A 57,671-nucleotide genomic window follows, 5' to 3' on the forward strand; every position below is an offset into this window, starting at 1 on the left:
GCAACTATTGTTTCTGAATGTACATCCAACCCAGCACATCGTTTGTGCAAAGTTTCCATTTCACTCCACCTTTTAGAATGTATTCCACAAACAATGGAATGAATTTGAAATTAGACATTTTTCTGTTCGTAGTCATCTCTCGATAGAGAGAGCTAACAATGGGTTGTACACCAAATTCATTCCAACAGTTTTTTATACGGGGTAAAACCACCATTAAAGACCACGTAATATACTCATTGTTTGCGGTATCTACATTATGGGGAAAAGAATCTATTTTCATGCCTGGGTTGAGAGCGAAAGATCATGATAGTTTTTTATGCAAAAAAATATTTTTGATAAAAACTGTAGGGTATAGTAGGTGTTAGTTCGTCTATATGGGTAGACAGAGTGAAAGGGGGAGAGTGCAATTCAAGATGAGGTTCTGATTGAGAAAGCAAAAGCAGGCGATGAGCATGCCTTTCGCTTACTCATTGAAAAATATAAGAATCTAGTATTCAAGGCTATTTATCCAGTTCTTCGTCATGAAAAGGATGCGGAAGATGCGGAACAGGAAGTATTTCTCAAAATCTATTATGCACTCCCCCAATACAGTGCACAGGGCTTTAAAGCATGGATTACCCGTATTGCAATAAACCATGCCATTGATGTGAAACGGAAGAAGCAGAGGCAACATGAACTGATTATAGAGCCAGATGAGCTTCCTGCACTCTCTTCGTCAGAGGAAAACGTCGTTATCCCACTTTTACGAAAAGAACAACGCGAATTGGTCAAAAACCGGTTACACGATATGCCTGCGAATTATCGCGAGGTGATCGAAGCCTATTACATAGCGGAAAAAAGCTATAAACAAATCGCTACTGAACAGCAAATCGAGGTAAAAACCGTTGAAATAAAGCTATACAGAGCCCGAAATTGGATGAAGAAACATTGGAAGGAGGATGATTTTTAAATGAGGCATTTCAGCAATGAAGAGTGGTTGTTGTATATAAAGGATCAGTTAGAAGAACCGAAGCGGGAAGAACTCGAAAATCACTTATTCTCTTGCGACCAATGTGTAGAAGTCTATACGGAGTTAGTGGAATCCCATGCTGAGGAGATTCCTTACCTAGACAATGACAGCTTTACAGATGGAGTTATCCAAAAGCTTCCGCTAACAAAAGAAAGGCTTGGGAAGTCGTTTTTACAAAGTCCAATTTTTCACTATGGGATTGCTGCAGTTGTGACATTGACTTTGATGTCGACCGGGGTATTCCAGAGTATGACAGGAATTATCGGTACAGTTGAAGCATCTAGTTTTTCAGAGCAAAAACAATCTGTTTCAAATCAGTTAATGGAAAAAACATTATCGCTATTTGACATAATTGAAACAAATCATGAGGAGGGAGAAAAATGAGTTATAATCCAGTGCTAGCCTTTTTTCTATCATTTATTCCAGGTGTTGGCCATTTTTATGTAAATCGAAAAGTAAGAGGGTTTCTTTATGGAGCAGGAACGGTTGGCTCCATTTTAATAGGAATCTTTGGCACATTTATGGTAGGGTATCAGGACCCATTTTTTGTTGGGCTGATATTTGCATTTTTCGTTGGAGTCATTAATGTGCTTGATATGATTATCTTTCTGTTGCGAAATAACAAGCAAAATCAACATCAACAAGTGATTCAATCAGAAGAAGGGCAATCCGTTTCCGTTCGAACTGATGATTCAGATCGTTTCTACACAATTATTCTTTCATTTATCCCAGGATTGGGCCATTTTCAACTTGGCTTGATTAACCGAGGTTTAACTTTTCTAATTGGTTTTTTTGGATTAGGAACGATGATTGTATTTATTTCAGTGTTTACAGATCAAGGAGCATTCTTGGTGTTTCTTGGTATTCTTCCAGTTATTTGGGTATATAACATGTTTGATGCCGTTCAGCTTGAAAGTAAAAAACAGCGTGGAGAAGAATTGGTCGATAGGACAATTTTAGAAGATTTTGAGGAAACAAGACGGGAGCAAGGGCGTAAAAGCAAAACGCTCGCAACAGTTCTTGCGATATTCCCAGGGGCTGGGCACTTGTATCTTGGCTTACAAAAACGGGGGATACAGCTGATGGCGGCCTTTTTATTCGCTATATACATTTTAGATGTGCTTCGCCTATCCTTATTCTTATTTTTAATCCCAATCATTTGGTTTTATAGCTTCTTCGATGCCCTTCAGAAGGTGTCAAAGCATGGCGAAGAGGAGCTTGAGGATGTTCCCGTGGTCTCCTACATTGTCAACCACCAAAAATGGGTTGGATTCGGTTTGATTGCACTAGGACTATATTATTTACTAGTAAATGTTGTCCTACCTACTGTTGGTCCAATGGTTGCGAGAATGTTTCATTTTGATATTCAACACTTCTACTACTCCTATTTTCAGGGCACGATCATCTGCATCCTCTTAATCGGTGGTGGTTTGAAGCTTATGGTAGGCAGTAAAAAACGGAAGGAGAATGCGTAATGAGAAAATGGCGTGTTGGTTCTGTGTCAATGGGATTGTCTTTGATTTTACTTGGTGTTCTCCTTTTTGTATCACAAATAAAGGGAATGCCAATGATGGAGCCACTGCTTGTCTGGTGGCCAATCATACTAATTGTCTTAGGAATTGAGATTGTCGTATATCTCTTCTTATCAAAACAGGAAAATCCAATCTTAAAATATGACTTTTTAAGTATTATATTCGTAGGGATTATTGGAACGATTGGGATCGGCTTTACTCTGTTGTCATCGATAGGAGTGGTTGATAAGGTTGAAGGTGCGATAGGAGCAGAGCATCGTTCAATGGATTTGCCAGTTTTGGATGAAAAGTTATCAACTGATATTAAACGGGTGGTCCTTGAAACGAATGGGGTAACAAGTAAAATTGAAGGCTCCATTAAAAATGAATTACATGTGTTTGGAGTTTACCAGGCAACGGTTCACCCGAAAGCTGATCCAATCATATCGGAATCAAGTGATTATGTATTTACGAAGGCTGTTGGTGACACAATGTACGTGACATTGAAAGAACCGGCTGAACAAGCGGGCCCTTTTTCTACGTATACAACAGTGGAGCCAACGATTATTGTGCCAAGTTCAATTCATTTAGAGGTTCGTGGTCAACAAAATCATGTTTCGCTTTATCCTGGTTCCCTTGAAAATAACTGGGTGGTTGACGGAGCATCAAATGTATCAGTTCATGTAGCGGAAGAGAGTAATATTCTGCTGTCTGCTATTTCAAATAATGAACTAGAAAATGGGAATATGAAATGGGATAAGATTGACACAACTGAACGAGGTGGTATTGATGAGGTTTACGAGGACAGTACACGAGAAAAATTGTACAAGGGCACAAAAAAGCTAGGGGAAGGAACCTATAAGCTATCCATTTTTAATAGCGATTTGGTGACTGTGAATCTTGTTGAAAAAATGTAGGAACGATGAAAATTGCGTTTGGTTTTGACTAAGCGCATTTTTTAATAAAAGAATTTGGGCAAGCTGGGTAACCTATTGATGAATATAAATAAAATAAGAGATAACTGTGAAAAAATGGATTTTTTTGCTAGTGTCAAAATTGATTAAATCGATTGGATAGGCTATGATGTAACATAGATGATCGACTATCTTATTTAGGATGATGAAAATGAAGAGGGCTCGAATAATATATAACCCAACCTCTGGAAGAGAGTTGTTTAAACGACATTTGCCTGAGGTTTTAGAGAAATTAGAAAGAGCAGGATATGAGACTTCATGCCATGCCACGACTGGAGCAGGGGATGCAACCAATGCGGCACGAATTGCAGTTGAAAGAAAGTATGACCTTGTGATTGCTGCCGGAGGCGATGGAACAATCAATGAGGTCGTAAATGGTCTAGCTGAACAGGAATACCGCCCAACTTTAGGGATTATTCCAGTTGGTACAACAAATGACTTTGCCCGTGCAATCGGGGTACCGCGTAATATCGATGGTGCTTGTGACGTAATTATAGAAGGAAATTCTGTTCCGATTGATATAGGTCGGATAAATGATAAATATTTTATTAATATTGCTGGCGGAGGAAGGTTAACTGAGCTAACCTATGAGGTGCCAAGCAAACTTAAAACGATGCTAGGGCAACTTGCGTATTATTTGAAAGGGATGGAGATGCTTCCGTCCATTCGTCCAACCGAGGTTAGTATTGAGTATGATGGTAAGTTGTTTGAGGGCGAAATTATGTTATTCCTCGTTTCCTTAACCAATTCTGTCGGAGGCTTTGAAAAGCTTGCCCCAGATTCATCACTCAATGATGGACTGTTTGATTTGTTAATTTTAAAAAAGGCAAACTTAGCCGATTTCATCAAGGTAGCAACTCTTGCCATTCGTGGAGAGCATATCAATGACCCGCATGTGATATACACAAAGGCAAATCGCGTTAAGGTAAATCCAACTGAAAAGATGCAAATTAATCTTGATGGAGAATACGGTGGCTTGTTACCTGGCGAATTTGTGAATTTGTATCAGCATATTAATGTATTGGTTTCAAAGGAAAAGGCAGAGAAAATGGAAAAAGAATAAGTAGAGAAAAGTCTGGCCTTGGGTCAGATTTTTTTGCTTTTACCAAGCAATGTTGGTTTAAAAACTGTGATAAAACACGAAATATTAGGATCCTTCATTTATCAATTATGAATGCAATCCTTCATGTGCATTGGCACAACTCCCTCCTGGTATGTTACAATCAGTTCAGCATTTTGAACGTAAAGGAAGAAAACATAATGACAAAACTGAAACCACCAGTTGAAAAAAATACATATTATGATGTTACATTTGAGGATCTCACTCATGATGGAGCAGGAGTCGCGAAAATCGAGGGCTTTCCGATTTTTGTTCCGAATGGCCTACCTGACGAGAAAGCGAAAATCAAAGTCATCAAGGTTCAGAAAAACTATGGCTTTGGTCGGCTAATTGAGCTCTATGAAAAAAGCAAATTTCGAATCGACGCCCCTTGTCCGATATATAAAGAATGCGGAGGCTGTCAGCTTCAGCATTTAAGCTATGAGGGTCAGTTGGTAGCAAAACACAACCAGGTCCAGCAAGTGTTATCACGAATTGGAAAGCTCCAAAATATCAAAGTTCATCCAGTTCTTGGAATGGAAAATCCTTGGCGTTATCGGAATAAGGCACAGGTTCCTGTAGCAGACAGGGAAGGTGGACTTGTAGCAGGATTTTACCAGCAGCGAAGCCATGAAATTATTGATATGGAAGCATGCCTCATCCAACAAGAAAAGAATGATCAGGTCGTGCAAACAGTAAAAACAATCTGTGAGAAGTATGGGATTCAAGCCTATGATGAAAAAAACAACAAGGGTACACTTCGCCATATCATGGCACGCTATGGTCTTGTCTCGGGTGAAATAATGGTCGTTCTGATCACGAGAACGAAGGATCTCCCACATAAAAGTAACATCATCTCAGATATAACAGCCGAGTTACCTGGTGTGAAATCGATCGTGCAAAATATAAACCCCAAACAGACCAATGTGATATTTGGAAATGAAACAAATGTCCTTTGGGGCGAAGAATATATTTACGATACTATTGGTGATATTAAATTTGCTATTTCGGCTCGGTCTTTTTATCAGGTTAATCCTGAGCAAACAAAGGTGCTTTATGATAAAGCATTGGAATATGCGGAGTTAACGGGTAAAGAAACGGTTATTGATGCCTATTGTGGGATAGGGACAATCTCGCTGTTTCTAGCTCAAAAAGCTAAAAAGGTGTACGGTGTCGAAATTGTTCCTGAAGCGATTGAGGATGCGAAGCGAAACGCAGCACTAAATTATATTCATAATGCAGAGTTTGCAGTAGGAGAAGCTGAGGTTGTCATCCCGAAATGGTATAAGGATGGGGTTAAAGCGGATGTGATCGTCGTTGATCCTCCGCGTAAGGGATGTGATGATGCACTCTTACAAACCATTTTAACAATGAAACCAGGGAAAGTTGTGTATGTTTCCTGCAACCCAGCAACACTTGCAAGGGATCTACGGATACTAGAAGACGGTGGATATGAAACGACCGAAGTACAACCAGTCGATATGTTCCCACACACTGTCCACTGCGAAGCAGTCGCAAAGTTGGTATTAAAACCTAATTAGATAAAGAAGTCCTGTTAAATACTGGAGGTGTAACAACAAAAGTGGCGAACTTAAAATTAAAGTCTAAAATTCTTGAAATTGTAGATAATCAAATCAATATAAACGATCCGAAAATTACAAAAGAAACAATGGAACGGTTAATGGGGTTGGGTTACTCTGAAACAGAGTCCAAAGAAATGATAGGCAGAGTGCTTGTCGAGGAAATGTACGATATCCTAAAAAATCAAGTTCCGTTTAATGAAAAACGATATTCCGATAAATTAAATATGCTTCCGTAGTCCCTTGGATACAATTGCAAAAAACAATCTGTACTAATCGGCTATTTTTGCGAAAACCCATTTTCAATCAATCGTTTGTTTAATGGGTTTTTTCTGTTGTATCAAGGATCCCCAAATTCAATCAATCGGTTGTTTGAATTAAAATGGTCGTGACAAGCAGTTCAAATGGCTTGCTGTACTAGTCTGCTTTATAAGTTGGAAGTAAAGAAAATATGAAGAGAAAAGGCCTGTGTCATAGGTGATGTTGCCCTTCTCTCTGTGTATGGGACAAATAAAAATAAAGTCATTTAATAGAACTCTGGATGCCGCATAATTTTCACATTTTACATAGCATTAAGCGCCTGTGTACGGGGATTATAGTAGCAGAAGGAGGTTACATAACATGGATACAGCTTATAAAGGCACAAATAAAATGATTATCGGAATTGTGTTCGGGGTTATTACTTTCTGGTTATTTGCCCAAGCAATGGTGAATGTAGTCCCTGCTGTACAAAAGGACTTAGGGATTTCACTAGGAACACTGAACATTGCCATCAGTTTGTCGGCTTTATTCTCAGGAATGTTTATCGTTGCTGCAGGTGGACTTGCTGACAAAATAGGGCGTAAGAAGATTGCCAATATTGGGTTTGTTTTAAGTATCATTGGTTCACTTTGTCTAGTCATTACTCAAGGATCTGCGTTGCTCATTATTGGACGTGTGATTATAGGTCTATCAGCTGCATGTATTATGCCATCCACTATCGCATTAATGAAGGCTTACTTCGAGGGGGCAGAGCGTCAGCGTGCATTAAGTTATTGGTCAATCGGCTCGTGGGGAGGTTCGGGAGTTGCTTCTTTTGCGGGCGGTGCAATTGCCACATCATTAGGTTGGAGATGGATATTCGTTTTTTCCATTATCTTTGCCGTTGCGGGTATGTTTTTACTAAAGGATACACCAGAAAGCAAACAGCCTTCCACAGGTAAGTTTAAATTTGATTACACGGGCTTAGCTATTTTTATCGTGACCATGATTGCCTTAAATGTTTTTATAACGTATGGATCAGATCTGGGATGGACAAGCCCAATTTCACTAGGTCTTATAGCAGTAACAATTGTAGGTCTACTGGTATTCATTAAAGTAGAAAAGAGCAAAGAAATTGTCCTTATTGACTTTGCTGTGTTTAAAAACGCGCCGTATACAGGTGCTACAGTCTCGAATTTTTTACTGAATGCCATTGCGGGTACCTTAGTCGTCGCGAACACATATGTACAAGTAGGGCGAGGATTCAGTTCATTTCAATCAGGAATGCTGTCATTAGGCTATTTAGTTACTGTGCTCGCCATGATTCGTGTCGGTGAGAAAATTTTACAAAAAGTTGGCGCGAAAAAGCCGATGATTTGGGGTGCGCTCATTACCACGGTTGGTGTAGGGTTAATGGGCTTAACATTTTTACCAGGCTTTTCTTATACAATTGCTGTTTTTATTGGCTTTGCTTTATTTGGACTCGGACTTGGTATTTATGCGACCCCATCAACAGATACATCTGTATCAAATGCCCCGGCTGATAAAGTTGGCGAAGCAGCTGGTGTTTATAAAATGGCAAGTTCACTAGGTAGTGCATTTGGTGTGGCGATTTCCACAGCAGCTTACGCGGCAATTGCAGCAACTGGCAACCTTGAATGGGCAGCAACAGTAGGTATCATTGTTAATGTGATTTTTGGAGTCTTATCCATTATCTCGATAATGGTCATGGTTCCAAAAGATGCAGGTAAAACAGCAAAAGATGTAAAACCAAATCTTACTTCTAAAAAGTCAACAAACCGAGAGCCTGTTCCAGAATAACTGAGTAAAAGGAGTATAGATCAATGAAAGAAAAATTAATGGAAATGTTAGAATCTCGCAAGGATGAAATGATTGAAATTCGTAGACACCTACATGAAAATCCAGAATTATCCTTTAAAGAGGTAAAAACCGCTCAATATATTCTTGACTTTTATAAGGGGAAGGACGTAGAAATTCAATCCAATGTTGGAAACGGCTATGGAATTGTTGTAACAATCAAGGGGAGAAAGTCAGGGAAAAACATAGGTTTGCGTGCAGACTTTGATGCCCTTCCAATTGTTGAGGAAGCCAACGTTCCTTTTAAATCAAAAAATGAAGGCGTCATGCATGCATGTGGTCATGATGGTCATACAGCCTACTTACTAGTGTTAGCAGATTGTTTAATTCAATTAAAGGAAGAAATACCAGGGACCATCAAAATTATTCACCAACACGCAGAAGAGGTTCCGCCAGGTGGGGCGAAAAGTATTGTAGAATCAGGTGTTCTTGATGATTTAGACAATGTATTTGGGATTCATTTGCTTCCCTTAGGTCCTGCAGGGTTGGTTGGGTATCATGCAGGATTTTCCTTCAATGGTAGAGCATATATGAAATTGAAAGTTCAAGGTAGAGGTGGACATGGCTCATCACCACATCTAGCGAATGATGCGATTGTGGCAGGTGCTCATTTTGTAACAGCGGCTCAAACAATTATTAGTCGTCGTCTAAGTCCATTTGAAAATGGTGTCATTACGATTGGATCATTTGATGGGAAAGGAACCTTTAATGTCATTAAGGACAGTGTGGAGCTTGAAGGTGACATTCGTTATATGACAGATGAAACAAAGGAAAAAATTGAACATGAAATTAAACGTATCGCAAAAGGTCTTGAAGAAGAATTTGGGGTAACATGTGAGCTTACTTATGAAAATGATTACCCGCCTCTATACAATGATCCTGAAATAACTGAAAAAGTTGCGGAATATCTAAAAAATGCAAATGACAAAGATATTAAAGAAGTGAAAGAATTTCCTCCGATGGCACCATCTGAAGATTTTGCTTATTATGCAAAAAAATTTCCTTCTTGTTTCTTTTACATTGCATGTACACCAAAGGGTGAAAAGGATCCGTATTTCAATCATCATCCTAAGTTTGATATTGATGAAGATGCCCTCCTTGTTGCAGCAAAAGCAGTGGGGCATGTTGTTTGTGGATATTACGAGCTAGGCTAAAAAACAATCTGTACTAATCCGCCATTTTCGTGAAAACCCATTTTCAAACAAACGTTTGTTTAATGGTTTTTCTTAAGGTTTTCAAGGGTTTGCAAATTCAAACAAACGTTTGTTTAAATAAAATGACTAGGATGAAGCAGGGAGAAATCCGCGCTGTACTAGTCATAAATTGACGATAAATTGTCAATTTCAAGCCAACTCATTCTCTTTTTGAAAAACTTGTTCTATAATGAGGTGGGGTGAAAGGCATGGCTCGTGAGCGAAAATTTACAACTGAGGAATTATTTCAGATAACAGAGGAATTGCTTCTGACACATCATTATGAAGGGTTCCAGTTTAGTTTGGTGGCGGAACATTTACAGGTTTCTCGTGGTGCCATCTATAAGTATTTTGAAAACAAGGAAGAATTGATTACCGAATATATGCTTTATAAAATGGAGCAATTTCTTCATGAGTTAAAAGAAATCAACACAATCGAAGGCTTCCGTGCTCAGTTTGATTTTCTGCTGAATCTCATGTTTAAGAATCCGGAGCTTCATCAAATAATCGAAATTGGTAAACGTGTTCCGGTCGAAACAAACGCAAAAGTGAAAGAAAATATAGTGAGACTCGAAGGATACCATCTTCAGATGTACCAATATGTACAGGGCTTTATTGAGGCGGGAAAGAAGGAAAACTTACTCAACACAAACATACCGGAACCTTTGATATTAGGCTATATTTTTCAATCAATCGCCATACCGAATCATTTTGGCATACCACACGAGGTGTGGGTTGAGTCGATTAAGCAAATAATTTGTCATGGAATCTATAAAGATTTTTAATTGACACAGATGTCACTTATAAAAGATAATTAACGTGGCAACAGTGTCAATTTTTTTGCTATAAAGTGACGTTGGTGTCACCTTTCTAAATAAAAAATAAGGAGTTGAGTTGTTCTGAAACAGATGTTACAAGCCATTACAGATAAAGTCACCACAAAAAAGGGAATGTGGATTACATTAGCTACCTGGTTAATCGTAACGATGGCATTGGCAGTTTTTGCACCGAATGCAAAGGATTATGAGGTTACAAGGATTGATTCTTTGCCTGAAGATGCAAAATCCGTAGTTGCCAAAAATAAGGTGGATGAGTATTTCAAGGATAGTGAAGGAACGCCAGGAATATTAGTGTTTCAAACGAAGGAAGGTCAACTGGAATTTGCAGACCTTGTTACTGTATTCAATCATATCGAGGAAGCGAATATTCCAGGAGTTGAGCAGGTAGTTCCGTTGGCTTCTTTACCACCACAGGCTGCTGCAGGGTTTTTCTCGGAAGATCAAACAACTGCCCTACTTCCAATCATTTTTGATTCTTCGCTCGAAACAAAGGAAGTGCGGGATTCAAAGGATCAAATGATTAAAGTTGTTGATGAAAATACCGATTTAACGTTGTATGTGACAGGTCCTGCTGGGATTGCAACTGACTCACTCGATTTGTTTTCAAGGGCAGACCTTGTGTTAATTCTATCAACAGTTGGCTTAATTTTGATTTTATTAATTGTGATTTATCGTTCACCACTTCTCGCGTTAATACCGTTGTTAGCAGCAGTTTTTGTCTATGAAGTTGTGATGCAAACGCTCGGTATATTAGGGAAGGCTGGTCTACTATTAAGTAATCAAACGATTTCAATCATGTCCATTTTATTATTTGCAGCGGTGATTGATTATTCGCTCTTTATCTTTTCTCGATTCCGTGAAGAATTGAAGGGTCATGAAAATAAATATGATGCAATGCGTGCCGCAATGAAAGAAACAGGGATGCCGGTCTTTTTCTCTGGAGGAACGGTTTTAGCAGCGATGCTTGTTTTATTCTTCGCTGAATTCGGAGATTATCGCAATTTCGCGCCGACCTTTGCAACAACGATGGTTGTCATTATGCTTGCTTCGATCACATTGGTGCCAGCTCTATTTACACTTTTCGGTCGTAAGTCTTTCTGGCCAAAGGTTCCGAAGGTTGGAGATGAAAAAGTTAAAGATAATTCTATCTGGAGTAAAACTGGTCGGATGGTGGTCAAAAAGCCAGGGCTATCAGTTGCAATTATTGGCATTTTCCTATTAATCTCTGCAGCCAACATGTTCAACCTCACTTATGAGTTTGATACGATGAAGTCCTTTCCAGAAGATATGCCATCTCGACAAGGGTATGAATTGATTGAGGAGAAGTTCGCAAAGGGTGATCTTGCACCATCAACAATCTTGTATGAAGGAAAAGAAGCTTTAACGAAGGAAGAACAGGATGCATTACGAGTTGAGTTGCTAGAACAAGAACTTGTAAGTGATGTAAGGATCAATGGAATTGCTGATGATAATAAAGTAGTAAACTTCAGCTTAACATTTGAAGAAGGACCATATGATGTCAAAACAATTGATGCGATGGAACAGATGATCAATAACTCTGGCACAATCCTAGCTAATGCAAATGTAGACGGAGAACTTTATTTTGCAGGTGAAACGGCGACAAAAGTAGACGACCGAAATGTGAACAACAGAGATGTCATTTTAATTGTGGTGCTAGAGACAATCTTGATCTTTGGAATGTTAATTGTATTAACGAAATCGTTTAAAATGCCTATCTATATGATGGGAACAATCTTAGTGTCATTTTTAGCTGCGTTAGGTCTAGGGATGTTCCTAACAAACCTATTCTTTGATATTGATACGATTAGTAACAGGGTACCATTATATTCGTTTGTATTTCTTGTTGCACTTGGTATTGACTATAATATCATGCTTATTTCAAGATTCCAGGAGGAGCGGAGAACCCATTCTGTTAAAGAAGCTGTACAAATCGCCGTATCCAAAACGGGCGGAGTGATCTCGTCAGCTGGTATCATATTAGCGGCAACATTTGCTGTTCTGATGACACAGCCTGTTCAATTGCTATTTGTATTCGGTTTTATTGTTGCAGTGGGAATTCTATTAGACACCTTCTTAATTCGCGGAGTGCTATTACCAGGATTAATCATTTTATTGGAAAAGGACAAAGCGGTAAGTAAAGAGAATAATTGATATATAAAAAGAAGGCCATTATTGAACGTGATAATGGTCTTCTTTTTCTACTCCGTTGCAATACATGCTTTACTAATATAATTCATTGACATATATAAATTAATAGTCTAATATAATCTCAGAAAAACCTAGGTGTTTACTCGGTATTTCTCTATTTACTATAAAAAACAACTGTATGGGGGGGACAACAAATGATAAATAAAAAAGTTGGAATCATATTTCTGCTTTTTGTATTAGCTTTTGCATTGATAGGATGCAGCAATGGAGGGTCCAAAGATACAGAAGGGGCTTCTGGAGACAAGAAAACCTATAAAGATGAGATTAATATTGCAGTAACGGCACAGCCTCCAACATTAGACTCTGCCATGACAGTATCACAAGTTGCTTTAGATATAGCTGGCAATGTATTTGAAACACTTTATACATTAAATAAAGATTATGAGCCAACACCCATGTTAGCAAAATCTGTTGATGTAAGTGAAGATGGTAAAACGTATACTTTTACATTAAGAGAAGGAATTAAATTTCATAACGGTAAAGAAATGACTTCAGAAGATGTGGTCGCTTCAATGAATCGATGGTTGGAAAAATCATCTCGTGCGAAATCTCTTTTGACTAACGCAAAATTTGAAGCTGAAGGACCATACACAGTTAAATTAAGTTTGGAAAATGCGACATCTGACGTGTTAATTGTGATGTCATCACAATCCAATTTCCCTGCAATTATGCCAAAAGAAATAATTGAGTCAGCTCCTGCTGAAGGGATAACTGAATATATCGGAACAGGTCCGTTCAAATTTGAGGAGTGGAAGCAAGACCAGTTCATCCATTTGGTTAAATATGAAGATTACCAGCCTGTAGATGAAGAGCCAAGCGGCTTTGCTGGTAAAAAAGAAGCATTTGTAAATGATGTGTTTTATCACTTTGTAACAGATCATTCAACACGTATTGCTGGTATCCAAACAGGTGAGTACGATATCGCTGACAGCATACCAACAGAAAGCTATGAGCAGCTTAACGGCTTAGATAACGTGGAAGTTCACACTTTTGTTGGTGGGACACTAACACTATTTTTTAATACGAATAATGGCGCTCTAGCTGACGTTAAAATGAGACAAGCAGTAAATACCGCATTAAATATGGATGAAATTATGATGGCAAGCTTCGTAAATGAAGATCTGTACACATTAGAACCAGGTTATATGAATCCTAATGCAGTTCAATGGAATACAGACGCTGGTAAGGATGTATATAACCAAGCAGACCTTGAGAAAGCAAAAACCTTATTAAAAGAAGCTGGTTACAAAGGCGAGGAAATTACGCTATTAACAACTGGTGACTATGCTGAAATGAGTACTGCAACAACTGTTGTGCAAGAACAGTTAAGACAATTAGGTATGAATGTTAAAATCGATAGCTTCGATTTTCCAACTTTCTTAGAAACTAAAAATGATTTCACCAAGTGGGATATCTTTATTACAAGTAATGGTTATCAGTTAACTCCTCCACAGTTGTTAGCTGTTAATCCTGAGTGGGCAGGGCTAAACGATCCGAAGGTTACCGAATTAATTAAAGCTATTAGACAAGCCCCATCAGAAGAAGAATCATCAGCTAAATGGGATGAATTACAAGGATATCTATACGAAACCCTATCTTCAACCGCTATCGGACAGTATAAGAGTATTCTTGCTACAACGGATAAACTTGAAGGATTTGAAGTGTTCGAAGCTCCGATCATCTGGAATACAAAAGTAATTGAATAGAACATTGATTTTAAAAGAGTACAAGGTCCTCCAATGCCTCATCGCATTGGAGGACTATGTATTCTATTATATTTTTTCATACTCTAAAAGGGGGAATCTCCTTTGATTAGTTATATTATCAAAAGAATAGTATCACTTATACCAGTGTTGTTTGTTGTGTCAGTGGCCATTTTCCTCATTGTCCATCTCACTCCTGGTGATCCGGCTGCCGCCATCCTAGGAATCGAAGCATCAGAAGAACAAATACAAAAATTGAATGAGGAAATGGGACTAGACCTACCAATCTATCAACAGTATGTGAACTGGGTTACTGGAGTTCTTCAGGGAGATTTTGGTGATTCTTATTTTATGAATGAGCCAGTGACAGAATCGATTCTCAATCATCTAGGTCCCACCGTATCACTAGCGATTTTAGCTGAAATTGTTTCCTTATTTCTTGCCATTCCCATTGGGATTATTGCAGCCTATCGTAGGGGCTCTATTACCGATCAATCGCTAATGATTATTTCTTTATTAGGGATGGCTGTTCCAAGCTTTTTACTTGGATTATTACTCATGTTAACGTTCGGTGTATATTTACAATGGCTTCCAGTAGCTGGTTATGACCCCTTAAGTGAAGGTTTGTGGAATCATATTAAATATTTGATTCTTCCTGCAATTGCTTTAGGAACGATACAAGCGGCACTTGTTGCTCGCATGACCCGTTCATCGATGCTCGAGGTATTAAATAAGAACTTTATAAAAACTGCTCGTGCTAAAGGTGTGAAAGAAAGGAAAGTCATATTCAAACATGCCCTACGAAATGCATTTTTGCCTATTCTTACGGTAATTGGTCAATCCTTTGGTACATTAGTGACAGGTGCAGTAGTAGTAGAAACGATTTTTAACTTACCAGGTTTAGGTCAGCTTATTATTAACTCAATTGAAAGAAGAGATTTTGCTGTTATTCAAGGTGTCGTATTATTCGTTACGTTAATCTATGTGTTTATTAATCTTATCGTTGATTTACTATATGGTGTCATAGATCCAAGAGTTAGGCTCGATAAAAAATAGAGGGGAGGTTTGACCAGGTGGTAATAGATAGAGAAAACAAATTCCATGAGATGAAAGTAAACTTAAAAAAGCAACAGCGCCAATTAATGGTAAGAAGGTTTTTCTCGAATAAATTAATGGTCATTGGAAGTGCCATATTTGTTGTCTTAATTCTGGTTTCGCTAATAGGTCCTTCCCTTATGTCTTTTGATCCTTATGAGATGAAAGTATCACAAAGGCTACAAGCACCTGGTGCGGAGCATCTACTAGGTACGGATGAGTATGGCCGTGACCTTCTAACCAGGATTGTCTATGGTGCTAGAGTGTCAATTGGAGTAGGTTTGGCAGTAACGGTTATTTCATCAATTTTAGGTATGATTATTGGCCTATATGCAAGTTATTATCGAGCGTTAGATCATATTTTAATGCGCATTTGTGATGGGTTAATGGCTATTCCGGGGATTCTTTTGGCGATTGCTTTAATGGCAGCATTAGGGCCATCAGCGATGAATGTCATCATTGCTTTAAGTATCGTATTTACTCCAAACATTGCTCGGATTGTTCGTTCCTCTGCTTTAGTTGTGCGCGAACAAACATATATCGAAGCGATGAACGCGCAGGGGGCAAGTACATTCCGTATTATTTGGAGACATATTGCTCCAAACACCATCTCACCGCTTGTTGTACAAGCGACATTTGTTTTTGCCGAAACCATTATCTCCGAAGCCGCACTTAGTTTTCTAGGAGCGGGGGTTCCAGTACCAGATCCAAGTTGGGGAAACATCTTACAGGCTGGTAAACTAGTCATTTTTAAGGCTTGGTGGATGGTTGTGTTCCCAGGTATTGCGATTATTGTATCTGTATTAGGGTTAAATCTTCTTGGCGATGGGTTACGAGATTTAATAGACCCACATTCATCAAAGAAAAAATAGGAACCTATTTGAATTAATCATAGATTATAAAAAGGAAGGTATATTCATGGAGAAGCAGCCTTTATTAAACGTGAAAAACCTAAGAACTCATTTTCATACAGAGCGGGGGCGTGTAACTGCTGTAGATGGAATCAGTTTTCAAGTAGATAAAGGTGAGATTCTTGGTGTCGTTGGGGAATCTGGATGCGGTAAAAGTGTCATGTCTCAGTCAATCATGAGATTATTTGATGAAAAGTATACTGCAGAATATGAAGGTGAAATCGAACTTAGTGGGCAGAATATGCTAGATCTGCCAATTTCACAGATGCAAAAAATTCGCGGAAACGATATCTCCATGATTTTTCAAGATCCACTTAGTTCATTAAACCCCGTATATACAATTGGTGATCAAATCTCAGAATCAATTATGTTGCACCAGAACGTGACGAAAAAAGAGGCGAAAGAAAAGGCAATTGACATGTTAAGGCTCACAGGGATACCAGCACCAGAAAAGCGGGTGAATGAATATCCACATCAGCTATCAGGTGGTATGCAGCAACGAGTAATGATTGCTATGGCCCTTTCTTGTCAGCCCAAATTATTAATTGCAGATGAACCGACGACTGCCTTAGATGTTACCATCCAATCTCAAATTTTAGATTTAATCTTGGAGTTAAATGAGAAGCTTGGAATGGCTGTCATTTTTATTACGCATGATTTAGGGGTTGTCTCTGAAATATGTTCCCGTGTAATGGTCATGTATCTCGGTCAGGTTGTAGAGGAAACGGATGTAGATAGCCTTTTCTCCAAACCGCTTCATCCATATACAAAAGGGTTAATGAAATCTATTCCTCAATTAGAAGGGGATCGGTCGCAAAAACTGCATGTCATTGAGGGGACTGTACCCTCATTAGATAATATTCCAAAAGGGTGTCGTTATGCTGATCGTTGTCCATTCGCAGATGAACTTTGTAAAGAAAGTGCTCCAGAATTAAGAACATATGATGGAGACAAAAAAGTAAGATGCTGGCATTTTGAGAAAATTGCCCAACATGAGGAGGGATAATATGACTCTTCAATCTACTAGTGGAAATGAGCCAATTTTAGATGTTCAAGGTATTAAAAAGTACTTCCCTGTAACCGGACCACTTGGACGTTTGGGTGGAATTAAAGGTCAGGTTAAAGCAGTAAACGATGTCTCGTTTAAAGTTTTTAAAGGAGAGACATATGGGTTAGTTGGAGAATCAGGAAGTGGAAAGAGCACAACAGGCAGAACGGCAATGAATTTAATAAAGCCAACTGCGGGAAAGGTCTTCTACAAAAATAAAAATATATTTGATTTATCTAAGAAAGAACTTCGCCCCGTGCGTAAAGAGCTTCAAATGGTTTTTCAGGATCCGTTTTCTTCACTGAATCCGCGAATACGCGTTGGTGATACATTGGAGGAACCTTTGGTGATCCATTCATTATTGGCAAATAAAAATGAACGTCGCGAACGGGTATTTGAAATTTTAGACAAAGTAGGGATGCAGGCTGAACACTATTACCGCTTTCCACACGAGTTCTCAGGTGGGCAACGTCAGCGACTTGGATTAGCTCGGGCCTTAATATCAAATCCAGAAATTATCATTTGTGATGAGCCTGTATCAGCATTAGATGTTTCCATACAATCACAGGTGATTAATCTTTTACAACAACTACAGGATGAATTTCAACTATCATACCTTTTCATTACCCATGATATTAGTGTAGTTCGCCATATTTCTGATCGAATCGGTGTTATGTATTTAGGTAAAATTGTGGAGGAAGCGCCGACTGAAAGTTTATTTGAAACTCCCCTTCATCCATATACACAGGCATTATTTTCTGCAGTACCCGGTAAGCATCGAGCACAAAAAAGGGAAAGAATTGTATTGAAGGGGGAAATCCCTTCGCCATTAAACCCTCCAACCGGTTGTATGTTCCATACTCGGTGTCCGTTTGCGAAAGATATTTGTAGAACAGAAATCCCTCAAAAAAGAGAGATGGCTCCAAATCATTATGTTGCTTGTCATTTGTATGAGTAGCTAACATAAATGGACTAGTAGCGTTAAAATTTTATGATAGGAGGAAAATGAGATGGCTTTTATTAAAAAAGAAAATGACAGTTTTGGGATCTACAATGAGGAAGGACTTCAGGTTGAAGGTAGCTTTACTCCAAATTCGACTGGATTAAACCCAAAGGAGTTGCTAGAAGCATCGATAGGAATGTGTTTGACAATTGTGATTCAAAGAATGTTTGAGAGGGACGGTGTTGAGGTTAACGAGGGTGAATTCTCCGTAGAAGTAACAGGTATTAAAGCAGCAGACAGTCCTTCGCGCTTTGAAAAGTTTAATGTGTCGATTACACTTCCTGACCGGTTATCAGATGAATATAAACGTAAAATTATCGTTTCCGCAGAAAGAGCATGTACAATCAGTAACACTGTTACAAGAGGTGCTCAGGTTACAATTCATTAACAATTCATTAATCCTTAGGAATGCACTGATAAAAAAATGGCCTGCACCGCAGATGGTGCAGGCTTTCTGTTTTTTCTAACTCTTCATTTTTGGGTCTAGTGCGTCACGAAGACCATCACCCATAAGGTTAAAGCCTAATACGGTCAACATAATAGCAAGACCTGGAAAAATAAGTGTCCAAGGTGCTTGTTGAATATAGCTTCTTGCATCACTAAGCATTCTTCCCCATTCAGGCTCTGGAGCTTGTGCACCTAAACCTAGAAATCCTAAAGCAGCTGCTTCAAGTATGGCTGTTGCAATGCCGAGCGAGCCTTGAACGATAATAGGGGTTATGCTATTTGGAAGGATATGTTTTAAAAGAATGCGAGAATCTTTCATCCCAATCGCTTTTGCCGACATGATAAATTCTTCTTCTTTGATACTAATAACCTTTGAACGGACAAGACGTCCAAAGTTAGGGACATTTATAATGGCAATTGCAATTAATGCGTTTTGAAGGGATGGTCCTAAAATTGCAACAATTGCAATGGCTAGTAGGATGCTTGGGAATGCTAGCAAAATATCAAATGTTCTAGAGATCAGCATATCAACCCATTTTCCATAGTAGCCAGCAAGAATACCAAGTAAAGAACCGATAATCGCAGAGGCTAATACTGCAAAGAATCCAACCCATAACGAGATTCTTGCACCAAAAATAATTCTTGAAAAAATATCTCTTCCTAGGTCATCCGTCCCAAACCAATGATCTGCGGATGGGGGTTGTAGACTATCTGCTAGGATTGATTCTTTATAGCTTTGTGGAGCAATAACATCTGCGAAAATTGCTACTAAAATAAAGAAAGCAACAATCCCTGTACCAACAAGTGCTAGGCGATTCTTTTTAAATCCCTTCCAAGCATCTTTCCAAGGAGAGACGACTGCATCGTCATTCCGTTGGACGGATACATTTGATTCTTGTTGAGGAACCATTTCAGCCATGTGCAATTCCACCTCTTTTCCATTATTGATATTTAATGCGTGGATCAAATACAGCGTAAAGTAAGTCAACGATTAAGTTAATAAATACGAAAATAGCTGCAATGAGTAATACGCCTGATTGAACAACAGGGTAATCTCTAAAAGAAATGGCTTCATAAATATATCTTCCGATACCAGGCCAACTGAAAATAGTTTCAGTTAGGATAGCTCCACCTAGAAGAAGCCCCATTTGGAGTCCAATTGTAGTTAAAACCGGAATAAATGCATTTTTTAAGGAGTGTTTATAAACAACCCAAAACATTCTTTGGCCTTTTGCTCTTGCTGTTCGAATATAGTCTGAGCGCATCACTTCTAACATGCTCGATCTTGTCATTCTTGCAATAATCGCCATAGGGATTGTTGCTAATGCTATGCTTGGTAAGATTAAGTGTTTCAATGCAACAACAAATTGATTAACATTCCCTTGGATTAACGTGTCTAGTAAAAATAAGTGCGTGATTGGTTCAATTGGGTCCCGAATATTCTCTCTTCCTAGTGAAGGTAACCAATTCAGCTCAAGGGCGAAAATCCATTGTTCCATTAACCCGAGCCAAAAGATAGGAATGGAGACACCGATAAGAGCAAGGACCATCGCTGTATAATCAAACCATGAGTTTTGAAACCAGGCGCTTATGATACCAGCGTTAACACCAATTACAACGGCAATAATCATGGCAACGAGTGCAAGCTCAAAGGTCGCAGCTAAAAATGGCCAAATTTCTTCAGAAATAGGTGAGCGGGTGCGAAGGGATTCTCCTAAATCACCATGGAGTAAATCACCGATGTATGAAAAATATTGTGTATACCATGGCTCGTCCAGCCCGAGCTGCTGTGTTAATGCTTCTTTGGCAGCGGGTGATGCTTTTTCGCCCAATATAGCATCTGCTGGGTCACCAGGGATAAGCCGTAGCATAAAGAACACGATAAGAGACATTCCGATTAAAACTGGAATTAACATGAGTAAACGGCGAACCGTATATGAAAGCATTTTGTTCACCCCTTTTGATGGATAAGTTTGTGTTCAAAAAGGAGGATGAAAAGGAGCTGTATTCATTAAACGAAGTTACTCCATTCGATGTGTCATTTTCACCATACCTTTGAACAACATCTATAAAGGGGAGTAACAAGACTCCCCTTCTTAACTATTATTCAAAATATACGTTTGTAAATTTGTCTACACCTGTAGGATGTGGAATAAATCCTTTTAGATTGCTGCTAGCAGCTAAAGCTGCACGTGCGTGTGCAATTGGAATCCAAGGAGCATCTGTATGAACGATTTCCTGGGCTTGTTTGTACATGCCATTTCTTTTTGCTTCATCTGTTTCAGTTTGTGCTGCAATAAGAAGGTCATGTAGCTCTTGATTTGCATAACGTGAATAGTTATTTCCATCAATGCTATCTTGATCTAGTAATACATATAAGAAGTTATCTGGGTCACCATTGTCACCAATCCAACCTGCAAGGTAAGATTGTGCCTCACCATTTTGGACTTTTTCAAGGAAGGTTGTCCAATCGTATGTGACGATTTCAACTTCTACCCCAATTTTTGCAAAGTCAGCTTGAATGGCTTCAGCAATCTTTTGTGGCTCAGGCATATAATCTCTTGGGTTTGTGAATGTCCAAAGCTCCATTTTGAAGCCATCTGGATATCCAGCTTCAGCAAGAAGATCTTTTGCTTTGTCCAAATCATATGCATAGCCTTCGATTTCGTCATTGTATCCTGGCATAAATGAAGGATAAGGGTTAACTGCTGGATCTGCGTTACCCGCATAGAATGTATCAATGATTGATTGTTTATCAACAGCATAGTTAAGGGCTTGACGAACTGTTGGGTTATTAAATGGTTCCATTTCAGTGTTAAAACCAAAGTATCCAATGTTCATACCTGGACGTAATAATACTTGTAATGCAGAATCGCTTTCGATTTGTGAAACGTCACTTGGATTTACTCCATCCATTAAATCAATTTCACCTGTTTTTAAAGCAGTTAGACGAGCTGAGTTATCTGGAATGACTCTGAAAATAACTTTTTCAAGTTTTGGAGCTCCTGCCCAATACTCTTCATTTCTTTCAAGAGTTATAGTGTCATTACGTTTCCATTCCTTGAATACGAATGGTCCAGTACCAACTGGATTTTCACCAAATGTATCGCCTTGTTCTTCAATAGCTGTTGGACTGGCAATTCCGAATGGACCCATTGCTAGGTTGTTTAAAAATGGTGCTTGTGGGCGTTTAAGAGTGAATTTTACAGTATAGTCATCCACTGCTTCAACAGATTTAATGACATGTCCTTCGTCATCTTTAAAGCCGCCAAACATAGCGGCGTAGTATACGAATGCGCCATCTGTGCCACCGCTCATCCAACGTTCAAAGTTGTAAACAACAGCATCTGCGTTGAAATCTGTACCATCATGGAATTTTACCCCTTCTTTTAATGTGAAGGTATACTCCAAAGAATCATCAGAGATTGTCCATTCAGTTGCTAAAGCAGGCTTAACCTCTGTAGTTTCCTCTTCATAATCTAAAAGAGTATCAAAAATGTTTTCAGTAACTTTAAGTGATTCACCATCAGTTACAACACCTGGGTCAAGTGAAGTAGTATCAGCTCCACGACCGTAAATTAATGTAGTTTGCGCTTCATCTTTAGCAGATGATGAAGAATCGCCACTATCTGAGTCTTTGTTGCCACAAGCCATTAAAATAGCTGAAAGAGCAACAAAAAGTACTAACGTTTGTAAGAAACGTTTTTTCATAATTTTCCCCTCCAAAATTGTTTATCTTGGACAGCGATTTATGCTGCCTATTTATATTTGCTCTTCTCCATGAAGGTGGCAAGCGGTAAAGTGACCTTGCTCTACTTCTTGGAGTGTAGGAACAACCTGTTTACAAATATCCATTGCCTTTGGGCATCGCGTATGGAACGGACATCCTGTAGGTGGGTTTGATGGGCTAGGTACATCACCACTAAGAATGATTCGTTCTTGCTTGTGATCTGGATCCGGAATTGGGACAGATGAGAGCAATGCTTCTGTATAAGGATGCTTAGGAGATTCATATAAGCGATCGCTATCAGTTAACTCTACGATTCTTCCTAAATACATCACTCCAACTCGATCACTGATGTGACGGACAACACCTAAGTCATGGGCAATAAATAAATAAGTTAAATCAAAGTCTTTCTGTAAATCTTCAAGGAGATTAAGAACCTGTGATTGGATTGAAACATCAAGAGCTGATACAGGTTCATCCGCAATAATAAGTTTTGGTTTAACGGCTAAAGCACGGGCAATACCAATTCGTTGTCTTTGACCTCCACTAAATTGATGCGGATATCGTTTAGCGTGAAAGGAGTTTAATCCAACAATTTCGAGTAGTTCCCGTACTCTTTTTTTTCGTTCTTGCCTATTTCCAAGTCCATGAACGATTAAAGGCTCTTCAATTATTTTTTCAACAGTATGCCTTGGGTTTAAGGATGCAAAAGGATCTTGGAATACCATTTGGATATCCTTTCGCATCTTTCTCATTTCTGAATTAGATAGAGTCATTAAATCTTTATCCTCAAAGATAATTTCTCCTCCTGTAGGTTCCAGTAATCGCATAAGCATACGGCCTGTTGTCGATTTTCCACAACCACTTTCACCTACTAAACCAAGTGTTTCTCCTTTATGTAGTTTGAAGGAAACGCCATCAACGGCTTTTACTGCACCTGTTTGCTTTTGAAGGACTCCACTTTTAATTGGAAAATATTTTTGCAGGTTATTAACTTCCAATAATGTTTCAGGCATTTTTTTCTCCCTCCTTTACCAATTAATGTGATGCACCTTGTAGGAGTGTAGCTTTTGCTTCGGTTTCATGTAGATGACATCTTGCGCGTTGGCCATTTCCGACATCTAGTAAACTAGGAGCAACTTCTCTACATGTATCAAATGCATATGGGCATCTTTCTGCAAAATGGCAGCCCTTTTTAATAGAACCCGGGATAGGCACACTGCCAGGGATAGAGAATAGACGGTCTTTTTTAGTTCGAACGTCTGGAACAGACTCGATAAGCCCTTTTGTATAAGGATGCTGTGGGTTTTTAAAAAGGGACTTCGTATCGCCTTCTTCAACAACCTTACCTGAATACATAACGGCTATCCGGTCACACATTTCCGCAACGACTCCAAGGTCATGTGTAATCATAATGATAGAAGTATTCGTTTCTTTATTCAGCTTTTTCATCAGCTCTAGGATTTGAGCTTGGATGGTCACGTCAAGGGCAGTTGTTGGCTCATCCGCAATCAAAATTTCAGGTTCACAAACCATTGCCATCGCAATCATGACTCTTTGACGCATACCCCCGGATAATTGGTGAGGATATTCATCTACTAATTCGTTTGCCCTTGGAAGTCCAACAAGGTTTAACATCTCAATTGCTCTCATTCGGGCTTCTCTTTTCGAAATCTTATTGTGTATTAAAATGGCTTCAATTAATTGATTCCCGATTGTGAATACAGGGTTTAATGATGTCATTGGCTCTTGGAATATCATTCCGATTTTATTTCCGCGAATTTGTCTCATTCGCTTTTCCTTTGCGTGAACAAGATCTTCGCCATTAAATAAAATTTCACCGCCAACTATTTTTCCTGGATGCTGTACGAGTTGCATGATAGAAAGAGAAGTTACACTTTTACCGCAACCAGACTCACCGACGATTCCGAGGATTTCACCTTTTTTTAGGTGAAGATCAACCCCGTTTACAGCAGGAATTTGTCCACTATCAGTAAGAAAGTGGGTTTTTAACCCTTTTATTTCTAGAATAGTATCTTCCATAATATCCACCCCTTTCTATATTGGGATACTAATTAAAATTTTTATAATATATTAATAACAAAGTATAATTATACACTTCGCAATCAGAATTTCAAGAAAAATAAAGCGATTGAAAATGATATAAATCTTTTAATAGAGAGAAAAGTCGCTTTATTATCATTTTGTAATCGCTTTATTGGTTAGTGTTGTTTTTATAATAAAGTATTATACTAATATTTAGTTTTATCAGAAAAAATAGTGAAATGAAAAAAGTCTGAAGTGGAGGGGACAAAAAATCCCCCTATGTTTCAGATACATAAGGGGTTGATGTATTTATTTAGTTCTGCGCCATTTTGAATTCTAAGAAAAGCTGATTGTAGATGGCCAGATTCTTTTTGCCTAGGTTTTCATAAACCTCGAGCCTCTCTGTAAGTTCAGGGGATGGATAGAATCGCTCATCGGTCACCATATCTTCAGGCATATACTGAAGCGCCTCTTTGTTTGGAGTGGAGTAGCTCACATATTCTGTGTTTTGCGCTGCGACTTCCGCATCCAACATAAAGTTAATAAATTGGTGAGCACCTTCAATATTTTTCGCGGTTTTCGGAATCACCATATTATCAAACCATAGGTTCGAGCCTTCGCTTGGCACGACATAGTCGATATCTTCATTTTCCCACATAATATCAGCAGCATCACCAGACCATACAATCCCAATAGCCGCTTCTTCATTTTGGATGAGGACTTTTCCTTCATCACCAACAATGGCTTTGACATTTGGTGTAAGTTTGACGAGTTTTTCTTTCGCTTCTATCAAGTGGTCACGATTTGTATCATTGAGTGAATAACCAAGGGAATTAAGCCCCATTCCCATGATTTCTCTGGCACCGTCCACCAAGATAATTTCGTTCTTTAAGGAAGGGTCCCAAAGGTCATTCCAGCTTGTAAACTCTTTTCCGTCAAGCATTGTTGGATTAAACACGATACCAACGGTTCCCCAAAAGTAGGGAACAGAGTATTTATTGCCTGGATCAAAAGGAAGATCCATGAAACGCTCATCAATGTTTTTTAAATTTGGAAGCTTCGAATGATCAAGAGGGATAAGCAGGTCCTCTTGGCGCATTTTATCAATCATATATTCAGATGGAACGGCAATATCATACGTCGTCCCACCTTGTTCAATTTTTGTCATCATCGCTTCATTGGAGTCAAAGGTTTCGTAAATGACCTTGATTCCAGTCTCCTCTTCAAAGCGGTCAATTAATTCTTCGTCAATATAATCTCCCCAGTTATAAATCGTCAAGGTATTCCCACTTGCCAGGCCTTGTGACGAATTTAAATAATGGATCAGATAAAGAAGACCTGCTGAGACAAGCACGATTGCTAAGAAAGCACGGATGAGTTTGGTCATTTTCGAACCCCCAATCCACGTGTATTACCACGTTGTGCGATAAAGTAATAGCCGACAACAAGCAGCATTGTAAAGATAAATAATAGAGTTGACAATGCATTAATATTCAATGAGATTCCGCGGCGTGCGAGGGAGTAGATTTCAACGGAAAGCGTTGAGAAACCATTGCCTGTCACGAAAAAGGTAACTGCGAAATCATCAAACGAGTAGGTTAGTGCCATGAAAAATCCAGCGAAAATCCCCGGTGTGATATAAGGGATAATGACCTTTGTGAGGACCTGCCACTGGCTCGCCCCAAGGTCCTTTGCTGCGTCAATTAAACTTGGGCTCATTTCCTTTAATTTAGGTAATACCATGAGAACGACAATTGGAATACAGAAGGCGATGTGTGAAAGCAGTACAGAATAAAAGCCTAATTTAATCCCAGCCATCGTTAATAAAATCAGAAAAGACGCACCAATGATAACATCTGGACTTACAATTAAAACGTTATTGAAGGACAATAACGTATTCTGAGTTTGTCTTTTTCTCACAGAGTGAATCCCAATTGCCCCGAGCACCCCGATAATCGTTGAAAAGAGGGCTGACAACAAGGCGATCACAAATGTGTTTAACACAATGATGAGTAATCGCGTATCTCCAAATAGCTCCTTATACCAATCCAAGGTAAAACTATCAAAATTGTTCATCGTACCGCCGCTATTGAAGGAGTAATAGATCAAATAAAAAATCGGTGCGTATAAAATGAAGAAGATAATAAATAAATATACTTTTGAAGAGATGGTAAGTTTATCTCTCATTTTTAGCACCTCGTTTCTTGCGGTTTCCAGTCGCCACCATAATTAATACCATGAAAATAATAAGGAAGACAGCAATGGTTGAACCCATACCCCAATCCTGTGTGACGAGAAACTGTTGTTCAATAGCAGTACCAAGTGTAATCACTTTGTTTCCTGCAATTAATCTGGTTAGCATGAATAAGGATAGTGCAGGAATAAAGACAACCTGGCATCCTGATTTTACTCCCTGAATCGTTAATGGGAAAATGACACGGCGTAATGTTGTCCATTTTGATGCTCCAAGGTCTCTAGCAGCGTCCAATAGGCTTGGATTTAACTCATTTAATGAGTTAAAGATCGGTAAAATCATAAATGGGATAAAAATATAGACAGATACAAACACAAAGCTGAAATCAGTAAAAAGCAACTGTCTAGAGCCGATACCTAGTACTTCAAGGATCGCGTTGGCCGTTCCATAGGCTCCAAAAATCCCAATAAAAGCATATGCTTTTAATAGAAGATTGATCCAAGATGGAGCAATGATGAGAAGCAACCAAAGATGTTTATGCTTCGTTCTTGTGATGAAATAAGCTGTAGGGTATGCAACCAATAATGAGACAGCTGTTATTAAAAAGGCATACCAAAATGAGCTGAGTGTCATCATTAGATAGGTTGGTGTAAAAAATGTTTTATAATTTATGAAAGACAGATTTCCCTCTATATCAAAAAATGAATAATAGAGAACAAGTGTAATCGGAGCAATAACAAATACTAGAATCCATAGTGCGTAAGGAATAAAATATATATTGCGAGTCAGCTTATTTTCCATGGCTTTCCCCGTCCACATATGCCTCTAAGCGACGATCATACTCTTCTTCTGTTTCACCAATCCGCATAACATGAATCGCCTCTGGATCAAAGTAAAGTCCGATTTCATCGCCGACTTTAGCTTTCTTTGTAGAGTGTACAAGCCATTCATTTCCATCCTTATCAAAGCCGCAAATTTCGTAGTGAACCCCTCTAAAAAGTTGGGAATCTACAACAACTTGAAGCTTTCCTTTTTCAACAGAGGTTATTTCTAAATCTTCAGGACGGATGACAATTTCAACAGGCTCATTGTCTGAAAAACCTTGGTCCACACAATCAAATGTCTTACCAACGAATTCAACTAAAAAGTCTCGATGCATTTTTCCTTTTACGATATTCGATTCTCCGATAAAATCAGCGACAAAGCGATTGATAGGTTCGTCATATATATCGATTGGGGTGCCGCTTTGTTGTATGTTTCCTTTATTCAATACAAATATCTCATCAGACATAGCAAGTGCTTCCTCTTGATCGTGTGTCACAAAGATAAAGGTAATTCCAAGTCGTTTTTGAAGGTCACGCAGCTCATATTGCATTTCCGTACGCAGCTTTAAATCAAGTGCTGACAGTGGCTCATCCAATAAAATAATCTCAGGCTCATTCACAATCGCTCGAGCAATTGCCACACGTTGTTTTTGACCACCGGACATTTCTCTAATTTCGCGATTTTCATAGCCAGTAAGATTGACGAAGCTTAAGGCTTCTTTTACTTTTTTATCGATTTCAGCAGGCTTCATTTTTTTTATTCGTAAGCCAAAGGCAACATTCTCATATACGTTAAGATGTGGAAATAAAGCGTAATCCTGAAACACCGTATTAACCTGACGTTTATTTGCAGGTGTGGTGTTCACCTTTTTTCCATTAAAATAAACCTCTCCATCTGAGGGTTCGATAAATCCTGCGATTAAGCGCAATATCGTTGTTTTTCCACATCCGGATGGACCAAGAAGGGTATAAAACTTTCCTCTTTCAATTTCAAAGCTGACATTGTTAAGGACAGGTGAGTCATTGTCATATTGTTTCGTCACATTTTTAAATTGGATAATAGGTATACTGGTCATAGCAACCCCCTTCTTTCTATATAAAATAAGGTAATAGTTTTTGTGTAATCCGGCATAATTATACACGAATCGGCAAAAAATTCAATAACATTCATAAAGTCAAGTTTAAAATATAAATTGAGTGATAGGATATAGACAAAAAACGAATCTAGTAAATTAGTAGTAGGAATAAATTAACATTTCTAGAAAAAGGTGAGGTTAATTTCATTGACCAAATGTGAAAATAGAAATATAATTATAGTACAATTTAAAATAATCTTTCTTTAAAGATAATTGTATAAAGGAAAGGCAAATTCATTGAAAGATGAAGACGCAAAACTAAAGGGGCTAAGTCCTGTTGGACATGCCAGCCAGTTGCCGAGTAAAACTCGTATCGTAAGAGCGAAGATTAATCGGTATGTGATTAGTCTTTTTTTTTATACCATTAAGTAGACTGTTGTTACTATTTTACTAGATTTTTGGATAAATTAGCATGTTCAAAAGGAAGGGAGAAAGGGCCTCGTCAACAAAACGCCATGTCCAGTGCCATTTTTAACCGAATTTTTGAATATCCTTTAAAAAATTTTGGAAGTGATTATGCATGAAGAAAACCATCCAGAATCTGAACGTACTTAGAAAATTGAGTGAATTAATCGAAAAGGTTGGTTCCGAAAAGGACCTGATTTCTGAAGAGACTCGGAGCTTTTTTGACGAGATTGGTCAAGAACAAGAGGAACAAAAGATTACTAGCACCCTTTTAACCCAACTCCAACAAATGAACGAACAAATGGAAAATATGCATTGGATGAACAAGCATTACCGTATCCTTCATGAATTCGCCCAAATTTGCAGCAAAACTTTAAATGAAAGCGTTCTTCTTCAAAAGTCCTACGAGATGGTGTCGCGCGTTATGCCAACGGATTCGTTTTATATTGCCTTGCATAATCCTGGTGATGCGCAAATTCAAATGATTTTTATTATGGATGACGGTGAGCCTGCACCACCTAGTACCGTGGAGTTTGGTGAAAATTACACATCGAAGGTTATTAAAACACGAGAAATCGTTCACCTCAAGCATCGAAATCAAAACATCGAATATGATACGAAAATGGGAGAAGGGGAACAAGACACAAGATCTTGTTTATTCGTACCAGTTGTGATGGATGATCAAGTAAAAGGTGTCATTTCCGCACAAAGCTATAGGGATTTCGCCTATCGGAAGGAACATGAGGACCTTTTGCAAATGATCGGTGCACAGGTTATCAATTCGATTGAAACAGCCCGATTATACGGAAAAATTTACACTATGTCCCGTACAGACGAATTGACTGGTTTAAAAAACCATCGTGCTTTCCATGAAGATTTAGCACAATTACTTCGAAATGATGATGGCGAAATTACAGTTATGATGATTGACTCTGACGATTTAAAGCAAGTAAATGACCGCTTTGGTAATGATGCGGGTGATTTATATTTAAAGATACTTGCAGACGGCATGAAAACACTTTGCAATGATAAGATGGAAGGCTATCGATATGCGGGGGATGAGTTCATGATTCTTATCAAAACCCGTATCGATTTGGGTGTGAAGGATATTTATTATAAGTTAAAAGAGTATTACTCGGTACACCCACTTATCGTTGATGATGAAAAAATCACCGTTTCAATCAGCACAGGCGTTGGTGTCTATCCGTATAATGGAACAACTGTGGATGCTTTGAAGAAGGCGGCAGATCAAGCCCTTTACGCTGCAAAAGAGAATGGAAAAAACCGAATAGTTGTGGCCAATTAAAAAGCTCATCCTTATGGATGAGCTTTTTACATCTTAGTTAATATGGGCAATGATGCCTTCTTCATCGTCTAGTACAAGTTTGATTCCTGCATATGGGTCACGATTCAGAAATTCGCCAAGCCATAAACGAATCGCTTCGATTAGGTTTGCCATGATGAGGACCTGTTTACGATCGTTGACATAAGCCTCAGCGGAGAACCCATAGTCATCATCATACATAAGCTCAACTTCGACTTCTTCGGGCTTTACTTGCTTTTTCAAGCCGATATAAACACAGACCGCATTAATAATTTCTTGTTCGGAAAGAATTAACGTCTCCATGGGTCTGCCTCATTTTTCTTGCGGTCTTTAATCATCACGAAGATTTTTCGAATGATGACAATCAGAACATAAATCGCGATAACGTTAATCATTAATCCTAGAAAAGAACCAAGTATTCCCATTCCACCTAGAAGACCACCAAATAGGAACCCTGCAAGTCCACCAAGCATAAGACCTCTCATTAATCCACCAGACATAAACCCACCTTTTGGATTTGTAGTAGTGGACTTGTTTGTAACATTATTTTCTTGCTTTTTCTTTTGTTGCTGCTGGAAGTTGGATTTATTTGTGTTTCCAATATTATTATTAAATCCTCTTTTACCTGACTTATAGCCTTTTGCCTCAACGTTTGTTGTTTGGTCTTGGAAGACAAAGTTTCCAAGTGGCGAAAGAATTAGAGTAAGTGCTACCATAGCTGCTAAAACCTTTTTCATTTAAATGTGTACCTCCATAAGTTAGTATTTATATTTTTACTATTATAACCTACTATCATGAAAATCTCTTGTCATTCACCTTCCTCAGTTTTCTACCTTATATACGATGTTAAAGAGGGAAGGTTTCATTTTATCTATAAAAATAATGTTGGTAAATTGTAACAAAATGATGAGGGCTAAACGTTTTTTAATTTTGGCATTTCAAATAAAGAATTGAAAAAAACCCCTTTTCAAGTCGTTTTCACTATAGACGCAGGTAAAAGATGGTTTTCTTATCCTAAGGGCGAAAAAATGGTATAGTATATTTGTAGGAATAGAAGGCAGGAAAGAGGATATATAATGAAAACAGAAGTACATCTACAAAAAACATCCCTCATAGCTGATCTTAAATCTCTTTTTAAGGCAGGAGTTTTACTAGCGAATGTTCTACCTGTGTTTTCAGGATTTTGGTTAGCCATATATTTTACGGATGCATCATTTCAGGAAAATGTAGGATTGTTTCTATATACAATGGTTGGAAGTACCCTTGTCATGGCAGGGGCTTTAATCATAAACAACTGGTATGATGTTGATATCGACACTGTCATGGACCGTACTAAAAAACGACCAACTGTAACAGGCCATTTTTCAATGAAGTTTGTATTGGCATTAGGCATTATTTGTACAGTATTAGGTTTCGTTTCTCTTTTTTTCACCACCTATGAAGCCGTCTTTTTTACGTTTGTGGGCTGGTTCACGTATGTCATATTGTACACAATGTGGTCCAAACGCAGATTTACGATAAATACGGTGATTGGGAGTGTCTCAGGAGCCGTTTCTCCATTAATGGGATGGGCTGCTGTTGCACCAATTAATCATACTGTTCCAATTGTGCTCTTTTTGATTTTATTTGTGTTTCAAATGCCGCATACGTATGCCATTGCGATAAGAAAGTACGACGAATATAAGGCTGCGAACGTTGCGATGCTCCCAGTTGTTCGAGGTTTGGTGGTAACGAAGAAACATTTTCTATTCTGGGTTATCTGCCTGTTTCCACTTCCTTTCTTTTTAGGGGAACTGGGAATGGCTTTTGTCATTTTGGCGACAGTGCTTAATATCGGATGGATCATCTTGAGTATTAAAGGTTTTTCAGTCAAAGATGATATAAAATGGGCTCGCTGGAATTTCCTTTATTCCGTGAACTATATTTTAATTATCTTCCTATTAATGGTCATTGTTACATTGCCAAAGTATTTTGGATGAAATTAAGTGAACCTCGCTGCATTATGGATGTGGCGGGGTTTTTTTGTTTTTAAAACAGCTGTTGGAAGCCGATAGGGGATGCTATCGTAGAGAACGGTAAAGGTCTAGAGCCCCTCGAAGTGTTCTAGAGTGCTATCATTCTCCTAATAAAAGGAAACAACGTACCCTCGAAGTGTTCTAGAGTGCCATCACTCTCCTAATAAAAGGAAACAACGTACCCTCGAAGTGTTCTGGAGTGCCATCACTCTCCTAATAAAAGGAAATAACGTACCCTCGAAGTGTTCTGGAGTGCCATCACTCTCCTAATAAAAGGAAACAACGTACCCTCGAAATGTTCTAGAGTGCCATCACTCTCCTAATAAAAGGAAACAACGTACCCTCGAAGTGTTCTAGAGTGCTATCATTCTCCTAATAAAAGGAAACAACGTACCCTCGAAATGTTCTAGAGTGCCATCACTCTCCTAATAAAAGGAAAATGCGAACCCTCAAGGTGTCCTAGAATGCCTCCAATCTCCTATATAAACGGAAAATGCCTACCTCCAATTGACCCTAATGTTCCTTCCTGGTACCTAAAGTAAAACAAACCAAGTGAATAAACACCGGACAAGTTCTGCCTTCCCAAAACTAATACACTCGAAAATCAAATTTAGATGTCACAAAATCTGACCATTAATCGTCTTGAATATAAATCGAGCAGTGGGAGTGTGTATTATGCAAATTGAAGAACAAACATGGGATTGTGTCATCATTGGTGGTGGAATCGCTGGGCTGACAGCCTCCATCTACTTGGCGCAGGCCGGAAAGTCAGTGCTAGTCTTAGAAAAATCAAAAACACTTGGTGGGAGAGGGCGAACAACGAATAAAATGGATTCCTATTTAAACCTTGGTCCACATGCATTGTATACGAATGGGAAATCAATAGAAATCTTAAATGAACTGGGCATTGAAATAGATGGAGGCATCGTTCCAACGAAAGGAAAGATCCTTCATAATGACAAAATTTATGATCTTCCAGCAACAGCTATTAGTCTCTTAACAAGCCCATTATTAAGTTGGAAAGCCAAGAAAGAGCTGTTTTCTTTTTTCATTAAATATAAGACAATAGATACAAATAGAATTAAAAATATACCATTACATCAGTGGTTGCAGCATAAGATGAAGAATGAAGTGGCCAGGCAACTCATTTTAATGCTTTCCCGTTTGGCTACGTATTCGAATGAACCAGAACGGATAAGTGCAGGTGCAGCCCTAAAACAGCTACAATTGGGAAATGCCATTTACCTGCATTACGGCTGGCAAAGTATGATAAATGCTTTGGAAAAAAGGGCAACCGAGGCAGGAGTCCATTTTCAAACGAGCAAACAAGTTAAAAAGGTGAATGGCTCATTTCCACAATTCACAGTGCATACAAACGACGAAATGATTACTGCCCACCATGTACTATCAACTTCAACGCCTCATGAAATAGCTAAAATGTTTTCAGAACATGAAAGAGCTCCAGAAATAAAAGAATGCCATCCAGTATATGTATCCTGTATAGACCTAGTTTTATCAAGGTTGCCTAACCCCAACATTGACTTTGCGTTGAGCTTAGAGGATCCGTTTTATTTTTCAAATCATTCCAGAATAGCAAAATTAAGTGAACGAGATTACCATGTTGTTCATGTTATGAAATATACAATCGCGACTGAAGATACAGAAAGAGAACTAGAGGATTTTATCGAAAAAGTCCAGCCTGGCTGGAAGGAGTATGTTGTTTATAAACGATATCTTCCTAGAATGATCGTTTCGAATGGGCTAGTTTTAGCTCAAAGCAAAAGGCCATCACCAAAAGTTGACCAGATACCTGGATTTTATATTGCAGGGGACTGGGTAGGAGATGGAATGCTTGTAGATGCTTCGTTTCAAAGTGCTAGGAAAGCTGCTCAATTAATCCTTGAAAACACACGATAAAAGGTGGTTTGCCAAAATGTTGGATGAACAGTTTTATCAGGAACATAAGCCTCTCTTGTTTTCGATTGCCTATCGAATGACAGGTACGATTACAGAGTCTGAAGATATTATCCACGATGTATTACTAGATTTTGAGAGGACTAATTATGACAAAATCGAAAATACTAAAGCTTATCTTTGTAAAATGGTGACCAATCGCTCCATTGATTATTTAAAATCAGCCCGAAAGCAAAGAGAGGTATATATAGGACCTTGGCTTCCTGAACCACTCATCATCCATGAATCTGATCCGATGCATGCCGTTATAGTGCAAGACAATCTTTCATATGCGCTTCTATCATTAATGGAACAACTCAGTCCAGTTGAACGAGCGGTATTTGTGTTGAGAGAAGCATTTGGATATGAATATGATGATATTGCTTCTATACTTGAAAAAGAGGAAGCAAACTGTAGAAAAATCATAAGCCGGGCAAAGAAAAAACTAGATTATAAGGACAACGTAAATGATTTGCATGTGAATCAGGAGAACTTGCAGCAGTTGGTTCAATCTTTTCTGCGAGCTGCTACAACCGGAAATGTCGAGAACTTGCTCAGCTTGCTCGCAAATGACAGTGTCCTCTATTCAGATGGTGGAGGTAAGGTCAAGGCTGCAATAGTACCTATCAAAACGAAAGAACGAGTCAGTCAGTTTATTTTAGGGCTTGTTCGGAAATTTGGACAGGATGCTCAACTGGAGATTGAAATAGTTAACGTCAATGGTCAAATCGGTATATTGATCAATCGAAACCACAAACCAGAAAATGTGATATGCTTTGAACTAGAAAATAATCAAATTACACAAATTTTTTCCATTCGCAATCCTGAAAAACTAACATATGCCATAAGCGGATATCAATTGTAATTAGCTAACAACACTGTAAGGAGACTACCATGGATCAGTATTTCGATGCACTATTACATGTGAAAACAAGTGGGGGACAAAAGGGATTTAGTTCATCTGTACATTATTATCGCTATGAGCCGACACCGTATGAAGGACTAGCTGCTTTGTTTGAACAGTATCACTTAAAAGATTCGGATCGGGTTGTTGATTTTGGTTGCGGAAAGGGACGGTTGCTTTTTTATATTCATCATCTATTTGCGGCAACTGTTGTCGGAGTGGAGATTGACAAAAGCTTATATCAAGATGCCGTTCAAAACCGAGACCGTTATGCCAAAAGGCGAGGTATCCGCAAAGAGGAAATTGAAATTCATCATTGTGCTGCACAAGATTATGAAATTCATCCACTCGATAATCGATTTTACTTTTTTAATCCTTTCTCCATTCAGGTTTTTAAGCATACGATAGCCAATATTCTGCGTTCCTATGAGAAGGATCCGCGTGAAATAGAGATTATTCTTTATTATGGATCTACCGATTACACCTATTTTTTGGAGAATAATACTCCATTTCAGATAAAGAAAGAAATTATCATTCCTGAGTTATTTGAGAAAAACACATACGAGAGATTTATGGTTTATCAACTAGGATAGGCAGCTTCCATCAAAGGAAAGTTGTCTATTTTTATGTAAAAATCTGTATGTTCACCAATTTGTCATTTTTGATTTTGAATGAATAACTAGGTGAGGGGAAGGTATCTGAAAGTCAGCAATGGAGCGGGATTGTTGATTTTGTAGAGTGTTTTAAAGGACGGAAAAAAGCCTATTTTTCCGTCCTTTTTTTTATGGGTGTATTAAAAATTACACTTTACGTGTGATTCAGTTCACAACATTGAGAATGGTTCCTAATTATGATGTAAGTAAGAAGAACATAAGGAGGTTGAGTTGGATGGGAGCTTCAAAAGTTAACCAAAACAAAAAGGCAGACGGGGTATACCAAGGTCGTTTAGTTGGAACTTGGATTTCAGTCGGTGTTGTTGGAGCAGTCATTCTTTTTACGTATATAGTACTATTCGGCCTATTCATGTCTAGATTCTAGGAGGGGTAAAAATGAAAATGCATCTTGATGAAAAAATATGGCTTACAATCAGTTTCGGTATGATCATGGCATTCATGCTTGTCACTGGCTATCAAACCTTTGCATTAGAAATGGGACCGCCAAGTCATATGGAAACAATCGATCCTCAGAAAGTTGACGAAACAGCACCATTTGACAAACCAGGTGTATATCAAATTGGTGAAAACGAATATGAAGTAGTGATGACATTAGAAGTATTCGCCTTTAATCCAGGAAACATTGAAGTACCAGCAGGTTCAAAGGTTCACTTTACAATGACATCTAAAGATGTTGTACACGGATTCGAAGTCGCAGGTACAAACTTAAATGCAATGGTAATGCCAGGACAAATTCAGAAAATCACGCAAACGTTTGATGAGCCTGGTGAGTATTTAGTTCTATGTAACGAGTATTGTGGTGCAGGTCACCAATTAATGGCTACTACAATCACAGTGAAATAAAGGAGGGGAGACCATTGGCAACTATATTAAATAACTCAGATTTAACCTTTAAAGAAAAGGCAAACAAGGTTTTAGGTGTAAATCCACAGGACGCAAAAATCTCAAAATCGTATTTATCAGTAGCATTTATCGCATTATTATTAGGTGGACTTTTAGGATTAGTACAAGGTTTAAACCGTGCAGGTCTTCTAGAATTGCCAAGCTGGCTTAACTATTATCAAGTACTAACAGCACACGGTTTATTATTAGTAGTGGTAATGTCTGCATTCTTTACAATCGGTTATTTCTACGCTGGTCTATCACATGAATTAGGTGGATTACTACCTAAGGTGAGAAAAATGGCATGGGTTGGTTTCTGGACGAAGATCGTTGGTATCGTTCTAGTAGTTATACCAGTCTTAATGAATAAAGCGTCTGTTATGTATACATTTTATCCACCAATGGCTGCACACCCTGTATTCTATATTGGGTTGGCTCTAGTGGTAATAGGTATATGGATCTTAGCAGCCGGAGCATTTATGCAAGTAGCAAATTGGAGAAAGAATCATAGAGGTCAACATCTACCAATTCTTTCATTCTTTGCAACAGGTGTATTTATTCTATTAGTAGGGGCAACAGCATTTGTCGCAGTTGAAGTATTATTCTTGATTCTACCATGGACACTTGGATGGGTAGACACAATTAACGTAATGGTATCTCGGACATTGTTCTGGGCTTTCGGACATACAGCAGTTAACATCTGGTACTTAACAGCCGTATCAGCATGGTATGTAATCGTACCGAAAATCATTGGCGGAAAACGTTGGAGTGACACACTCACTCGTGTAGTTGTTATCGCATTAGTTATCATGAACATTACGGGTGGATTCCACCATCAAATCATTGACCCAGGAATTCTGCCAGCAGTTAAATTCCTTCATGTATTTATGAGTTTAGCAATTGGTTTCCCATCATTAATGACAGCATGGGCAATGTTTGCAGTATTTGAACGTACTGGAAGAGCAAAAGGTGGAAAAGGTGCACTCGGTTGGTTTAAAAAGCTACCATGGGGAGATGTTCGTTTCCTTTCACCATTTATCGCAATGGCTGCCTTTATCCCAGCAGGAGCTGGTGGTATTGTTCAAAGTACAAACCAGCTTGACCAAGTCGTTCACAACACAATGTGGGTCGTAGGACACTTCCACTTAACACTAGGTATGTCAGTTGTAATGACTTTCTTTGGACTTAGTTACTGGTTAATCCCACATATTTCAGGTCGTGTAATGACAAAAGGAATGAATAAATTAGGTGTTGTTCAAACCATCATTTGGACAATTGGTATGATTTTAATGTCAGGATCAATGCATACAGTTGGACTACTCGGTTCACCACGTAGAACATCTTTCTCAGACTACTTTGGCAGTGCGCAAGCTGCGGGCTGGGAGCCATTTATGATGGTTGTTGGTATCGGGGCAACATTATTATTAGTTGCAGTAATCATTCAAGTATATGCAGCATTTAACATGATGTTCTTTGCACCTAAAGGGGTAACAGAATTCCCAATCGCCGAAGTAGAAGAAAATGCATCAAAAACTCCACTTTGGACAGAGCGTTGGGGATTATGGGTAGTACTAATGATCTTAGTCATCGCAATGGCATATGTATTACCATTAACCGACATGATTGTAAACGCACCTCCAGGATCACCACCATTTAAGACCTGGTAAACCTGAGGTAACACCAAAATAGAAAGAGATAGCGAAAACAACGGCTATCTCTTTCTACAATTAAAGGAAAAAAAGAAATAGGATGTGATCTTCGTGATCAAAAAAAATCGGAAGACATTCGCTTGTATTTTCATATTATTATTTGGATGTGTACTATTCTATACGGGAACCGATGGATTTCAGGCATTTACTGCAGAAACAGCAAGAGTTAATCAGTTAATAGAGGAAAAACCCACATTTCCAGATGTAACATTTGAAGATAGCGAGGGACGAACATATCCTATTTCTGAGTTTCAAGATAAATTTGTCTTTATCACATTTTTATATACATCCTGTACGACGGTTTGTCCACAATTGGAATTGAATATGGCACAGGTTTATGAGCAAATCCCGCAAGAATACCTTGGAAAAGAGATCGTGTTTTTAAGCATAAGCTTTGATCCAACTAGAGATGACCCAGCAACCTTGAGTAAGTATCGAACCTATTTTGGATCAGACGGAGAAACATGGAGAATGGCAAGGATTTCAGACGAAAACGAATTACAAACCCTTCTTGATGCATTTGGTGTCATTGTCATCCCAGATGGAAGAGGAAATTTTACACATAACTCAGCTTTTTATTTAGTCGATGGGAGCGGTTCTTTGATTGATGTCATGGATTATCGGGAAATCGATGCAGCAGCTGCCAAAGTCATTAGCATCTTAGAAACAGAAAAGGGGGAATAAGCTATGAAACAATTTTTGATCGGACTAGGACTATTATTCGTATTAGCTCTTCCCCCGGTTGCTAATCTCTTGGAGTCTATCATGATTATCCATATGCATATGCAGATGCCATCAATCGTAATTGCGGGATTTTTTATGGCAAAGCTATTTCAACAAAAGTTCCCTAGTTTTTTTGAAAAATGGAATCAAGATGGAATACCAGGAATTCTGTTATTCATTGTAATCATGGTGTATTGGACAATACCAAAGACGATGGACGAGACATTAAACCTTACAAGCATGGAAGTGTGGAAGTTTTTAAGTCTATCTCTGTTAGCGGGTGTACCGTTACGTGATAGCTGGAAGAAGTTATCTGATCGTGCTAAAAACATTGTGTTTATCTTTTTCACCGTAAAGTATTTAGGTATGGGTGTATTATATATCAATATAAATAATCAATTATGTAATAATTACCTCGTAATCGACCAAATAACTCTGGGCTGGGGATTTATTACAACAGCAATTTGTATTTTAATCTATCTGGTTTATAATAATTTCACTGACCAATCAATATATAAGAATAGTTAAAAGAAGCTGATTGTGTGGCTTCTTTTTCGTTGATTGCACCTTTTTTCATTCAAAAGATTACATTTGACATCTCCAAAATTAAGGTTCAGAATAATAGCAATATAGACAAAAAAGAGGGTGGAAATGTTGACAAAACGATTTGAGACAAAATTAATACATAGTGTGAAAAAAGGCAATCTGCCAATTCGAAGTAAGGTTACACCGATTTATCAAACATCCGCTTTTACCTTTGATAACCTTGAGGATTTAGAAGGGTATTACCAAGGTGAAGGAAATTATTTATATTCACGTACTGGAAATCCGAATCCTGATGAGTTAGGCCAGATGGTAGCAGCCGTGGAAGGTGCACCAACGGGGATTGCCACATCTTCAGGATTATCTGCAATACTAGCAGGCATCCTTACTGTTGTGAAGAGTGGAGACCATATTGTTGCTGCGGACGATGTGTATGGTGGAAGTTTTCACCTCTTACATGAAGAGTTAAAACAGTTTGGAGTTGAAACCACTTTTGTTTCTTTTGGAGACCTAGAACAAGTCGAAAAAGCAATCCAGCCTAATACTAAAATGCTATACACTGAATCAATCACAAATCCACTTTTACGAGTAGAAAACCTACCAGCAGTTGTGGAACTTGCAAAACGCAACGATTTAATAACAGTAGTAGACAATACATTCGCCACACCATTCCATTGCAACCCGTATGAGCTTGGAGTTGAGCTTGTCGTACATAGTGCGACTAAATATATTGGGGGACATAGTGATATAACTGCTGGAGTGGTTGTAGGACGAGAAGATTTGGTAGAAAAAGCGCGTGCGAAAGTGACGAATCTTGGTGCAAATGTAAGCCCGTTCGAAGCATGGCTAACGACTCGTGGCTTAAAAACATTAGCAGTTCGCATGCAAGTACAATCTTCAAATGCTCGTAAGCTTGCGGATGCCTTACGTAACAATCCAAATATTGCGCGTGTGTATTATCCATTTGAGGAGGAAGCAACTGGTTTTGGAGCAATGGTATCTATAGAACTTGCGAAAACAGTAGATGTAAGTCAGTTCTTCAGGTCAATCGGATGGGTTAAGCTTGTTCCAACTTTAGCTGGTGTAGAGACGACTGTAACACATCCTCTTAAAACATCGCACCGAGCATTACCGCCAGAAGCACAGGAAGCATTGGGAATTACAAATGAACTTGTGCGAATCTCTGTTGGAATCGAGCATTCCGAGGACATTATTACCGTTTTTGAACAAGCAATTGAAAAATCTTTAAAATAGGTAACAAGAGTATCCATGAAGAATGGGTACTCTTTATTTGATTGGTCATAAACACAAAAAGGATGCCTATTCGCATCCTTTTTTCTAAACTAACTTTGTAAGTTCTTCGGTAGTATAATTTCCCTTAATACCCGGTTTTTGCTCAAGATAACGTATGATATCCTCGTTTGATTTGTACTCTTTTAGGCCTGTAATAATGGTCTCCAAATATTCCATAGAAGGTTTATTAAATGGGACTTCATCTGCATTCCAAGGGGCAGTAAACGTAAAAATTGGATAGCCACTGTCATCCCCGAGATATAGGATTCTTCCATACCAAGCTTTCTTGCGGAAAACCGTCGACCCGGATTCCTTCACCTTCTGTAAATCAATATCAAACTGAAGCCCACTGTTCTCTTGTTGCAGAACATCGAGAAACTGATCTGACGTAATCAAATACTTTTTACTATAGGTTACAGCTTCATCATTTGGGGTTCCATCAATAAAAGCAACACCCTTTGAATCCCATCTCCCAGCTTCCTTCGCAAAATACAACGGGTAAGGAATGGTAAACATACCTTCATCGATCGGAGAAGAAGGGTCCTTACAGCCAACCTCAGTTTCGGTAGAGCCCTTAGGTCTACCGCCTTTTATGTAACAAAGGAACCGGTCTCTGTTTATATTAGATCCGTAGCTTGCATACCAGATATATTGTTTCATCAACGATCACCAACCTTTATCTAATCATATATCATATTAATCATTTAAATAGTACATTACAAATCTATTATGATTTCCCCTTTATTTAGCAATCATTCCTTCGTTCGACCATTTTCTACTCATTTCCCGAGCAATAATTGTATATAGATGCGAGAATTTGATGGTGTTTGTAGAAAATCAGCTACATGGGACCAGAAGAACCGTCCCTCTGGATCCCCAATTTTTTTAGGCGGTATTGAAGGTTTTGGCGGCTCATCCCCAATGCTTTGGCAGTTTTGGTGATGTTATGGTTGTATTGTTGTAGGGCTTGTTTTAAGTATAGGGTTTCAATTTCTTCCATGTATTTGTCTAACGGTTGAATGTCTGTTATTTCTGTGATATTTGGGTTTGCTGTTTTGGCCAGTTCCGGTTTGGAATGTGTCTTTTTTCGAAAATGCAGGGGGAGGTGATTATAGGAAATGGTATCCTCAAAGGTGATAACATTCAGTGCTCCTTCAATGATATGTTCTAGTTCCCGAACATTTCCCGGCCAGTCGTATTGCATAAAAACCTGTAATACCCGATCCTCAATCTTCGTCACATTCAATCCAAATAGATGATTATATTTTTCTACAAAGGTGTACGCAAGCTCACGAATGTCTTCCTTCCGGTTTCGTAGTGGCGGGATAAAAAGGGTTACAACACTTAGTCTGTAATACAAGTCCTTGCGCAGTCGTCCTTCTGAGATGGCATCAATGGGATCCTCGTTCATCGTTGCGAGGATTCGGATGTCGACTTTTTTATCTTTCGTATCACCAACTCGTCGGACCGTTTTTTCTTGAATAACACGCAAAAGCTTTGCTTGTAGGGCTGGATTCAATGAGTTGATTTCATCTAAAAGCAAGGTGCCACCATTTGCTTGTTCAAATAAGCCAGGGCGATCAATTGCACCAGTGAATGCTCCTTTTTTTGTGCCAAATAGGATGCCTTCGATTAAACTGTCAGGTAAAGCAGCGCAGTTTTGAGAGATGAAGGGAGCAGAAGACCTGTTGCTTCCATTGTGAATACTTTGGGCAAAAAGCTCTTTCCCAGTTCCAGTATCACCAATGATGAGAACAGAAGAGCTTGTCCGAGTTGCACGCTTGCTAGCTTCAATGACCTCTGTAAGAGCAGCACTACTTCCTATGATGCTATCAAATGTATAATGTGTATCACTTCGTCGATTCATATTTTCACGAAGGAGTTTCTCTAGTTTTGTCACATCCCGAGCAATTTCCATCGCCCCAATTCGCTTTCGGTCATCCATAATCGGGATGGTGTTGTTAATTGTGGTAATCTCCTGACCGTGATGATTATAATACGTCTGTTTTGCATTTTTTATAGGCTCACCATGTTTAAGTACTTGGAGCAATGTGCTGTCCTCATTTTTATCAAACGAAAATACATCAACAAGTTTCTTATCCAAAACATCATGTTGGTTCATTCCTTCAATTTGCGCCATTTTTTGATTGTAGATGATGGTTGTTCCCTCTATATCTACAACATGGATGCCAACATCAACTTCATGTACTAATTGTTCAGTTGCCTGTCTTTTTAATAGCTCAACTTGTTTCATGTTATCGCCACCTTTTCTTATATTATAAAAGAAATAAATGAAAGCGCATATAATTTTTGCGTTTTTACATAGAAAGGAAAAGATTTTTTGCGTAAAAACGAGGCTAACGCAAATAAATTTTGCGCATTGCACATTTTAAAAGAAAATATCTTAAATTCTCTATCAAGTCAGATACTGTTTTTGGTCATGTGAAACCCCAGCAACATGCAGTTTTAAGGCTGACATGGCTAATTCGTCAAAAAGTTTGGCATGATTTTTGCATAAGATATATGGCAGGAAGCAATTCTTATGGACTATTGAAAAAATGGAGGATTAATAGATGACTCAAACAAAAGTGGATTCAAAAGCAATCATTGAACAAACAGAAAAATTTGGCGCAAACAACTATCACCCACTACCAATCGTGATTTCAAAAGCAGAGGGTGTATGGGTGGAAGATCCTGAAGGTAACAAATACATGGATATGTTAAGTGCCTATTCAGCAGTTAACCAAGGACACCGCCACCCAAAAATTATTCAAGCCTTAAAGGATCAAGCGGACAGGGTAACATTAACATCCCGTGCTTTTCATAATGACCAGCTCGGTCCTTGGTATGAATTAATTTGTAAATTAACCAATAAAGAAATGGCGCTTCCGATGAATACGGGAGCAGAAGCTGTTGAAACAGCTATTAAGGCAGCTCGCAGATGGGCATATGATGTAAAAGGTGTGCAAGAAAATCAAGCTGAAATTATCGCTTGTATTGGAAACTTTCATGGTCGTACGATGACGGCGGTATCCTTATCATCAGAGGAAGAGTATAAGCGTGGATTTGGTCCGATGCTACCGGGAATTAAACTGGTTCCATATGGTGACATTGAGGCGCTCAAGAATGCCATCACTGAACATACTGCGGCATTTCTGATTGAGCCGATTCAAGGAGAGGCTGGAATTATGATTCCACGAGAAGGTTTTCTCAAGGAAGCGTATGAAGTCTGTAAACAAAATCAGGTTCTTTTTATTGCGGACGAGATTCAAGCTGGACTTTGCCGTTCCGGTAAAATGTTTGCGTGTGAATGGGATGGAGTAGAACCTGATATGTATATTTTAGGGAAAGCATTAGGTGGTGGTGTGTTCCCGATATCCTGTGTAGTAGCAAACAAGGAAGTGTTAGGTGTGTTTAATCCGGGTTCACACGGATCTACATTCGGTGGAAATCCAATGGCTTGCGCGGTGTCCATTGCTTCAATGAATGTATTAGTAGAGGAAAACCTAGCTCAACGTTCACTTGAACTTGGCGACTATTTTCTAGACCGATTAAAAGAGATAAAAAATCCAAAAATTAGAGAGGTGCGAGGTCGCGGTTTATTTATCGGAGTTGAACTAACAGAAGCGGCTCGGCCTTATTGCGAGGCATTGAAGCAAGAAGGTCTGCTTTGTAAAGAAACGCATGATACGGTCATCCGATTTGCTCCACCTTTAATTGTAACGAAGGACGAGTTAGATTGGGCAATCGAACGAATTGCAAAGGTTCTAGGATAATGAAAAAGGATCAAGACATGTTTGTTTTGATCCTTTTTGATTTCTTAAGGCATTTCATCTTCTTTTACTCGGTTTTTAAAAGCTTCATGTGAGACAATGCCTTCCATTTGTTCAAATTGTCGACTATGGTCTTTTTCCTCACTTATGCTGTTCTTTGGAAAGTTGCCAGGATGGCCTTTTTCTTTATGATTAAAGCTTTTTCCACGACCCATATCCATTTCTCCTTTCAGATTCTTTCCAGTGTAGTTTTTGCATTCCTGTGTTTAGTATGTATTTTACTTTATCTGAAAAAACGCAGAATTAGTACTTAACTCCTAATATTTGTAAAAACTGAATAGTTGTCCTCTTTGCGGAATATGTTCAATTACTGGACTATTCATATTTTTATAAGGGGGAAAAGCAATGCAAACAAAGGTGGAAAAGAAAGTACTCATTGCAAGCCTTGTCGGTAGTTCGATTGAGTGGTTTGATTACTTTTTGTATGGGACTGTTGCCGCGCTTGTTTTTAATACGGCCTTTTTCCATAGCGACGATCCAACTGTAGGACTTATGTTGGCTTATGCTTCGTTCGCACTGTCGTTTTTCATCCGACCGCTTGGTGGAGTTATTTTTAGCCATATTGGCGATAAAATCGGCAGAAAGAAAACCTTAGTCTTAACACTTTCTCTTATGGGTGGGGCGACAGTTCTTATGGGATTCCTTCCTACATATGAGCAAATTGGGGTTATTGCACCAATTTTACTAATTGTACTGCGTCTTATTCAAGGAATTGGCTTAGGCGGTGAGTGGGGAGGTGCGCTCTTACTGGCAGTTGAATATGCACCAAAGGAAAGACGTGGATTATTCGGAAGTGTACCCCAAATGGGTGTCACAATTGGATTATTGCTCGGAACGTTGGCTTTATCTTTAATGACTTTATTACCAGATGCAGCCTTTATGTCATGGGGATGGCGTGTTCCATTCATTCTAAGTGCATTACTTGTCGTATTTGGGTTATGGATTCGGAAAGGAATTGAGGAAACACCTTCCTTTAAAATGGTACAAGAAAAAGGGGAGGTCGCCAAGATTCCGTTTTTTGAAACGATGCGCACACATTGGAAAGAGGTTTTAATTGCAATTGGAGGAAAGGTTGTTGAAACGGCTCCATTCTATATTTTTGGTACATTTATCGTATCATATGCGACAACACAACTCGGTTTCTCACGTACAGCTACTTTAAATGCTGTCACGATTGCAACGATTGTAACAACCATTCTCATTCCAATCATGGGGAATTTATCTGATAAAGTGGGACGTAAAAAGCTTTATGTTGGTGGGACCATTTTAATGATGTTGTACGCATTTCCTTATTTTTGGCTACTCCATCAAGAATCAGTGGCCTTATTAGTGGTTGCAACGATTTTAGGACTTGGAATCATATGGGCTCCAATTACAGCTGTACTTGGAACGATGTTTTCAGAGATTTTCAAATCTAATGTCCGCTACACTGGAATTACATTAGGATATCAAATAGGAGCAGCACTAGCTGGAGGAACAGCTCCACTTGTTGCAACAGCATTACTTGCAGCATTCAACAACTCCTATGTTCCTGTTGCATTATACATTATCTTAACGGCTGCGATATCCCTCATTGCCGTTGCGACTGTACGTGATCGTAAAAATGAAGACCTGGATAGCGAGGAAACAGCCTAGTTTTTAAGGGAATCGCAGGTAGCGGTTCCTTTTTCCAATATATAGTATGATGAGGAAAAGAAAGAAGGGGATACCATGCTTATATTATCAGAATCCGAGATTAGGACGTTGTATTCGATGTCTGATGCCATTCGGGATTTAGAAGAGGCACTTACCTTTTATGAAGAAGGAAAAGTAGTAAATCCTCATCGCACAGTCTTTGATTTTCCAGCGAAGGAGGCATCAGCATTATATATGCCAAGTTCGATGGAACCGGTTGGTAAATCTGCAGTTAAAGTCGTAACGATTTTTCCGCATAATCCTTCCGTGGGCAAGAACACAACACAAGGTGTAATATTACTAAGTGACACAGACAGTGGGGAGCACCTTGCTTGTTTAAATGCTTCTTATCTAACACGTTTGCGGACTGGTGCAGTCAGTGGAATTGCAACAAAGCATTTAGCTAAAAAGGATGCTTCCGCTGTTGTAGTGATTGGAACAGGGGCTATGGCCGAGGAACAGCTACAAGCGGTTTTAGAAGTCCGTGAAATCAAGGAGATTATGCTATTCAACCGTACGAGGGAGAAGGCTATAGCTTTTGAAAAAAGAATTCCAGAATTGAGCCCAGGATTTTCTGGTTCAATTACGATCATGGATAGACCTGATGAAGCTGTTTCAAAAGCAGATATTATCATTTGTGCAACACGTTCTGCGGTACCTGTTTTCTCAGGACAAGCTTTACGACCAGGAACACATATTAACGGAGTTGGTTCTTATCTTCCTCATATGCAAGAGGTCGATGAAGAATCGATTCTGAGATGCTCAAAAATCGTAGCCGATACGATGGAAGGTGTAAAAGACGAAGCTGGTGACTTCATCATTCCAGCAAATAAAGGAGTGTGGAGTTTTGATGAACTGCATGGGGAATTGAGTGAGTTGGTGTTAGGGAAAATAGCTGGTCGGGAAAAGAATGAAGAGATTACATTTTTTAAATCAGTCGGGACAGCATATTTTGATTTAGCAGTAGCAGCCTCAGTCTACGAAAAAGCAATAAAAGCTGGTGTGGGTAAAGAGGTTGATGTGTAAATGGTAAAGGAGTAGCCTTTGGGGCTACTCCTTCTTTTTGCTTTTAGGATATACTAACACTAGATGTTTAATTTGAGGGGAGTTTTACCAATGAACGAAAAAGACGCACAGTTTTATATATCACACCTTGGGCTTGAGCCGCATCCAGAGGGCGGGTTTTATAAGCAAACATTTGCTTCCGATGTGATAATCGATACTGAGCAAGATAACCAAAGAAAATTGTATACGAGTATATATTTTCTACTAGGGTCTGAAGATATATCCCATTTACATCGATTAAAATCAGACGAGCTCTGGTATTACCATGGCGGTAGCTCATTAACCGTCCATATCATTGACGAATCAGGAGAATACAAAGAAATGCAGCTTGGGCTTAATCTTGAAAAAGGAGAGGTTCCACAAGTACGTGTGCCTAAAAATTCAATATTTGGGTCTTCCGTTAAAGAAGAAAATACATTCTCACTAGTAGGGTGTATGGTTTCACCTGGATTTGAATTTGAGGATTTTGAATTATTTACACAAGAGGAATTACTTAAGAAATATCCACAGCATGAAGCGGTAATACGCAAGCTAGCACTCGAGAAAAAATAGAGTAGAATAGTAAAAATGCCATTTTTGGATATATAACAGCTAAAATGTAGATGGATGAATTCCATTTAAACAAACGTTGGATTGAATTTTCAAGTGCTTGCTGCTATTGGCTTAGGATGCCAAACAAACATTTGTTTGAAATGGATATTGCAAAATGAAACAGATTATTTTGAAACCATATTTCAATAATATGTAAGGACGCCTTTCCAGTGACAACGGAAAGACGTTTTTCAATGGTTTAAAGCTTTTATCATGCACCGGAGATTCTTGAGAGGAATCACGAACATGTTTTACATTATACATAGATTGAATTTTCTATAAAAACGGAGGGGTTCGGGTGAAAAGAAGAACGGCAGAGCCATATAAAATTAAGGCAGTGGAACCATTAGCAATGCTAACGTATGAGGAAAGAAAAGAAGCATTGGAGCGAGCTGGTTACAATACTTTCTTGATTGATTCGCAAGATGTCTATATTGATCTCCTAACAGATAGTGGGACAAGTGCGATGAGTGACCGTCAATGGGGTTCCTTAATGGTTGGAGATGAAGCGTATGCGGGAAGTAAAAGCTGGAAAAGGCTTGAACAGGCAGTCAGGGAGATTTATGGATATACGTATGTTTTACCAACACACCAAGGACGTGGAGCAGAAAACATATTATCCCAGTTAAAAATAAAGCCGGGTGATGTGGTTCCTGGGAATATGTATTTTACAACAACTCGTGCTCATCAGGAGCTAAATGGAGCGAAATTTGTTGATATCATCATTGAAGAAGCGCATGATTCAACGACGGAACATCCGTTTAAAGGGAACGTCGATTTATCTAAATTACAGGCTCTTATTCAGGAGGTTGGGGCAGAGCGTATTCCGTATGTTTGTGTGGCTGTAACCGTCAATATGGCTGGAGGACAGCCAGTTAGTATGAAAAACATGAGAGAGGTCTATACCCTATGTAAAAGTTATGGAATTGACGTGATGTTCGATGCCACACGCTGTGTAGAGAATGCCTATTTTATCAAGGAACGAGAAGCGGGTTATGAGAACCATCGGATTAAGGATATTTTAAAAGAGATGCTTTCCTATTCAGATGGTTGTACAATGAGCGGGAAAAAAGATTGTTTGGTGAATATCGGAGGATTCCTCGCGATGAATGACGAGGAGCTTTACGCAAGATCACGTGAATTAGTGGTTGTATATGAAGGGATGCCGTCCTATGGAGGAATGGCTGGACGTGATATGGAAGCAATGGCACAAGGAATTTATGAATCTATCGATGATCATTATATCCACCACCGTATTCAGCAGGTTCGTTATCTTGGACAGCAGTTGATCGAGGCAGGAATTCCAGTTGTTCAGCCGATTGGGGGGCATGCGGTCTATTTGGATGCAAGACAATTTTTACCCCATTTAAACCAAGAGGAGTTTCCTGCTCAAGCACTGGCTGCAGCTTTGGTATGTAGATTCGGGTGTTAGGGCAATGGAAAGAGGAATTGTCTCGGCGGGAAGAAACAAGGAAACCGGCGAACATAACAAACCAAAGTTAGAGCTCATTCGATTAACAATCCCTAGAAGAGTATATACGAATAATCACATGGATGTTGTTGCTGATTCTGTGATGGCCCTCTATGAAAAAAGAAACAAGATTAGCGGGTTGCGAATGGTTTACGAGCCTCCTACACTGCGATTTTTCAATGCAAGGTTTTCGCCGCTATCTGATGATTCAAGGTTAATTGCAGAAGAATAGAATGATGCCAGCCCATTTATGAACAAGGGCTGGCTATGTTTTACTTACTTTTTACTAGATAAGGACGGTTATCTTCCCAATGAACATGAACTGGGAGATTGAAGAAGTTTGAAAGAATATCACTTGTAATGATTTGATTCGTTTGTCCAGAAGCAAATACTTCGCCATTTTTAAGAAGCAATGTTTTCGTAAAGACGGGAAGAATTTCTTCCACATGATGGGTGACATAAATAATGGAAGGCGAATCTTCTTTAGTAGCGAGTCTTTCAATGGATTCTAATAATTGTTCTCTTGCAATAAAATCCAACCCATTTGTAGGTTCGTCCAAAATGAGAATCGTTGGATTTGCCATTAATGCTCGCGCGATCAGTACTCGTTGTTTTTCACCTTGTGATAGAGTTGCATATTCTCGGTTTGCATACCTGATACACCCAAGCGCCTCAAGGAGTCCAATTGCTTTTTCTCTCATTTCGTCTGTAGGTGTTTCATACAAACCGATGGACGCGAAGGCTCCGCTTAAGACAACCTCGAACGCGTTATCAGTCGGGTAGAACTTTTGCTGTAAAGAGGAGGAAACAAAGCCAATATTCTTACGAAGTTCCTCACCAAGATACATCTTTCCAAATTCAAACCCCAGAACTGTGGCTGTGCCACTAGTTGGGAAATTGTAGGCATTGATTAAATCCAATAATGCCGTTTTTCCAGAACCATTCAAACCGTAAAGTACCCAATGTTCCCCTTGTTCAATTTGCCAATTAATATTCTGCAGAATAAGCGTTTTGTCACGTCGAAGTGTAACATCTACTAAATCCAAAACCACTGTAATCCCTCCTTACGTATAAACTAATAATATCAAATAATTCTGATAAAAGTTAACCATTAAGTTTCATAAATTAAAGGTCGAAATATAATCCCTTTACACAATCTTTACGGGGAATTTACAATGCTTGTTTATAATTTTATGTATATAGGTAAAAAGACATGGAGTTTGGGGGTTCTACGCATGGGGAAAAAGTTGCGCAAAGTAAAAATGATAGATAAAGAGACTAATGGCAAAAGACGGTTCCTGCAGGGATTTTTACAACGAATTAATTTGAGTGCCCGATTATTTATCCTGTTTGTTTCTTTACTCGTGATATCTGTAGTGACAGTTGGAACAGTCTCATACATAAAGGCAAAAGATACGACAATTGAAACAATTGAAAATCGATTAGTACGTGAAGCAGAGTTTATGAGCTATATTGCAGAAAGTTTAAAATTTGTTTATGTCGGTAAAGACGATTACGATTATTTTATGCAGCAGTTAAATGGAAATGTTCGAGTCCAGCAGAAGAAGCTTGAAGCAGATGGAGTCGAAGCGGAGTTTTTCTATATTCAAAACCAAGAAGTAGTCCCTTTTAAGGTGAGTAAAGATGCCATTCCGGATTTTTCGAAAAAAACAATCACAGAACTAGTCGATCGCAAAAAAGGTGTCCTTCATGAAAAGATTAATGGAGATGATTTCACAATCTCGTTCCTTAGCATTAACGAGATAGGTGGTATTTATGGAATTCTTATTCCGACGAAATCCTATACAGGGCCGATCGATCAAATGGCTTATTTTACATTACTTGTAATGGCAGTTAGTATCATTGTGATGACGGTTGTGATTATTTTATTAGTGCGAACAATAGTTAGGCCATTAAGTGCATTACGAAATACGATGAAAGAAGTAAGGGAAGGGAATCTCAAGCATTCAGTCGATATACGTACAACGATTCCTGAAATTACTTCATTGCATAAGAGTTATAATGCCATGATTGATCAAATGAGAAGTATGTTAAATGAATTGAAGACGTCAACTAAAGAATTAGAAACAACAGGTGATGAATTAAATGTTTCATCTAAGGATGCGCTTGAATCAAGTCATCAATTAATTTCGGCGATTGATACAGTCAGACAAGGTGCAGAACATACAGCAAGTAGCTCTGAGGAGAGTGCATTAGGATTTAAGACGATGTCAAATCGGATAGTGGATATTATAAAAAACATGGAAACTGTTATCGACAGCTCAAAAAATATGAATCTCTCAGCTGGACGAGGTGAACGAAATATAGGACAGTTGATTGCAACAACTCAATCGTTTGAAAATGATTTCAATCGTCTTACAAAAACCATTAGAGAAGTGAAGGACTATTCACTCGAGATTACATCACTTGTGGAGTTAGTAACGGAAATTGCGAAACAAACAAAACTCTTAGCTTTAAATGCAACCATTGAAGCTGCACGTGCGGGTGAAGCTGGAAAAGGGTTTGCTGTCGTCGCACAAGAGGTTCAAAAGCTTGCGGAACAATCAACGAAAGCGACTGATGAAATTTCGAATGCGATCACAAAAATGGAGTCTATTACATTACTTGCTTCAAAGGAATTTGACCAAATGCTGATCCAAATTAATTCCAACCTCCAATTGGCAAATGACTCAAAAATCTCTATTAATGAGTTAATGCAAGGGATTTATGAAGTAAGTGAAAACATTGAAGTAATGCAGGAAGAATTAACAGGACTCGAGAGCATTGTTCCAGAACTACAGCAATCCGTAACCCAATTCTCATCTGTGTCACAAGAGACATTAGCTAGTGCCGAAGAAATGTTAGCCTATAGTGAAAGCCAAATTCAACAAATGGAAAATTCAAACGGGGTAGGAAAAAGACTTCATAATCTGTCAAAATCATTATCAGAAATCACTCAGCGTTTTAACGTTAAGTAATATAAATTCAGGTCATTCGGCAACTTTCCTTATTGAATGGTCCTTTGTGCAAGCAGCACTTTTTGAGGTATACTTTTTATATAACGTTTTTTGATAGGGGAGTTTCGGCTATGTCTTATAAGAAGGTTCGTTGGGGAGTTATTGGTTGTGGAAACGTGACCGAAGTAAAGAGTGGTCCTGCATTTCAAAAAATCGCGAATTCTGAGTTGGTTGCGGTGATGCGAAGAACAGGTGAATTAGCGAAGGATTATGCTGAGAGACATCATGTACCGAAATGGTATGACAATGCGGACGAGCTTATTCAAGACCTAGAAGTGGATGCTATTTATATCGCAACACCACCGGGATCTCACAAAGAATATACATTGAAGGCTGCAAAGGCTGGCAAGCCCGTGTATGTTGAAAAGCCAATGGCACGAAATTATGAAGAATGTGAAGAAATGATTGATGCCTGTAAAGTAGCAAATGTTCCACTATATGTTGCTTACTATCGTAGAGCACAACAAAGATTTTTGAAAATAAAAGAGTTGCTGGAGAACGGAGCGGTAGGGGAAGTACGATTTGTATCAACCACACAATACCGGATGGCAACTGAAGATCCAAATGCCCTTCCATGGCGAGTACAACCTGAAGTTTCAGGTGGGGGATTATTCTTTGATTTAGGAAGTCATACCTTAGATATATTAGATTTCTTGCTTGGACCCATTAAGGAAGTATACGGCTTCGCTTCAAATCAGGGTGGGCGTTACAAAGCGGAAGATATTGTAACCGGCACTTATTTATTTGAATCTGGAATCCATGGTGTTGGCAATTGGTGTTTTGCGGCATTTCAAGAAGAGGATATCAATGAAATCGTCGGTAGCAAAGGAAAAATTACATTCTCTACTTTCGGAAATGAGCCCATTTTGTTAACAACCGCGAACGGAACAGAAGAGTGGAGATTTGAGCGCCCTCAGCATGTTCACCAACCACTTGTGGAAACCATTGTAGCTGAATTGACAGGTAAAAGTGGAGTTTGCCCAAGCACTGGTGAATCGGGTGCACGAACAAATTGGGTAATGGGCGAAATGGTAAAAGGGTATTATACAGCTAAGTAAAAAGAACAAAAGGCGTCCAGTTAATCGGTCGCCATTTTACTGTTTCCAAAAAATTCTTCGAAATGTATAAGTTGCATGGTCCATTTTTCATAAGATTATGATAAAATAGTTGATATTATTATCAGAATAATATAAGATTTCGATTATTACCAAAGATTTATATCAAACGAAAGCTGGGATTAACATGACGACAGATTTTAAACTTGACATCACCCTTACAACTCAGAAGAAAGAGATACCTCCATTTGACCAATTGGTGTTTGGAACAAGCTTCACGGACCATATGTTTATGTGGGATTACACTGAAGGAAGAGGATGGCACGATGCTCGTATTGTCCCGTATCAATCCATTCCATTAGATCCTGCAGCGACCGTTTTTCATTATGGTCAATCTGTGTTTGAAGGATTAAAAGCCTATCGTACAAAGGACGAGGAAATTTTATTATTCAGACCTGATCAGAACATGAAGAGATTCAATAAGTCTAACCAGCGCTTAGTTATGCCACAGTTTGACGAAGAATTTGCTCTTCATGCATTGAAGAAGCTAATTGAAATCGATAGAGATTGGGTTCCAAATCTACCTGGCACTTCCTTGTATATCCGTCCATTTATGATTGCTACGGAAGCACATCTTGGCGTCGATCCGGCTAAAAATTATAAATTAATGATTATCTTATCCCCAGTAGGCTCTTATTATAAAGAAGGTATCAATCCTGTAAAAATTGCAGTTGAGAATAAATTTGTTCGTGCGGTTGCAGGTGGAACAGGTGATGCCAAAACAGCTGGTAACTATGCTGCAAGTTTATTAGCATCAGAAATTGCTGGTGAAAATGGATATTCTCAAGTACTATGGCTTGACGGTAGAGAGAGAGAATATATTGAAGAAGTAGGCAGCATGAATATCTTCTTTAAAATGAATGGAGAAGTGATTACACCTGCATTAAATGGTAGTATTTTAGATGGAATCACTCGTAAGTCCATTATTGAACTTTTAAAATACTGGAACATACCTGTTACAGAACGTAGAATTTCGATTTCTGAAATCCAAGAGGCCTATAATGAAGGGATTCTTGAAGAAGTCTTTGGAACGGGAACAGCTGCTGTAATCTCCCCAGTTGGAGAGCTTTTCTATAATAATGAAAAACTAATCATTAACAACGGTGAAACAGGTGCCTTATCGAAGAAATTATACGACACCATTACCAGCATTCAAAACGGAACAGCAGAAGACGTGTTTGGATGGACTGTAAAACTATAAAATTTTCAAAATAGTGTTTACCCGATGGGGTAGGCACTATTTTTTTGGGGAGCATCGGAAAAGTGTTTAACTAACAAGAAAGGATAACTCCATATTCTAGAGCCATCCTTTCATACTAATGTTTGACTAAAATAAAACGAACCAATAAATATAAGAAGCAATGAGCAGACCTACATATATCCACGATAGTATGCGTTGCCATGTTTTTGAATGGTAGGTAGTAAACAGAAAGGTGATGGGCACTAGCGTCCAAGGTAGCAAGACTAATAGACTAAATAAAAACAACCCAACCGAAATGCCGAGTGATTCAACCCCAAACGACATTTGAGCAACATAGGCAGATGCTCCTAATCCAATAGGTGATAGTAGAAGTAGGAAATAGCTTTTAAGTTTGAAGGTCGAGAAAAATGTGCTGAGAGATTCTGTTTCAAATATACTAAATTTAAAATGTGAGAGTGGTTCGCGCAGCTTTTCAGGAACTAATTGCATTTTTCATCCCTCCTATTAGAATTGGTAACTAGAGGCTATATATATATTATACGTAAAAGTTTTAAAAAAGTTTTACATTTATTCCATAAAATTCAATTTTAATAGATTTATGAATGATAATTTTGATATATCATACCCTGCTGTGCTTACTTTTTGCGGCTGAGGATATGATTATTTGTTAATCGTACCCTCATTGATCCCACTCGTGGCGATTGATGGAACGAATAAGGTCTAATCGTACCCTCATTGATCCCACTCGTAGCGATTGATGGAACGAATAAGGATTAATCGTACCCTCACTAAATGCACTCCGGAAAATGAAGGAACGATTACAAAACGGCCGCACCAATATTAACATCCTAGCCAAAATTCAAATCCTAAAATTTGCATCGAAAACAACATTATTAAATAATGGAGATAGTTAAAGAACAGTTACAAGTAAGAAATACATAAAATAGGGGGTACAGACATTGGAAATAGGAATTAGTACGTTTGTTGAGACAACACCGGATCCACAAACTGGTAAGGTCATCAGTCACGCACAAAGAATTCGCGAAGTTGTAGAGGAAATAGTGCTAGCTGACCAAGTAGGTTTGGATATTTTCGGAGTGGGTGAACATCATCGTGAGGATTACGCGGCTTCAGCTCCAGCCATGGTGCTTGCAGCGGCTGCGTCACAAACGAAGAAAATTCGTTTAACAAGTGCGGTTACTGTGCTTTCCTCTGCCGATCCGGTTCGCGTGTTCCAGGATTTTTCAACGCTTGATGCCATTTCAAATGGCCGCGCTGAAATCATGGCGGGAAGAGGATCCTTCATCGAATCCTTCCCACTGTTTGGCTATGACTTAAAGGATTACGATGAGCTTTTTGAAGAAAAATTAGATTTATTGCTACACATTCAAAGGTCAGAGAAAGTAACCTGGCAAGGGAAACATCGCCCATCTATCAATAACCGTGGAATCTACCCACGACCTGTTCAAGATCCATTACCAATCTGGATTGGAAGTGGTGGAAACCAGGAGTCAGTTGTTCGTGCAGGATTATTAGGATTGCCGCTAGTGTTAGCAATCATCGGTGGTAGGCCGGTTCAATTTGCACCACTTGTTGAATTATATAAGAGAGCCGTTGCTCATGCAGGTCATGATTTTTCAAAATTAGCCGTTGCCTCACATTCTCATGGATTTGTTGGAGAAACAATGGAAGAAGCAGCAGAAAAATTCTTCCCATCAACCGCACAAGCGATGAGTAAATTAGGCCAAGAGCGTGGCTGGGGACCATATACACGTGAAAGCTTTGATTTTGCCCGAAGCTTTGAGGGTGCATTATATGTAGGTGACCCTGAGTATGTTGCCAATAAAATCATCCACTTGCGTAAAAATGTAGGAGTTACCCGTTTTATGCTACATTGCCCTGTCGGAACAATGCCACATAAAGATGTGATGCGTTCCATCGAACTATTAGGAAAAGAAGTGGCACCACGCGTTAGAGAAGAAGTAGCAAAGTGGGAAGCCGAGACCGAAGCGAAATAAAAAAAGTTGGAAAATATATGAATAAGCAATGAAATAATTGGGATATTACTACCTGAGGTGAATAATATGAAAAAAATAGTAATATCCCTGCTTACTCTTGTCATCTTTTTCCCATTCACTGTCGGTGCCGCATCGAAGGTGGAATGTCCAAATGTGGGTCAGCTAGAAAATACCACGATTATTTATAAGGATGAACTCCTGAAGGCATTAGAAACCATTATCCCTCGTACGTTCGGTGATGGTGATTACTTAAATCACTATGCTGACTGGGAAGTCGTTACTGCACAGCCATTAGATGAAAAGGTAGCTAAGGAATATCAAATGTCATCTAAGTATTGTGGACAAGAAGTTGCGGACAAGTCTTGGTTAGTAACCTTACATTTCCCTAGATGGGAAGGAAAAAGTGACGTTGCATCAGATGGTCAAATCTTTGTATCAAAAAGCAAAGATAAAGGTTGGTTCGTCTGGTACCGAAATCAATAGACAAGATTGAACAAAAGAAAGCGTAAATCCGAGTACAGGATTTACGCTTTCTTTCGGATTTGAAGATCAAATTTTTCGTTCCATGACAGTAG

The 57,671-nt window shown here is 38.8% G+C and carries 56 protein-coding genes and 1 riboswitch (1 of these 57 running past the window's edge); of the genes, 39 read left to right on the forward strand and 17 right to left on the reverse strand.

All coding sequences use genetic code 11. From position 1 onward, the window contains the following. Positions 1-502 precede the first annotated feature (502 nt). The 17 genes from E1I69_RS11720 (at position 503) to E1I69_RS11800 (ending at position 18,700) form a co-directional block, all read left to right on the forward strand. On the forward strand, positions 503-949 hold the full coding sequence (locus tag E1I69_RS11720) for a sigma-70 family RNA polymerase sigma factor (protein ID WP_431731880.1): 447 nt from the start codon (positions 503-505) through the stop codon (positions 947-949). Then, the gene (locus E1I69_RS11725) at positions 950-1,393 is read left to right on the forward strand and encodes a hypothetical protein (protein WP_136379803.1); all 444 of its coding nucleotides are present in this window, start codon (positions 950-952) and stop codon (positions 1,391-1,393) included. Then, on the forward strand, positions 1,390-2,484 hold the full coding sequence (locus tag E1I69_RS11730; RefSeq protein ID WP_136379804.1) for a hypothetical protein: 1,095 nt from the start codon (positions 1,390-1,392) through the stop codon (positions 2,482-2,484). Before E1I69_RS11725 ends, E1I69_RS11730 begins: the two co-directional genes overlap by 4 nt. After that, positions 2,484-3,437, forward strand: coding sequence for a hypothetical protein (locus tag E1I69_RS11735; RefSeq protein WP_136379805.1), 954 nt, complete (start codon positions 2,484-2,486; stop codon positions 3,435-3,437). The genes E1I69_RS11730 and E1I69_RS11735 overlap by 1 nt, the downstream gene beginning before the upstream one ends. A gap of 208 nt (positions 3,438-3,645) precedes the next feature. After that, positions 3,646-4,557, forward strand: coding sequence for a diacylglycerol kinase (locus E1I69_RS11740; protein ID WP_136379806.1), 912 nt, complete (start codon positions 3,646-3,648; stop codon positions 4,555-4,557). A gap of 197 nt (positions 4,558-4,754) precedes the next feature. Continuing rightward, positions 4,755-6,134, forward strand: a complete 1,380-nt coding sequence (rlmD, locus tag E1I69_RS11745) for a 23S rRNA (uracil(1939)-C(5))-methyltransferase RlmD (RefSeq protein WP_136379807.1) — start codon at positions 4,755-4,757, stop codon at positions 6,132-6,134. 41 nt (positions 6,135-6,175) lie between these two features. Next, the gene (locus E1I69_RS11750; RefSeq protein WP_136379808.1) at positions 6,176-6,412 is read left to right on the forward strand and encodes a hypothetical protein; all 237 of its coding nucleotides are present in this window, start codon (positions 6,176-6,178) and stop codon (positions 6,410-6,412) included. 382 nt (positions 6,413-6,794) lie between these two features. Then, a complete protein-coding gene (locus tag E1I69_RS11755) occupies positions 6,795-8,234 on the forward strand; it encodes an MFS transporter (RefSeq protein ID WP_136379809.1) in 1,440 nt (479 codons plus the stop codon). Positions 8,235-8,257: 23 nt separating this feature from the next. Beyond that, the gene (locus tag E1I69_RS11760) at positions 8,258-9,445 is read left to right on the forward strand and encodes an amidohydrolase (protein ID WP_136379810.1); all 1,188 of its coding nucleotides are present in this window, start codon (positions 8,258-8,260) and stop codon (positions 9,443-9,445) included. Between the two features lie 248 nt (positions 9,446-9,693). Further along, positions 9,694-10,269 carry a TetR/AcrR family transcriptional regulator gene (locus tag E1I69_RS11765; RefSeq protein WP_136379811.1) on the forward strand — a complete coding sequence of 192 codons (576 nt, stop codon included), beginning with the start codon at positions 9,694-9,696 and terminating at the stop codon, positions 10,267-10,269. 114 nt (positions 10,270-10,383) lie between these two features. After that, positions 10,384-12,495, forward strand: a complete 2,112-nt coding sequence (locus tag E1I69_RS11770; protein ID WP_136379812.1) for an MMPL family transporter — start codon at positions 10,384-10,386, stop codon at positions 12,493-12,495. A 191-nt stretch (positions 12,496-12,686) separates the two neighbouring features. Next, entirely contained in the window at positions 12,687-14,258 is a 1,572-nt protein-coding gene (locus E1I69_RS11775) for an ABC transporter substrate-binding protein (RefSeq protein WP_136379813.1), read from the forward strand. A 102-nt stretch (positions 14,259-14,360) separates the two neighbouring features. Further along, positions 14,361-15,311, forward strand: coding sequence for a nickel ABC transporter permease (nikB, locus tag E1I69_RS11780; protein ID WP_136379814.1), 951 nt, complete (start codon positions 14,361-14,363; stop codon positions 15,309-15,311). Positions 15,312-15,361: 50 nt separating this feature from the next. Next, the gene (locus E1I69_RS11785) at positions 15,362-16,222 is read left to right on the forward strand and encodes an ABC transporter permease (protein WP_136379872.1); all 861 of its coding nucleotides are present in this window, start codon (positions 15,362-15,364) and stop codon (positions 16,220-16,222) included. Between the two features lie 46 nt (positions 16,223-16,268). Further along, the gene (locus E1I69_RS11790) at positions 16,269-17,267 is read left to right on the forward strand and encodes an ABC transporter ATP-binding protein (protein WP_136379815.1); all 999 of its coding nucleotides are present in this window, start codon (positions 16,269-16,271) and stop codon (positions 17,265-17,267) included. A gap of 1 nt (position 17,268) precedes the next feature. Next, positions 17,269-18,267 carry an ABC transporter ATP-binding protein gene (locus E1I69_RS11795; RefSeq protein ID WP_136379816.1) on the forward strand — a complete coding sequence of 333 codons (999 nt, stop codon included), beginning with the start codon at positions 17,269-17,271 and terminating at the stop codon, positions 18,265-18,267. Between the two features lie 52 nt (positions 18,268-18,319). Continuing rightward, positions 18,320-18,700, forward strand: a complete 381-nt coding sequence (locus E1I69_RS11800) for an OsmC family protein (protein WP_136379817.1) — start codon at positions 18,320-18,322, stop codon at positions 18,698-18,700. A 75-nt stretch (positions 18,701-18,775) separates the two neighbouring features. On the opposite strand, the gene nikC is transcribed toward E1I69_RS11800, so the two are convergent. The 9 genes from nikC to E1I69_RS11845 all read right to left on the reverse strand — a co-directional run bounded on the left by nikC (position 18,776) and on the right by E1I69_RS11845 (position 28,626). After that, positions 18,776-19,678: a nickel transporter permease gene (gene nikC / locus E1I69_RS11805; protein ID WP_207308544.1), complete on the reverse strand. Its 903-nt coding sequence runs from the start codon at positions 19,676-19,678 to the stop codon at positions 18,776-18,778. Between the two features lie 22 nt (positions 19,679-19,700). Then, complete coding sequence (locus tag E1I69_RS11810) at positions 19,701-20,705, reverse strand: ABC transporter permease (RefSeq protein WP_136379818.1); 1,005 nt, start codon at positions 20,703-20,705, stop codon at positions 19,701-19,703. 157 nt (positions 20,706-20,862) lie between these two features. Then, positions 20,863-22,470 (reverse strand): ABC transporter substrate-binding protein, encoded by a 1,608-nt coding sequence (locus tag E1I69_RS11815; RefSeq protein ID WP_136379819.1) that lies wholly within the window; start codon positions 22,468-22,470, stop codon positions 20,863-20,865. A gap of 51 nt (positions 22,471-22,521) precedes the next feature. Beyond that, complete coding sequence (locus tag E1I69_RS11820; protein WP_136379820.1) at positions 22,522-23,502, reverse strand: ABC transporter ATP-binding protein; 981 nt, start codon at positions 23,500-23,502, stop codon at positions 22,522-22,524. A 22-nt stretch (positions 23,503-23,524) separates the two neighbouring features. After that, positions 23,525-24,529 (reverse strand): ABC transporter ATP-binding protein, encoded by a 1,005-nt coding sequence (locus E1I69_RS11825; RefSeq protein WP_136379821.1) that lies wholly within the window; start codon positions 24,527-24,529, stop codon positions 23,525-23,527. A 316-nt stretch (positions 24,530-24,845) separates the two neighbouring features. Further along, a complete protein-coding gene (locus E1I69_RS11830) occupies positions 24,846-25,919 on the reverse strand; it encodes an ABC transporter substrate-binding protein (protein ID WP_136379822.1) in 1,074 nt (357 codons plus the stop codon). Then, entirely contained in the window at positions 25,916-26,719 is an 804-nt protein-coding gene (locus E1I69_RS11835; protein WP_136379823.1) for an ABC transporter permease, read from the reverse strand. The genes E1I69_RS11830 and E1I69_RS11835 overlap by 4 nt, the downstream gene beginning before the upstream one ends. Then, complete coding sequence (locus tag E1I69_RS11840) at positions 26,709-27,527, reverse strand: ABC transporter permease (RefSeq protein ID WP_136379824.1); 819 nt, start codon at positions 27,525-27,527, stop codon at positions 26,709-26,711. Before E1I69_RS11840 ends, E1I69_RS11835 begins: the two co-directional genes overlap by 11 nt. Continuing rightward, a complete protein-coding gene (locus E1I69_RS11845) occupies positions 27,517-28,626 on the reverse strand; it encodes an ABC transporter ATP-binding protein (protein ID WP_136379825.1) in 1,110 nt (369 codons plus the stop codon). The genes E1I69_RS11840 and E1I69_RS11845 overlap by 11 nt, the downstream gene beginning before the upstream one ends. A gap of 277 nt (positions 28,627-28,903) precedes the next feature. Next, a riboswitch (cyclic di-GMP riboswitch) is annotated at positions 28,904-28,988 on the forward strand. Positions 28,989-29,206: 218 nt separating this feature from the next. On the opposite strand from E1I69_RS11845, the gene E1I69_RS11850 reads away from it, so the two are divergent. After that, on the forward strand, positions 29,207-30,397 hold the full coding sequence (locus tag E1I69_RS11850; RefSeq protein WP_136379826.1) for a sensor domain-containing diguanylate cyclase: 1,191 nt from the start codon (positions 29,207-29,209) through the stop codon (positions 30,395-30,397). A 33-nt stretch (positions 30,398-30,430) separates the two neighbouring features. Here E1I69_RS11850 and E1I69_RS11855 read toward each other — a convergent pair whose 3' ends face one another. Together E1I69_RS11855 and E1I69_RS11860 are read right to left on the reverse strand one after the other, a co-directional pair. Next, positions 30,431-30,718: a YxcD family protein gene (locus tag E1I69_RS11855; RefSeq protein WP_136379827.1), complete on the reverse strand. Its 288-nt coding sequence runs from the start codon at positions 30,716-30,718 to the stop codon at positions 30,431-30,433. Continuing rightward, on the reverse strand, positions 30,706-31,152 hold the full coding sequence (locus E1I69_RS11860) for a hypothetical protein (protein ID WP_136379828.1): 447 nt from the start codon (positions 31,150-31,152) through the stop codon (positions 30,706-30,708). Before E1I69_RS11860 ends, E1I69_RS11855 begins: the two co-directional genes overlap by 13 nt. 339 nt (positions 31,153-31,491) lie before the next feature. Between E1I69_RS11860 and cyoE the strand changes: the two genes are divergently transcribed. The 10 genes from cyoE (at position 31,492) to E1I69_RS11910 (ending at position 41,072) form a co-directional block, all read left to right on the forward strand. Continuing rightward, entirely contained in the window at positions 31,492-32,394 is a 903-nt protein-coding gene (gene cyoE / locus E1I69_RS11865; RefSeq protein ID WP_136379829.1) for a heme o synthase, read from the forward strand. Between the two features lie 711 nt (positions 32,395-33,105). Then, positions 33,106-34,347 (forward strand): phytoene desaturase family protein, encoded by a 1,242-nt coding sequence (locus tag E1I69_RS11870; protein WP_136379830.1) that lies wholly within the window; start codon positions 33,106-33,108, stop codon positions 34,345-34,347. Between the two features lie 16 nt (positions 34,348-34,363). Further along, the gene (locus E1I69_RS11875; RefSeq protein ID WP_136379831.1) at positions 34,364-35,248 is read left to right on the forward strand and encodes an RNA polymerase sigma-70 factor; all 885 of its coding nucleotides are present in this window, start codon (positions 34,364-34,366) and stop codon (positions 35,246-35,248) included. Positions 35,249-35,277: 29 nt separating this feature from the next. Then, entirely contained in the window at positions 35,278-35,880 is a 603-nt protein-coding gene (locus tag E1I69_RS11880) for an SAM-dependent methyltransferase (protein ID WP_136379832.1), read from the forward strand. Between the two features lie 295 nt (positions 35,881-36,175). After that, positions 36,176-36,325 (forward strand): cytochrome c oxidase subunit 2A, encoded by a 150-nt coding sequence (locus tag E1I69_RS11885; protein ID WP_136379833.1) that lies wholly within the window; start codon positions 36,176-36,178, stop codon positions 36,323-36,325. Between the two features lie 11 nt (positions 36,326-36,336). Beyond that, on the forward strand, positions 36,337-36,804 hold the full coding sequence (locus tag E1I69_RS11890) for a cytochrome c oxidase subunit II (RefSeq protein ID WP_136379834.1): 468 nt from the start codon (positions 36,337-36,339) through the stop codon (positions 36,802-36,804). 14 nt (positions 36,805-36,818) lie between these two features. Continuing rightward, entirely contained in the window at positions 36,819-38,510 is a 1,692-nt protein-coding gene (locus E1I69_RS11895; RefSeq protein ID WP_136379835.1) for a cbb3-type cytochrome c oxidase subunit I, read from the forward strand. Between the two features lie 93 nt (positions 38,511-38,603). Further along, positions 38,604-39,236, forward strand: coding sequence for an SCO family protein (locus E1I69_RS11900; protein WP_136379836.1), 633 nt, complete (start codon positions 38,604-38,606; stop codon positions 39,234-39,236). A 3-nt stretch (positions 39,237-39,239) separates the two neighbouring features. After that, positions 39,240-39,803 (forward strand): hypothetical protein, encoded by a 564-nt coding sequence (locus E1I69_RS11905; protein WP_136379837.1) that lies wholly within the window; start codon positions 39,240-39,242, stop codon positions 39,801-39,803. 123 nt (positions 39,804-39,926) lie between these two features. Further along, entirely contained in the window at positions 39,927-41,072 is a 1,146-nt protein-coding gene (locus E1I69_RS11910) for a trans-sulfuration enzyme family protein (RefSeq protein WP_136379838.1), read from the forward strand. 84 nt (positions 41,073-41,156) lie between these two features. Here E1I69_RS11910 and E1I69_RS11915 read toward each other — a convergent pair whose 3' ends face one another. Further along, entirely contained in the window at positions 41,157-41,771 is a 615-nt protein-coding gene (locus tag E1I69_RS11915; protein ID WP_136379839.1) for a hypothetical protein, read from the reverse strand. Positions 41,772-41,952: 181 nt separating this feature from the next. Continuing rightward, positions 41,953-43,365, reverse strand: coding sequence for a sigma-54 interaction domain-containing protein (locus E1I69_RS11920; RefSeq protein WP_136379840.1), 1,413 nt, complete (start codon positions 43,363-43,365; stop codon positions 41,953-41,955). A gap of 319 nt (positions 43,366-43,684) precedes the next feature. On the opposite strand from E1I69_RS11920, the gene E1I69_RS11925 reads away from it, so the two are divergent. Next, entirely contained in the window at positions 43,685-44,887 is a 1,203-nt protein-coding gene (locus E1I69_RS11925; RefSeq protein ID WP_136379841.1) for an ornithine--oxo-acid transaminase, read from the forward strand. Positions 44,888-44,931: 44 nt separating this feature from the next. Here the strand turns inward: E1I69_RS11925 and E1I69_RS24710 are convergent, their stop codons facing one another. Then, positions 44,932-45,099: a hypothetical protein gene (locus tag E1I69_RS24710; RefSeq protein WP_165439160.1), complete on the reverse strand. Its 168-nt coding sequence runs from the start codon at positions 45,097-45,099 to the stop codon at positions 44,932-44,934. Positions 45,100-45,289: 190 nt separating this feature from the next. Between E1I69_RS24710 and E1I69_RS11930 the strand changes: the two genes are divergently transcribed. From E1I69_RS11930 to E1I69_RS25235, 5 genes are all read left to right on the forward strand, one after another. After that, positions 45,290-46,579, forward strand: coding sequence for an MFS transporter (locus tag E1I69_RS11930; RefSeq protein ID WP_136379842.1), 1,290 nt, complete (start codon positions 45,290-45,292; stop codon positions 46,577-46,579). A 75-nt stretch (positions 46,580-46,654) separates the two neighbouring features. Further along, positions 46,655-47,644, forward strand: a complete 990-nt coding sequence (locus E1I69_RS11935; RefSeq protein WP_136379843.1) for an ornithine cyclodeaminase family protein — start codon at positions 46,655-46,657, stop codon at positions 47,642-47,644. Between the two features lie 90 nt (positions 47,645-47,734). Next, positions 47,735-48,235 carry a cupin domain-containing protein gene (locus E1I69_RS11940; protein ID WP_136379844.1) on the forward strand — a complete coding sequence of 167 codons (501 nt, stop codon included), beginning with the start codon at positions 47,735-47,737 and terminating at the stop codon, positions 48,233-48,235. A 337-nt stretch (positions 48,236-48,572) separates the two neighbouring features. Then, the gene (locus E1I69_RS11945; protein WP_278186160.1) at positions 48,573-49,706 is read left to right on the forward strand and encodes a tryptophanase; all 1,134 of its coding nucleotides are present in this window, start codon (positions 48,573-48,575) and stop codon (positions 49,704-49,706) included. A gap of 4 nt (positions 49,707-49,710) precedes the next feature. Then, positions 49,711-49,977 (forward strand): beta-eliminating lyase-related protein, encoded by a 267-nt coding sequence (locus tag E1I69_RS25235; protein WP_278186161.1) that lies wholly within the window; start codon positions 49,711-49,713, stop codon positions 49,975-49,977. Positions 49,978-50,017: 40 nt separating this feature from the next. Here the strand turns inward: E1I69_RS25235 and E1I69_RS11950 are convergent, their stop codons facing one another. After that, positions 50,018-50,797 carry an ABC transporter ATP-binding protein gene (locus E1I69_RS11950; protein WP_136379845.1) on the reverse strand — a complete coding sequence of 260 codons (780 nt, stop codon included), beginning with the start codon at positions 50,795-50,797 and terminating at the stop codon, positions 50,018-50,020. A gap of 183 nt (positions 50,798-50,980) precedes the next feature. Between E1I69_RS11950 and E1I69_RS11955 the strand changes: the two genes are divergently transcribed. From E1I69_RS11955 to E1I69_RS11965, 3 genes are all read left to right on the forward strand, one after another. Continuing rightward, a complete protein-coding gene (locus E1I69_RS11955; RefSeq protein WP_242634585.1) occupies positions 50,981-52,723 on the forward strand; it encodes a methyl-accepting chemotaxis protein in 1,743 nt (580 codons plus the stop codon). A gap of 110 nt (positions 52,724-52,833) precedes the next feature. Continuing rightward, entirely contained in the window at positions 52,834-53,820 is a 987-nt protein-coding gene (locus tag E1I69_RS11960) for a Gfo/Idh/MocA family protein (RefSeq protein WP_136379846.1), read from the forward strand. 184 nt (positions 53,821-54,004) lie between these two features. Further along, positions 54,005-55,078, forward strand: a complete 1,074-nt coding sequence (locus E1I69_RS11965) for a branched-chain amino acid aminotransferase (protein WP_136379847.1) — start codon at positions 54,005-54,007, stop codon at positions 55,076-55,078. Between the two features lie 126 nt (positions 55,079-55,204). Here the strand turns inward: E1I69_RS11965 and E1I69_RS11970 are convergent, their stop codons facing one another. Next, positions 55,205-55,567, reverse strand: a complete 363-nt coding sequence (locus E1I69_RS11970; RefSeq protein WP_136379848.1) for a hypothetical protein — start codon at positions 55,565-55,567, stop codon at positions 55,205-55,207. A gap of 470 nt (positions 55,568-56,037) precedes the next feature. Here E1I69_RS11970 and E1I69_RS11975 point away from each other — a divergent pair, with 470 nt between their 5' ends. Together E1I69_RS11975 and E1I69_RS11980 are read left to right on the forward strand one after the other, a co-directional pair. Beyond that, positions 56,038-57,096 carry an LLM class flavin-dependent oxidoreductase gene (locus tag E1I69_RS11975; RefSeq protein ID WP_136379849.1) on the forward strand — a complete coding sequence of 353 codons (1,059 nt, stop codon included), beginning with the start codon at positions 56,038-56,040 and terminating at the stop codon, positions 57,094-57,096. Positions 57,097-57,162: 66 nt separating this feature from the next. After that, entirely contained in the window at positions 57,163-57,579 is a 417-nt protein-coding gene (locus tag E1I69_RS11980) for a hypothetical protein (RefSeq protein ID WP_136379850.1), read from the forward strand. Between the two features lie 66 nt (positions 57,580-57,645). Here the strand turns inward: E1I69_RS11980 and E1I69_RS11985 are convergent, their stop codons facing one another. Continuing rightward, positions 57,646-57,671: the end of a GNAT family N-acetyltransferase gene (locus E1I69_RS11985; protein ID WP_136379851.1), read on the reverse strand. Its footprint extends 412 nt past the window's final position; only the last 26 of its 438 coding nucleotides appear in the window; the start codon falls outside the window, past its right edge — the gene reads right to left on this strand; it ends in the stop codon at positions 57,646-57,648.

The organism is Bacillus timonensis, assembly GCF_004799755.1.
Taxonomy (GTDB): Bacteria; Bacillota; Bacilli; order Bacillales; family Bacillaceae_L; genus Ferdinandcohnia; species Ferdinandcohnia timonensis_A.

What these genes read in the sequence shown, in the direction of transcription:
- E1I69_RS11725 (WP_136379803.1), top strand. Translation starts at nt 950, where the DNA reads ATGAGGCATTTCAGCAATGAAGAGTGGTTGTTGTATATAAAGGATCAG.
- E1I69_RS11730 (WP_136379804.1), top strand. Translation starts at nt 1,390, where the DNA reads ATGAGTTATAATCCAGTGCTAGCCTTTTTTCTATCATTTATTCCAGGT.
- E1I69_RS11735 (WP_136379805.1), top strand. Translation starts at nt 2,484, where the DNA reads ATGAGAAAATGGCGTGTTGGTTCTGTGTCAATGGGATTGTCTTTGATT.
- E1I69_RS11740 (WP_136379806.1), top strand. Translation starts at nt 3,646, where the DNA reads ATGAAGAGGGCTCGAATAATATATAACCCAACCTCTGGAAGAGAGTTG.
- rlmD (WP_136379807.1), top strand. Translation starts at nt 4,755, where the DNA reads ATGACAAAACTGAAACCACCAGTTGAAAAAAATACATATTATGATGTT.
- E1I69_RS11755 (WP_136379809.1), top strand. Translation starts at nt 6,795, where the DNA reads ATGGATACAGCTTATAAAGGCACAAATAAAATGATTATCGGAATTGTG.
- E1I69_RS11760 (WP_136379810.1), top strand. Translation starts at nt 8,258, where the DNA reads ATGAAAGAAAAATTAATGGAAATGTTAGAATCTCGCAAGGATGAAATG.
- E1I69_RS11765 (WP_136379811.1), top strand. Translation starts at nt 9,694, where the DNA reads ATGGCTCGTGAGCGAAAATTTACAACTGAGGAATTATTTCAGATAACA.
- E1I69_RS11775 (WP_136379813.1), top strand. Translation starts at nt 12,687, where the DNA reads ATGATAAATAAAAAAGTTGGAATCATATTTCTGCTTTTTGTATTAGCT.
- E1I69_RS11785 (WP_136379872.1), top strand. Translation starts at nt 15,362, where the DNA reads ATGAAAGTAAACTTAAAAAAGCAACAGCGCCAATTAATGGTAAGAAGG.
- E1I69_RS11790 (WP_136379815.1), top strand. Translation starts at nt 16,269, where the DNA reads ATGGAGAAGCAGCCTTTATTAAACGTGAAAAACCTAAGAACTCATTTT.
- E1I69_RS11795 (WP_136379816.1), top strand. Translation starts at nt 17,269, where the DNA reads ATGACTCTTCAATCTACTAGTGGAAATGAGCCAATTTTAGATGTTCAA.
- E1I69_RS11800 (WP_136379817.1), top strand. Translation starts at nt 18,320, where the DNA reads ATGGCTTTTATTAAAAAAGAAAATGACAGTTTTGGGATCTACAATGAG.
- nikC (WP_207308544.1), bottom strand. Translation starts at nt 19,678, where the DNA reads ATGGCTGAAATGGTTCCTCAACAAGAATCAAATGTATCCGTCCAACGG.
- E1I69_RS11810 (WP_136379818.1), bottom strand. Translation starts at nt 20,705, where the DNA reads ATGCTTTCATATACGGTTCGCCGTTTACTCATGTTAATTCCAGTTTTA.
- E1I69_RS11815 (WP_136379819.1), bottom strand. Translation starts at nt 22,470, where the DNA reads ATGAAAAAACGTTTCTTACAAACGTTAGTACTTTTTGTTGCTCTTTCA.
- E1I69_RS11820 (WP_136379820.1), bottom strand. Translation starts at nt 23,502, where the DNA reads ATGCCTGAAACATTATTGGAAGTTAATAACCTGCAAAAATATTTTCCA.
- E1I69_RS11825 (WP_136379821.1), bottom strand. Translation starts at nt 24,529, where the DNA reads ATGGAAGATACTATTCTAGAAATAAAAGGGTTAAAAACCCACTTTCTT.
- E1I69_RS11830 (WP_136379822.1), bottom strand. Translation starts at nt 25,919, where the DNA reads ATGACCAAACTCATCCGTGCTTTCTTAGCAATCGTGCTTGTCTCAGCA.
- E1I69_RS11835 (WP_136379823.1), bottom strand. Translation starts at nt 26,719, where the DNA reads ATGAGAGATAAACTTACCATCTCTTCAAAAGTATATTTATTTATTATC.
- E1I69_RS11840 (WP_136379824.1), bottom strand. Translation starts at nt 27,527, where the DNA reads ATGGAAAATAAGCTGACTCGCAATATATATTTTATTCCTTACGCACTA.
- E1I69_RS11845 (WP_136379825.1), bottom strand. Translation starts at nt 28,626, where the DNA reads ATGACCAGTATACCTATTATCCAATTTAAAAATGTGACGAAACAATAT.
- E1I69_RS11850 (WP_136379826.1), top strand. Translation starts at nt 29,207, where the DNA reads ATGAAGAAAACCATCCAGAATCTGAACGTACTTAGAAAATTGAGTGAA.
- E1I69_RS11855 (WP_136379827.1), bottom strand. Translation starts at nt 30,718, where the DNA reads ATGGAGACGTTAATTCTTTCCGAACAAGAAATTATTAATGCGGTCTGT.
- E1I69_RS11860 (WP_136379828.1), bottom strand. Translation starts at nt 31,152, where the DNA reads ATGAAAAAGGTTTTAGCAGCTATGGTAGCACTTACTCTAATTCTTTCG.
- cyoE (WP_136379829.1), top strand. Translation starts at nt 31,492, where the DNA reads ATGAAAACAGAAGTACATCTACAAAAAACATCCCTCATAGCTGATCTT.
- E1I69_RS11870 (WP_136379830.1), top strand. Translation starts at nt 33,106, where the DNA reads ATGCAAATTGAAGAACAAACATGGGATTGTGTCATCATTGGTGGTGGA.
- E1I69_RS11875 (WP_136379831.1), top strand. Translation starts at nt 34,364, where the DNA reads ATGTTGGATGAACAGTTTTATCAGGAACATAAGCCTCTCTTGTTTTCG.
- E1I69_RS11880 (WP_136379832.1), top strand. Translation starts at nt 35,278, where the DNA reads ATGGATCAGTATTTCGATGCACTATTACATGTGAAAACAAGTGGGGGA.
- E1I69_RS11885 (WP_136379833.1), top strand. Translation starts at nt 36,176, where the DNA reads ATGGGAGCTTCAAAAGTTAACCAAAACAAAAAGGCAGACGGGGTATAC.
- E1I69_RS11890 (WP_136379834.1), top strand. Translation starts at nt 36,337, where the DNA reads ATGAAAATGCATCTTGATGAAAAAATATGGCTTACAATCAGTTTCGGT.
- E1I69_RS11905 (WP_136379837.1), top strand. Translation starts at nt 39,240, where the DNA reads ATGAAACAATTTTTGATCGGACTAGGACTATTATTCGTATTAGCTCTT.
- E1I69_RS11910 (WP_136379838.1), top strand. Translation starts at nt 39,927, where the DNA reads ATGTTGACAAAACGATTTGAGACAAAATTAATACATAGTGTGAAAAAA.
- E1I69_RS11915 (WP_136379839.1), bottom strand. Translation starts at nt 41,771, where the DNA reads ATGAAACAATATATCTGGTATGCAAGCTACGGATCTAATATAAACAGA.
- E1I69_RS11920 (WP_136379840.1), bottom strand. Translation starts at nt 43,365, where the DNA reads ATGAAACAAGTTGAGCTATTAAAAAGACAGGCAACTGAACAATTAGTA.
- E1I69_RS11925 (WP_136379841.1), top strand. Translation starts at nt 43,685, where the DNA reads ATGACTCAAACAAAAGTGGATTCAAAAGCAATCATTGAACAAACAGAA.
- E1I69_RS24710 (WP_165439160.1), bottom strand. Translation starts at nt 45,099, where the DNA reads ATGGGTCGTGGAAAAAGCTTTAATCATAAAGAAAAAGGCCATCCTGGC.
- E1I69_RS11930 (WP_136379842.1), top strand. Translation starts at nt 45,290, where the DNA reads ATGCAAACAAAGGTGGAAAAGAAAGTACTCATTGCAAGCCTTGTCGGT.
- E1I69_RS11935 (WP_136379843.1), top strand. Translation starts at nt 46,655, where the DNA reads ATGCTTATATTATCAGAATCCGAGATTAGGACGTTGTATTCGATGTCT.
- E1I69_RS11940 (WP_136379844.1), top strand. Translation starts at nt 47,735, where the DNA reads ATGAACGAAAAAGACGCACAGTTTTATATATCACACCTTGGGCTTGAG.
- E1I69_RS25235 (WP_278186161.1), top strand. Translation starts at nt 49,711, where the DNA reads ATGGAAAGAGGAATTGTCTCGGCGGGAAGAAACAAGGAAACCGGCGAA.
- E1I69_RS11955 (WP_242634585.1), top strand. Translation starts at nt 50,981, where the DNA reads ATGGGGAAAAAGTTGCGCAAAGTAAAAATGATAGATAAAGAGACTAAT.
- E1I69_RS11960 (WP_136379846.1), top strand. Translation starts at nt 52,834, where the DNA reads ATGTCTTATAAGAAGGTTCGTTGGGGAGTTATTGGTTGTGGAAACGTG.
- E1I69_RS11965 (WP_136379847.1), top strand. Translation starts at nt 54,005, where the DNA reads ATGACGACAGATTTTAAACTTGACATCACCCTTACAACTCAGAAGAAA.
- E1I69_RS11970 (WP_136379848.1), bottom strand. Translation starts at nt 55,567, where the DNA reads ATGCAATTAGTTCCTGAAAAGCTGCGCGAACCACTCTCACATTTTAAA.
- E1I69_RS11980 (WP_136379850.1), top strand. Translation starts at nt 57,163, where the DNA reads ATGAAAAAAATAGTAATATCCCTGCTTACTCTTGTCATCTTTTTCCCA.